This is a genomic window from Kitasatospora sp. NPDC001225 (assembly GCF_053597855.1).
This window is the reverse complement of record NZ_JBSFJC010000042.1, coordinates 1-55675: the sequence shown is the minus strand read 5'-3', so window position 1 is coordinate 55675 and position 55675 is coordinate 1. Positions and strand designations below refer to the sequence as shown.

The 55675-nt window shown below is 74.1% G+C and carries 52 protein-coding genes and 1 pseudogene (1 of these 53 cut by a window edge); 30 read left to right on the top strand and 23 right to left on the bottom strand.

Annotation, left to right across the window (positions count from 1 at the left end; genetic code table 11):
* From ACWDCZ_RS17185 to ACWDCZ_RS17175, 3 genes are all read left to right on the top strand, one after another.
* Positions 1-1290, top strand: the 3' portion of a protein-coding gene (locus tag ACWDCZ_RS17185; protein WP_449816296.1) for a serine hydrolase domain-containing protein. The gene continues 90 nt to the left of window position 1, outside the view; the window shows 1290 of its 1380 coding nt (coding positions 91-1380); its start codon lies beyond the left edge, outside the window; it ends in the stop codon at positions 1288-1290.
* Positions 1291-1695: 405 nt separating this feature from the next.
* Positions 1696-2532: a GNAT family N-acetyltransferase gene (locus ACWDCZ_RS17180; protein ID WP_449813782.1), complete on the top strand. Its 837-nt coding sequence runs from the start codon at positions 1696-1698 to the stop codon at positions 2530-2532.
* Positions 2529-3350 (top strand): lysophospholipid acyltransferase family protein, encoded by an 822-nt coding sequence (locus ACWDCZ_RS17175; protein ID WP_107418798.1) that lies wholly within the window; start codon positions 2529-2531, stop codon positions 3348-3350. Before ACWDCZ_RS17180 ends, ACWDCZ_RS17175 begins: the two co-directional genes overlap by 4 nt.
* 96 nt (positions 3351-3446) lie before the next feature.
* Here ACWDCZ_RS17175 and ACWDCZ_RS17170 read toward each other — a convergent pair whose 3' ends face one another.
* Positions 3447-5012, bottom strand: a complete 1566-nt coding sequence (locus ACWDCZ_RS17170; RefSeq protein ID WP_449813781.1) for an MFS transporter — start codon at positions 5010-5012, stop codon at positions 3447-3449.
* Positions 5013-5136: 124 nt separating this feature from the next.
* Between ACWDCZ_RS17170 and ACWDCZ_RS17165 the strand changes: the two genes are divergently transcribed.
* From ACWDCZ_RS17165 to ACWDCZ_RS17155, 3 genes are all read left to right on the top strand, one after another.
* A complete protein-coding gene (locus tag ACWDCZ_RS17165; RefSeq protein WP_074003603.1) occupies positions 5137-5835 on the top strand; it encodes a TetR/AcrR family transcriptional regulator in 699 nt (232 codons plus the stop codon).
* A gap of 129 nt (positions 5836-5964) precedes the next feature.
* Positions 5965-6927: a prolyl aminopeptidase gene (pip, locus tag ACWDCZ_RS17160; protein ID WP_375874976.1), complete on the top strand. Its 963-nt coding sequence runs from the start codon at positions 5965-5967 to the stop codon at positions 6925-6927.
* 72 nt (positions 6928-6999) lie between these two features.
* Positions 7000-7998, top strand: a complete 999-nt coding sequence (locus tag ACWDCZ_RS17155; protein WP_387971158.1) for a YdcF family protein — start codon at positions 7000-7002, stop codon at positions 7996-7998.
* A gap of 145 nt (positions 7999-8143) precedes the next feature.
* Here ACWDCZ_RS17155 and ACWDCZ_RS17150 read toward each other — a convergent pair whose 3' ends face one another.
* Entirely contained in the window at positions 8144-8692 is a 549-nt protein-coding gene (locus ACWDCZ_RS17150; protein ID WP_449816295.1) for a PaaI family thioesterase, read from the bottom strand.
* A gap of 200 nt (positions 8693-8892) precedes the next feature.
* Between ACWDCZ_RS17150 and ACWDCZ_RS17145 the strand changes: the two genes are divergently transcribed.
* Positions 8893-10380 carry an extracellular catalytic domain type 1 short-chain-length polyhydroxyalkanoate depolymerase gene (locus tag ACWDCZ_RS17145; RefSeq protein ID WP_449816294.1) on the top strand — a complete coding sequence of 496 codons (1488 nt, stop codon included), beginning with the start codon at positions 8893-8895 and terminating at the stop codon, positions 10378-10380.
* Between the two features lie 113 nt (positions 10381-10493).
* On the opposite strand, the gene mca is transcribed toward ACWDCZ_RS17145, so the two are convergent.
* Together mca and ACWDCZ_RS17135 are read right to left on the bottom strand one after the other, a co-directional pair.
* Complete coding sequence (gene mca, locus ACWDCZ_RS17140) at positions 10494-11423, bottom strand: mycothiol conjugate amidase Mca (RefSeq protein WP_449816293.1); 930 nt, start codon at positions 11421-11423, stop codon at positions 10494-10496.
* Positions 11424-11451: 28 nt separating this feature from the next.
* Positions 11452-12897, bottom strand: coding sequence for an MDR family MFS transporter (locus tag ACWDCZ_RS17135; protein ID WP_107086515.1), 1446 nt, complete (start codon positions 12895-12897; stop codon positions 11452-11454).
* A gap of 195 nt (positions 12898-13092) precedes the next feature.
* Here ACWDCZ_RS17135 and ACWDCZ_RS17130 point away from each other — a divergent pair, with 195 nt between their 5' ends.
* Both ACWDCZ_RS17130 and ACWDCZ_RS17125 read left to right on the top strand, forming a co-directional pair.
* On the top strand, positions 13093-13740 hold the full coding sequence (locus ACWDCZ_RS17130; protein ID WP_074003609.1) for a TetR/AcrR family transcriptional regulator: 648 nt from the start codon (positions 13093-13095) through the stop codon (positions 13738-13740).
* 118 nt (positions 13741-13858) lie between these two features.
* Positions 13859-14539 (top strand): DUF6445 family protein, encoded by a 681-nt coding sequence (locus ACWDCZ_RS17125; RefSeq protein WP_449816292.1) that lies wholly within the window; start codon positions 13859-13861, stop codon positions 14537-14539.
* 30 nt (positions 14540-14569) lie between these two features.
* On the opposite strand, the gene ACWDCZ_RS17120 is transcribed toward ACWDCZ_RS17125, so the two are convergent.
* The gene (locus ACWDCZ_RS17120; protein WP_449816291.1) at positions 14570-14782 is read right to left on the bottom strand and encodes a hypothetical protein; all 213 of its coding nucleotides are present in this window, start codon (positions 14780-14782) and stop codon (positions 14570-14572) included.
* A 112-nt stretch (positions 14783-14894) separates the two neighbouring features.
* Here ACWDCZ_RS17120 and murQ point away from each other — a divergent pair, with 112 nt between their 5' ends.
* Positions 14895-15800 (top strand): N-acetylmuramic acid 6-phosphate etherase, encoded by a 906-nt coding sequence (gene murQ, locus ACWDCZ_RS17115; protein ID WP_449816290.1) that lies wholly within the window; start codon positions 14895-14897, stop codon positions 15798-15800.
* 59 nt (positions 15801-15859) lie between these two features.
* Here murQ and ACWDCZ_RS17110 read toward each other — a convergent pair whose 3' ends face one another.
* A complete protein-coding gene (locus ACWDCZ_RS17110) occupies positions 15860-16372 on the bottom strand; it encodes an isochorismatase family protein (RefSeq protein WP_449816289.1) in 513 nt (170 codons plus the stop codon).
* A gap of 19 nt (positions 16373-16391) precedes the next feature.
* Positions 16392-17117 carry a TetR/AcrR family transcriptional regulator C-terminal domain-containing protein gene (locus ACWDCZ_RS17105; protein WP_449816288.1) on the bottom strand — a complete coding sequence of 242 codons (726 nt, stop codon included), beginning with the start codon at positions 17115-17117 and terminating at the stop codon, positions 16392-16394.
* A 127-nt stretch (positions 17118-17244) separates the two neighbouring features.
* On the opposite strand from ACWDCZ_RS17105, the gene ACWDCZ_RS17100 reads away from it, so the two are divergent.
* Positions 17245-18558 carry an MFS transporter gene (locus tag ACWDCZ_RS17100; RefSeq protein ID WP_449816287.1) on the top strand — a complete coding sequence of 438 codons (1314 nt, stop codon included), beginning with the start codon at positions 17245-17247 and terminating at the stop codon, positions 18556-18558.
* Between the two features lie 29 nt (positions 18559-18587).
* On the opposite strand, the gene ACWDCZ_RS17095 is transcribed toward ACWDCZ_RS17100, so the two are convergent.
* Positions 18588-19115, bottom strand: a complete 528-nt coding sequence (locus tag ACWDCZ_RS17095) for a YcxB family protein (RefSeq protein WP_449816286.1) — start codon at positions 19113-19115, stop codon at positions 18588-18590.
* A 249-nt stretch (positions 19116-19364) separates the two neighbouring features.
* Between ACWDCZ_RS17095 and ACWDCZ_RS17090 the strand changes: the two genes are divergently transcribed.
* Positions 19365-20906 carry a hypothetical protein gene (locus ACWDCZ_RS17090; protein ID WP_449816285.1) on the top strand — a complete coding sequence of 514 codons (1542 nt, stop codon included), beginning with the start codon at positions 19365-19367 and terminating at the stop codon, positions 20904-20906.
* Between the two features lie 51 nt (positions 20907-20957).
* On the opposite strand, the gene ACWDCZ_RS17085 is transcribed toward ACWDCZ_RS17090, so the two are convergent.
* On the bottom strand, positions 20958-22496 hold the full coding sequence (locus tag ACWDCZ_RS17085) for a glutamate synthase subunit beta (RefSeq protein WP_449816284.1): 1539 nt from the start codon (positions 22494-22496) through the stop codon (positions 20958-20960).
* A gap of 198 nt (positions 22497-22694) precedes the next feature.
* Here ACWDCZ_RS17085 and ACWDCZ_RS17080 point away from each other — a divergent pair, with 198 nt between their 5' ends.
* Together ACWDCZ_RS17080 and ACWDCZ_RS17075 are read left to right on the top strand one after the other, a co-directional pair.
* On the top strand, positions 22695-23375 hold the full coding sequence (locus ACWDCZ_RS17080) for a response regulator transcription factor (RefSeq protein WP_049654967.1): 681 nt from the start codon (positions 22695-22697) through the stop codon (positions 23373-23375).
* A complete protein-coding gene (locus ACWDCZ_RS17075; RefSeq protein WP_449816283.1) occupies positions 23372-24850 on the top strand; it encodes a sensor histidine kinase in 1479 nt (492 codons plus the stop codon). Before ACWDCZ_RS17080 ends, ACWDCZ_RS17075 begins: the two co-directional genes overlap by 4 nt.
* 54 nt (positions 24851-24904) lie before the next feature.
* Here ACWDCZ_RS17075 and efeB read toward each other — a convergent pair whose 3' ends face one another.
* The 3 genes from efeB to ACWDCZ_RS17060 form a co-directional block, all read right to left on the bottom strand.
* A complete protein-coding gene (gene efeB / locus ACWDCZ_RS17070) occupies positions 24905-26224 on the bottom strand; it encodes an iron uptake transporter deferrochelatase/peroxidase subunit (RefSeq protein WP_449816282.1) in 1320 nt (439 codons plus the stop codon).
* On the bottom strand, positions 26224-28314 hold the full coding sequence (efeU, locus tag ACWDCZ_RS17065) for an iron uptake transporter permease EfeU (RefSeq protein WP_449813768.1): 2091 nt from the start codon (positions 28312-28314) through the stop codon (positions 26224-26226). Before efeU ends, efeB begins: the two co-directional genes overlap by 1 nt.
* A gap of 242 nt (positions 28315-28556) precedes the next feature.
* On the bottom strand, positions 28557-28883 hold the full coding sequence (locus tag ACWDCZ_RS17060; RefSeq protein WP_049657126.1) for a hypothetical protein: 327 nt from the start codon (positions 28881-28883) through the stop codon (positions 28557-28559).
* A 408-nt stretch (positions 28884-29291) separates the two neighbouring features.
* On the opposite strand from ACWDCZ_RS17060, the gene qcrB reads away from it, so the two are divergent.
* On the top strand, positions 29292-30914 hold the full coding sequence (gene qcrB / locus ACWDCZ_RS17055; RefSeq protein ID WP_117491383.1) for a cytochrome bc1 complex cytochrome b subunit: 1623 nt from the start codon (positions 29292-29294) through the stop codon (positions 30912-30914).
* 93 nt (positions 30915-31007) lie between these two features.
* Here the strand turns inward: qcrB and ACWDCZ_RS17050 are convergent, their stop codons facing one another.
* Positions 31008-31409 carry a cytochrome C oxidase subunit I gene (locus ACWDCZ_RS17050; RefSeq protein WP_143204590.1) on the bottom strand — a complete coding sequence of 134 codons (402 nt, stop codon included), beginning with the start codon at positions 31407-31409 and terminating at the stop codon, positions 31008-31010.
* Positions 31410-31613: 204 nt separating this feature from the next.
* Between ACWDCZ_RS17050 and ACWDCZ_RS17045 the strand changes: the two genes are divergently transcribed.
* The 3 genes from ACWDCZ_RS17045 to ACWDCZ_RS17035 all read left to right on the top strand — a co-directional run bounded on the left by ACWDCZ_RS17045 (position 31614) and on the right by ACWDCZ_RS17035 (position 34368).
* Entirely contained in the window at positions 31614-32228 is a 615-nt protein-coding gene (locus ACWDCZ_RS17045) for an acyl-CoA-like ligand-binding transcription factor (RefSeq protein ID WP_449816281.1), read from the top strand.
* A 44-nt stretch (positions 32229-32272) separates the two neighbouring features.
* On the top strand, positions 32273-33817 hold the full coding sequence (locus ACWDCZ_RS17040) for an FAD-dependent monooxygenase (protein ID WP_449816280.1): 1545 nt from the start codon (positions 32273-32275) through the stop codon (positions 33815-33817).
* Positions 33818-33936: 119 nt separating this feature from the next.
* A complete protein-coding gene (locus ACWDCZ_RS17035) occupies positions 33937-34368 on the top strand; it encodes a YchJ family protein (protein ID WP_387971107.1) in 432 nt (143 codons plus the stop codon).
* Positions 34369-34417: 49 nt separating this feature from the next.
* On the opposite strand, the gene ACWDCZ_RS17030 is transcribed toward ACWDCZ_RS17035, so the two are convergent.
* Positions 34418-35377 carry a polysaccharide deacetylase family protein gene (locus tag ACWDCZ_RS17030; RefSeq protein ID WP_449816279.1) on the bottom strand — a complete coding sequence of 320 codons (960 nt, stop codon included), beginning with the start codon at positions 35375-35377 and terminating at the stop codon, positions 34418-34420.
* A 241-nt stretch (positions 35378-35618) separates the two neighbouring features.
* Here ACWDCZ_RS17030 and ACWDCZ_RS17025 point away from each other — a divergent pair, with 241 nt between their 5' ends.
* A complete protein-coding gene (locus ACWDCZ_RS17025; RefSeq protein WP_117486546.1) occupies positions 35619-36146 on the top strand; it encodes a GNAT family N-acetyltransferase in 528 nt (175 codons plus the stop codon).
* A gap of 63 nt (positions 36147-36209) precedes the next feature.
* On the opposite strand, the gene ACWDCZ_RS17020 is transcribed toward ACWDCZ_RS17025, so the two are convergent.
* On the bottom strand, positions 36210-37094 hold the full coding sequence (locus ACWDCZ_RS17020; RefSeq protein ID WP_449816278.1) for a carbohydrate kinase family protein: 885 nt from the start codon (positions 37092-37094) through the stop codon (positions 36210-36212).
* Between the two features lie 374 nt (positions 37095-37468).
* Here ACWDCZ_RS17020 and ACWDCZ_RS17015 point away from each other — a divergent pair, with 374 nt between their 5' ends.
* Together ACWDCZ_RS17015 and ACWDCZ_RS17010 are read left to right on the top strand one after the other, a co-directional pair.
* Positions 37469-39067, top strand: a complete 1599-nt coding sequence (locus tag ACWDCZ_RS17015; RefSeq protein ID WP_449816277.1) for a M1 family metallopeptidase — start codon at positions 37469-37471, stop codon at positions 39065-39067.
* A 243-nt stretch (positions 39068-39310) separates the two neighbouring features.
* Positions 39311-39547 (top strand): hypothetical protein, encoded by a 237-nt coding sequence (locus tag ACWDCZ_RS17010; RefSeq protein WP_049659354.1) that lies wholly within the window; start codon positions 39311-39313, stop codon positions 39545-39547.
* Positions 39548-39561: 14 nt separating this feature from the next.
* Here ACWDCZ_RS17010 and ACWDCZ_RS17005 read toward each other — a convergent pair whose 3' ends face one another.
* From ACWDCZ_RS17005 to ACWDCZ_RS16995, 3 genes are all read right to left on the bottom strand, one after another.
* On the bottom strand, positions 39562-41142 hold the full coding sequence (locus ACWDCZ_RS17005; protein ID WP_449816276.1) for a sigma-70 family RNA polymerase sigma factor: 1581 nt from the start codon (positions 41140-41142) through the stop codon (positions 39562-39564).
* Between the two features lie 243 nt (positions 41143-41385).
* Complete coding sequence (locus tag ACWDCZ_RS17000; RefSeq protein WP_241852977.1) at positions 41386-42423, bottom strand: CAP domain-containing protein; 1038 nt, start codon at positions 42421-42423, stop codon at positions 41386-41388.
* A gap of 115 nt (positions 42424-42538) precedes the next feature.
* Positions 42539-43018 carry a GNAT family N-acetyltransferase gene (locus ACWDCZ_RS16995; protein ID WP_388049514.1) on the bottom strand — a complete coding sequence of 160 codons (480 nt, stop codon included), beginning with the start codon at positions 43016-43018 and terminating at the stop codon, positions 42539-42541.
* 507 nt (positions 43019-43525) lie between these two features.
* On the opposite strand from ACWDCZ_RS16995, the gene ACWDCZ_RS16990 reads away from it, so the two are divergent.
* The 3 genes from ACWDCZ_RS16990 to ACWDCZ_RS16980 all read left to right on the top strand — a co-directional run bounded on the left by ACWDCZ_RS16990 (position 43526) and on the right by ACWDCZ_RS16980 (position 47524).
* Entirely contained in the window at positions 43526-44212 is a 687-nt protein-coding gene (locus tag ACWDCZ_RS16990) for a hypothetical protein (protein ID WP_117486549.1), read from the top strand.
* 368 nt (positions 44213-44580) lie between these two features.
* Positions 44581-46500: a molecular chaperone HtpG gene (htpG, locus tag ACWDCZ_RS16985; protein WP_117486550.1), complete on the top strand. Its 1920-nt coding sequence runs from the start codon at positions 44581-44583 to the stop codon at positions 46498-46500.
* 688 nt (positions 46501-47188) lie between these two features.
* Positions 47189-47524 (top strand): helix-turn-helix domain-containing protein, encoded by a 336-nt coding sequence (locus tag ACWDCZ_RS16980; RefSeq protein WP_259316842.1) that lies wholly within the window; start codon positions 47189-47191, stop codon positions 47522-47524.
* Between the two features lie 24 nt (positions 47525-47548).
* On the opposite strand, the pseudogene ACWDCZ_RS16975 reads toward ACWDCZ_RS16980, so the two are convergent.
* The 4 genes and pseudogenes from ACWDCZ_RS16975 to ACWDCZ_RS16960 form a co-directional block, all read right to left on the bottom strand.
* Positions 47549-47866: pseudogene (locus ACWDCZ_RS16975) on the bottom strand (transposase); the annotation flags it as partial.
* Between the two features lie 6 nt (positions 47867-47872).
* Positions 47873-48253 (bottom strand): CBS domain-containing protein, encoded by a 381-nt coding sequence (locus tag ACWDCZ_RS16970; RefSeq protein ID WP_117486551.1) that lies wholly within the window; start codon positions 48251-48253, stop codon positions 47873-47875.
* Between the two features lie 118 nt (positions 48254-48371).
* Complete coding sequence (locus ACWDCZ_RS16965; RefSeq protein WP_449816275.1) at positions 48372-49922, bottom strand: DEAD/DEAH box helicase; 1551 nt, start codon at positions 49920-49922, stop codon at positions 48372-48374.
* 369 nt (positions 49923-50291) lie between these two features.
* Complete coding sequence (locus ACWDCZ_RS16960) at positions 50292-50495, bottom strand: cold-shock protein (protein ID WP_099897249.1); 204 nt, start codon at positions 50493-50495, stop codon at positions 50292-50294.
* Positions 50496-51260: 765 nt separating this feature from the next.
* Here ACWDCZ_RS16960 and ACWDCZ_RS16955 point away from each other — a divergent pair.
* Complete coding sequence (locus ACWDCZ_RS16955) at positions 51261-51623, top strand: hypothetical protein (protein ID WP_375875000.1); 363 nt, start codon at positions 51261-51263, stop codon at positions 51621-51623.
* On the opposite strand, the gene ACWDCZ_RS16950 is transcribed toward ACWDCZ_RS16955, so the two are convergent.
* Positions 51608-51769 (bottom strand): hypothetical protein, encoded by a 162-nt coding sequence (locus tag ACWDCZ_RS16950; protein WP_449813758.1) that lies wholly within the window; start codon positions 51767-51769, stop codon positions 51608-51610. The genes ACWDCZ_RS16955 and ACWDCZ_RS16950 overlap by 16 nt on opposite strands.
* A gap of 34 nt (positions 51770-51803) precedes the next feature.
* Between ACWDCZ_RS16950 and ACWDCZ_RS16945 the strand changes: the two genes are divergently transcribed.
* From ACWDCZ_RS16945 to ACWDCZ_RS16925, 5 genes are all read left to right on the top strand, one after another.
* On the top strand, positions 51804-53021 hold the full coding sequence (locus tag ACWDCZ_RS16945) for an ATP-dependent DNA ligase (protein WP_449816274.1): 1218 nt from the start codon (positions 51804-51806) through the stop codon (positions 53019-53021).
* Positions 53022-53268: 247 nt separating this feature from the next.
* Positions 53269-53502, top strand: a complete 234-nt coding sequence (locus tag ACWDCZ_RS16940; protein WP_449816273.1) for a ferredoxin — start codon at positions 53269-53271, stop codon at positions 53500-53502.
* A 110-nt stretch (positions 53503-53612) separates the two neighbouring features.
* Positions 53613-54827 carry a cytochrome P450 gene (locus tag ACWDCZ_RS16935; protein WP_449816272.1) on the top strand — a complete coding sequence of 405 codons (1215 nt, stop codon included), beginning with the start codon at positions 53613-53615 and terminating at the stop codon, positions 54825-54827.
* A gap of 169 nt (positions 54828-54996) precedes the next feature.
* A complete protein-coding gene (locus ACWDCZ_RS16930; RefSeq protein WP_449813754.1) occupies positions 54997-55161 on the top strand; it encodes a hypothetical protein in 165 nt (54 codons plus the stop codon).
* A gap of 103 nt (positions 55162-55264) precedes the next feature.
* Positions 55265-55603 carry a hypothetical protein gene (locus ACWDCZ_RS16925; RefSeq protein WP_117486557.1) on the top strand — a complete coding sequence of 113 codons (339 nt, stop codon included), beginning with the start codon at positions 55265-55267 and terminating at the stop codon, positions 55601-55603.
* Positions 55604-55675: the final 72 nt, after the last annotated feature.

The following is a 55675-nucleotide window of genomic DNA, read 5'->3' as shown; positions in this document are numbered from 1 at the left end:
TCGATGGTCGCCGGGGTGCTGCGCGACGGGCGGCCGGTGTGGAGCGGCGCCCGCAGCATGGTCGACGGGCACGCGCCGACCCCGGACGTCCAGTACCGGATCGGCTCGCTCACCAAGACCTTCGTCGCCGTGCTGGTGATGCGGCTGCGCGACGAGGGCCTGCTCGACCTCGCCGACCCGCTCTCCCGCCACCTGCCCGGCACCCCCGCCGACGACGCGACCGTCGTCCAACTGCTCGCGCACTCCTCCGGCCTGACCGCCGAGACCCCCGGCCCGTGGTGGGAGCGGACCGAGGGCTCGCTGCGGCCCGGCCTCGACGACGTCCTGGAGGCCGACCGGCCGCTGAAGCACCCCGCCGGGCGGGTGCACCACTACTCCAACCCCGGCTACGCGCTGCTCGGCGCCCTGGTCGCGAAGCTGCGCGGCGAGCCCTGGGGCGAGGTGCTGCGCCGCGAGGTGCTGGCCCCGCTCGGCATGGACCGCACCACGCTGCTGCCCGAGCACCCGCACGCCGGGGGCTTCGCCGTCCACCCCTGGGCCGACGTCATGCTGCCCGAGCCGCTCACCGACACCGGGCTGATGGCGCCGGCCGGCCAACTCTGGTCCACCATCGCCGACCTGGCCCGCTGGGCGGCCTTCCTGACGGCCGGCGACGACAGGGTGCTGTCCGCCGACACCGTCGCCGAGATGCGCCGCCCGGCCGTCGCCCCGGACGACGCCGAGTGGACCAGCGGCTACGGCCTCGGCCTGCAACTGCGCCGCGACGAGGGCCGGCTGCTGTACGGGCACACCGGCTCGATGCCCGGCTTCACCGCGGGCCTGTGGATCAGCGAGGCCGACGGCCTGGCCGCGTACGCCCTCTCCAATGCCACCAGCGGCGCCAGCGCCGCGTCGCTGGCCGCCGAGTTGATCGCGCTCACCGCCGACCTGGAGCCCCGGCTGCCCGAACCGTGGCGCCCGCTCGCCGAGGTGGACGCGGAGCTGCTGGAGCTCACCGGCCCCTGGTACTGGGGCGCCGCGCCGGCCGCCCTGCGGCTGCGGCCCGGGCGGGTGCTGGAGCTCACCCCGCTCACCGGCCGCGGCCGGGGCTCGCGCTTCCGGCCCGAGGCGGACGGCACCTGGACCGGTGTGGAGAACTACTACGCGGGCGAGACCCTGCGGGTGGTCCGCCACCCCGACGGCACGGTCAGCCACCTCGACGTCGGCTCCTTCGTCTACACCCGCGAGCCGTACGGCCCGGCCGGCGCCGTCCCGGGCGGGGTCGACCCGGAGGGCTGGCGGGCGTTCTGAGCGGCGCGCCGCTCTCCTCACGACAGCGGCACGTCGGATCGTCACGACGACGACGTGACGCGAGCGGCGTGACGGCGCGATCGTGACGACAGCGGCGTGACAGCAGCCGCGTGACGACCGCGGGGTCGCGACAACGGGGGCGTGCGGTGCGGCCGTACGCCCCCGTGGTGCGTGTTGTCCACCCCCCGCGAACGAGCGCCCGGTGCCGGGCAGATGACCGCCGGGCCACGGGTGGTGCCATTCAACAGGTGCACATCTGCGGTCCTCCGGGCCGCAACATGAATGCCAACCGATTCGGAGAGAAACACGGGGACCGGTTCGCGTCCATGCCCAACCGCCTGCGGACCGGGACGGTGCCCTGGTGATCCACGGCACCGCCGATCGTGCTGCCCTGGAGGGTCCGCCATGACCACCGTCCCCACGTACGCTCCGTCCGCAGTCACCACCACCCACGACGCCCCGGCGGTCCCCGCGCCCCGCCCCCACCGGCCCGCCGCCCCGGCCTCGTACACCGTCTCCCTCGCCCGCGACGAGGACGACGTGCGCGCCGCCCAGCGGCTGCGCCACCAGGTCTTCGGCACCGAGCTGGGCGCCGAACTGCACAGCCCGGTCGCGGGCCTGGACGTCGACCCCTTCGACGAGTTCTGCGACCACCTGCTGGTCCGCGAGGGCGAGCAGGGCGCCGTCGTCGGCACCTACCGGCTGCTGCGCCCCGAGGCCGCGCGCCGGGCCGGACGGCTGTACTCCGACGGCGAGTTCGACCTCTCCGCGCTCGCGCCGGTCCGCCCCGGCCTGGTCGAGCTCGGGCGCTCCTGCATCCACCCGGACCACCGGGGCAACGGCGCCGTCATCAACCTGATGTGGGGCGGCATCGCGCGCTACCTGGCCGACACCGGCAACACCTGGGTCGGCGGCTGCTGCTCGATCGAGCTGGCGGACGGCGGCGCCACCGCGGCCCGGGTCTGGGACACCGTCAGCGCCAAGCACCTGGCGCCCGAAGAGTACCGGGTCACCCCGCACCGTCCCTGGGACGCCACCGGGGTGGCGCGCGCCGAGCGGGGCGCGCTGCCGGCCCTGCTCCGCGGCTACCTGCGGCTCGGCGCCTGGGTCTGCGGCGCGCCCGCGTACGACCCGGACTTCGACTGCGCCGACCTGTACGTGCTGCTGTCGCTGGAGCGCACCGACCCGCGCTACCTGCGGCACTTCCTGTCCGGCGGACCCGCCTCGGGCGCCTCGTCGTGAGCGTCTGGCTGCCCACCGCGACCTGCCGGCCCGAGACCTGCCTGGCCGACGTCCCGCCGAGGGTCTCCCACCCCCGGCGGGCGCTGCGGCTGACGGCCTGTCTGGCGGCGGTGCTGGCCGGGGTCGTGCTCCTCCCGCCGGTCCGGCTGCTCCCGGACCGCGCCCGGAACCGGCTGGCCCGGCTCTGGGCCCGGGTCGTGCTGCGCACCCTCGGGGTGACGGTCCACCTCGCCGGGCCCGACGGCTGGGGGCCCGGCGCGGACGGCGGGGTGCTGGTGGTGGCCAACCACGTGTCCTGGCTGGACATACCGCTGCTCGCCGCCGGGCGGCCGGGCCGGTCGCTGGCCAAGACCGAGGTCCGGAAGTGGCCGGTGCTCGGACCGCTGATCGCCTTGGGCGGCACCGTCTTCCTGGACCGCGACCGGCTGCGGACGCTGCCGGACACCGTCGCGACGGTGGCCGAGGTGCTGCGCTCCGGCCACCCGGTGATCGTCTTCCCGGAGGGGTCGACCTGGTGCGGGCGGGAGAGCGGCCGGTTCCGGCCCGCGCTGTTCCAGGCGGCGGTGGAGGCGGGTGCCGACGTCCAGCCGGTGACGATCCGCTACCGGCTGGCGGACGGACGGCCGACCAGCGTGCCCGCCTTCATCGGGGACGACGGGCTGCTCACCTCGCTCGCCCGGGTGGTCGCGGCCCGCGGGCTGGTCGCCGACGTGACCTTCCTGCCGCCGATACCACCGCCCGGGCCCCGGCCCGGGCGGGCGGGCGCCCGGCGCGAACTGGCCCGCACGGCGCAGGCGGCGGTGGAAGGGATCCGCTGACCTCGCGCGACCTCCTGTGACCTCGCGCGACCTCCTGTGACCTCGCGCAACCTCCCGCGACCTCCTGACAGCACCTCACCGGTCGGTCCCGGCGGCTCAGGCGACGCCCGCCCCGGCCAGGTCCTCCGGCTGCGGCTCTTCGGAGGCCGCTGGGGCGAGCGGGCGGGCCCGGCCGACCAGGACGGCGACCAGGACCGCGGTGACGGCGAGCGCGGCCGAGCCGCAGCGCAGCGCGAGGTGGATGCCGTCGACGAAGGCCCCGTCCACCGCCTGGCGCACCGGCTCGGGCAGTGCGCCGGCCGCGCCGCCACCGCCGTGGGCCGCGCTGGTCGGCGCGTCCGCGATCGGGCCGACGGCCTCCGGCGGGACGCCGAGCCGGTGCAGGGCCGAGGTCAGCCCGTCGGTCATCCGGTTGGTCAGGACGGCGCCGAGCACCGCGATCCCGAGCACGCCGCCGAGTTCGCGCAGGGTGTTGACGGTCGCCGAGGCCATCCCGGTCTGCGCCGGGGCGACCCGCTGGAGCACCGCGACCGAGACCGGGGTGAAGGTCAGCCCCATGCCGAAGCCCATCGTGAACAGCGTCCACAGGTACTCCGGGTAGCGGGCGTGGTCGCCGTACAGCGACAGCCCGCCGAGACCGAGCGCGCACAGCGCGAGGCCCAGCACCATCGGCGGCCGGGGGCCGTAGCGGGCGGCGAACCGGCCGGACAGCGGCCCGGCGACCACCAGCATCGCGGTCATCGCCAGCCCGGCGTACCCCGCGCCGGACGGGGACCAGCCGAGCACGCCCTGCATCATCAGCGGCAGGAAGAACAGCGCCCCGAACATCCCGAAGCTCACCATGAACCCGCTGAGCAGCGCACCGCTCAACGCGCCGTCCCGGAACAGCCGCAGCTCCAGCATCGGCTCGGCCAGGCGCAGTTCGAGCAGCAGGAAGGCGGCCAGCAGGACGGCGGCGGCAGCGCCGCAGCCGGTCACCCGGGGGTCGGTCCAGCCTCGCGTGGGGCCCTCGATCAAGGCGTAGACGAGCAGGCCGAGGCCCGCCGCCGAGAGCGCGAACCCGCCGAAGTCGATCCGCCGGGCGCGCGGCGGGATCTCCGGGAGGACCTTGGCGGCGAGCAGGACGCCGGCCACGCCGATCGGCACATTGATCCAGAACACGCTGGCCCAACCGAAGTGTTCGACCAGCGGGCCGCCGATCACCGGGCCGATCGAGAGGCCGATCGCGGACACCCCGGACCACACGCCGATCGCCTTGGCCCGCTCGCGCTCGTCGGTGAACACGTGCCCCAGCAGGGTCAGGCTGCCGGGGGTGAGCAGCGCGGCCCCGACCCCCTGGACCATCCGGCCCGCGACCAGCACGCCGATCGTTCCGGCGAGCGCGGCCACGGCGGAGCCGAGCGTGAACAGGCCGAGCCCCAGTACGAACATCCGGGTACGGCCGTGGCGGTCGCCCAGCGCGCCGCCGGTCAGGACGAGTGCGGCGTAGATCAGGCTGTAGCCCTCCGCGACCCACTGGAGACCGCTGATCCCGGCGTCCAGCTCCTGCCCGATGCGGGGCAGGGCGACATTGACGACGACGTTGTCCAGCATGGCCATGAACATGGCGATGCAGAGCGTGAGCAGCGCGAGCCGTTTGCGGCGGGCGCTCGACTTCTCCATGGGTTCCCTTCCGATCATGAGCCCCTAACAGTGTTAGGGGTCGGCGTGACAGCCACAGAGTGCACCTAACGGTGTTAGATTGCAAGCGGGAATCGACCGCACCACCGGAGGCGTCCGCACAGCCATGCCGCAGAACCACACCGACACACCCGGAACCGACGACGCGACACCCGCCCTGACCAGGGAGGCCCTCGCCCAGGCCGCACTGCGCGTCCTGGAACGGGACGGCCTGGCCGGGCTGTCCATGCGCAAGGTCGCCGCCGAGGTCGGCGTCAAGGCGGCCTCGCTGTACTGGCACGTCCGCAACAAACAGGAACTCCTCGACCTGCTCACCGACGCGGTGATGGGCTCCGCCGAGCCCCCGCCGCGCGAGGGCGACTGGCGCGAACAGTTCCACGCGTACTGCTGGCGCTACCGCCGCCTGCTGCTCGGCACCCGGGACGCGGCCAAGGTCGTCGCCGGCCGGCTCGCCCCCGGACCCAACCTGCTCGGACTCATGGAGGACCAGCTGGACCGGCTCCGCGCGGCCGGCTTCACCGACGCCGACGCCGCCATGGCCAGCTACCTGCTCGGCGCCTTCGTCCAGGGCTTCGTGCTCCAGGAGCAGTCGCCGATCTCGGCCTCCGAGGTCCTCGGCACCAGCCGCCGGGACATCGCCGACGCCGCCGGAGACCTGTTCCGCGCCCTGCCCGCCGAGACCTTCCCCAACCTGGTCGACCTCGCCGACGACCTCACCGAGCCGAACATGGACGCCCGCTTCGAGTTCGGCGTCCAGCGGATCCTCGACGGCCTCGCGGCCCTGCTGCCGCCGGAGCGGCGCTGAGCCCAGGGCCCGGGGCCGGTCCTCCCCGTCCCGGGCCTCCATCCACGCCGCCTCCTCGGGCCGGACCCCGGCCTCCGGCAACGGGTAGGCTCACCGGGCCCCGCCCGTACGACCACGGAGGAGTCACCGATGCCCGAGCCGTACCCCCTCTACGAACCCTACGCACAAGGCCTGTTGGACGTCGGCGACGGTCAGCTGATCCACTGGAACGCCTCCGGCGACCCGGCCGGCAGGCCGGCCGTGGTGGTGCACGGCGGGCCCGGCTCCGGCCACAGCCCGGGCGCCCGACGGTACTTCGACCCGGAGCGCTACCACCTCGTCCAGTTCGACCAGCGCGGCTGCGGGCTCAGCCGGCCGCACGCCGCCGACCCGTCGACCAGCCTGGAACACAACACCACGGCGCACCTGATCGCCGACATGGAGCGGCTGCGCGAGCACCTCGGCATCGACAAGTGGCTGCTGTACGGCGGCTCGTGGGGCTCCACGCTGATCCTCGCGTACGCGCAGGCGCACCCGGAACGGGTCTCCGCGATCGTGATCTGCGGGGTCACCATGACCCGCCCCGAGGAGACCGACTGGCTCTACCGGGGCGTGGGCCGCTTCCTGCCCGGGCCCTGGGAGGAGTTCCGGGACTTCCTTCCGCCCGCCGACCGGGACGGGGACACCGTCGAACTGCTCGCCGCCTACAGCCGGCTGCTCAACAGCGCCGACGAGTCCGTCCGCCGGGCCGCCGCCAACGCCTGGGCCACCTGGGAGGACGCGGTCATCTCCCACGAGTCGCTGGGCAAGCCGAACGCGTACACCGACCGCCCCTCCGAGGCGCTGATGGGCTTCACCCGGATCACCGCCCACTACTTCTCGCACCAGGCCTTCCTGCCGGACGGCCAACTGCTGCGCGACGCCGGACGGCTGGCCGGAATCCCCGGCGAGCTGATCCACGGCCGACTGGACCTCGGCGGACCGCTCGCCACCGCCTGGCAGCTGGCCAAGGCCTGGCCGGACGCGCGGCTCACGGTCATCGACGAGTCCGGGCACACGGGGAGTCCGCGGATGCGGGAGGCAGTCCTGGCCGCGATCGAACGCTTCGCCTGAGCGCTCCGCAGCCCTGGGGTCGGGCCGTTCCGGCCAACGGCCCGGCCCTACGGCGACCGTAGAATACGGCGCATGATCGCCTATGCCCCAGCCGCCCTGTTCTTCGTCCTGTTCGGACTCGGGGTACTACGCGACCGTCGCCAGTTCAGCAACGCCATCCTGCTCGGCATCGCCGTCTCACTGCTCTCCCTCGCCGTGCTCGCCGAACTGCGCAGAGCCCCCACCCTGGTGGTGGAGATCGCGATGGTGGCGATCTTCCTCCTGCCGACCGTCGGAACGGTGGCCCTGATCTGGTTCCTCATCGCCAACGGCCTGACCATGATCCGCAAGGAGGGCAGACGGCCGGCCAACCTGCTCTCGCTGCTCGCCGGTCTGGGCATCGTCGCCGTCATCCTGATGCTGTTCGTGGCCCTCGCCCTCCGCTCGGCCCGACTGGGCATCGTGGTCGGCACCCTGCTCCTGGTGATCGGCTACGTCTCCTTCCTCTTCACCTGCTTCATCGGCTACGCCTTCCTCTACGGCCGCCACCGGCCCCGCCAGGACGTGGACTTCGTGGTCGTGCTCGGCTCCGGACTGATCGGCGGCGAGCGCGTCCCGCCGCTGCTCGCCAGCCGGCTGAACCGGGGCCGCGAGGTGTACGAGGAGCAGGCCGCCCGCGGCAACCCGCCGGTCCTCATCACCTCCGGCGGCCAGGGGCCGGACGAGAAGCTGCCGGAGTCCCACGCGATGGCCGACTACCTGGTCGAACACGGCTTCCCCGCCGAGCACATCGAACGGGAGGACCGCTCGCGCACCACCGAGGAGAACCTGCGGTTCAGCAAGGCCATCATGGAGCAGGCCAAGCCTGACTACCGCTGTGTCGTGGTCACCAACAACTTCCACGCCTTCCGGGCCGCCCTGCTCGCCCGCGAGACCGGCGTCAACGGCCACGTCTTCGGCTCCCCCACCGCCCGCTACTACTGGCCGAGCGCGACCATCCGCGAGTTCGCCGCGATCTTCCTGTCCCACAAGCTGGTCAACTTCGGTATCTGCGGCCTCATCGCCCTCTGTGGCCTGCTCGGGGCACTCTGAGCGGCCCCTGCCGCTCTGACCTCTCCGGCTGCTCCGAGTGCCAGGTTCGGGCCCCGGTCGCCACAGCGGCCGGGGCCCGACCGTTTCCGGTGCGGGTACGGCGACCACCCGGCCGGGCCACCCGCTCGGTCAGGCCTCCGGGCGGTCAGGCCGCCGGACGGGGGACCAGGATCGCGCAGGTGGTGGTGGCGTGCGCGTAGAGCTTGCCGTTCTCCGCGCCCACCACCCTGGCCTCCGCCGTCGCCATCGTCCGGCCCAGGTGCAGCACCACGCCCTCACAGCGCAGCGTCCCGGAGTCGGCGAACAGCGGGCGCAGCATATGGACGTTGAGCTGGGTGGTGGTGTAGCCCACCCCGGCCGGCAGCCTGCTCAGCACGGCGCAGCCGAGGGCCGAGTCGAGCAGGGCCGCCAGGTAGCCGCCGTGCACGGTGTTCATCGGGTTGTGGAGGTGGTCTCCGGGTTCGCCCCGGAACACCGCCGTCCCCGGCTTCACCTCGGTCAGGTGGAAGCCCATGGTGCCGCAGATCGAGGGCTCCGGGATCCGCCCGGCGATCCACTCCAGCAGGATCTCCTCTCCGCTCAGGTGGGTGAACTCGGCGATCGGCGGGCCGGGCGTCCAGGTGTGGGTCCGGGTCCGCCGCTCCGGGCCGTTCGTGGGCTGCGGGCCTTCGGCGGCGATCTCATCGGTGGTCATGGGATCAACCTGCCTGGTCCGGCCGCCTGCCTCAAGTGCCTTACGGCGCGCGGTGGGTACGGGGCCGCGGCCGCCGGACCATGGCGGCCCGTGCCATGCCCGGGCGGCGGACCCCGGATGACCGCCACATGGCACCGGGGCTCCTGGCGCGCCACGCTGCACGGGACCGGCCCCCACTCCTCCCCCACCCAGGAGTCCCCATGCCCCTGCGCCCCACCGCCGCGGCGTTGTTCACCGCCGCCGTCCTCGCGCTCGGTACCGCCGTACCCGGCGCGGCCGCGGCCTCCGACACGGTTTCCACCCTGCCGTCCGCAGCCGCAGCCGTAGCCGCGGCCGCGAGCGGCAGCTTCCAGCAGGTCACCGGGTTCGGCACCAATCCGGGCAACCTCGCGATGTACACCTACACCCCCGCCGGGCTGCCCAGCGGCGCTCCTCTGGTGGTCGCGCTGCACGGCTGCGTCCAGAGCGCCACCGACTACTACCGCAGCTCGGGCTGGACCAAGTTCGCCGACCAGTACGGCTTCGCGGTGGTGTTTCCGCAGACCGGCAGCGCCAACAACAGCCTCTCCTGCTTCAGTTGGTTCGACGCGGGCAAGGCCGCCCGGGGCGTCGGCGAGGCCAGGTCGGTGGTCGAGATGGTCACCAAGGCCGAGTCCCTGTACGGCTCGGACGCCCGTCGGGTGTTCGTCACCGGGCTCTCGGCCGGCGGCGGGATGGCCGCCGACCTGCTGGCCGACTACCCCGACGTGTTCGCCGGCGGGGCGATCGACTCCGGGCTGCCCGCCCACTGCGCCGCCACCCAGGCCGCCGCCTCCGGCTGCCAGAACTCCGACCAGGGGCTCACCCCGGCCCAGTGGGGCGACAAGGTCCGGGCCGCGTACCCGGGTTACACCGGACCGTGGCCCAGGGTGGCGATCTGGCAGGGCACGGCCGACACCGTGGTCAGGCCGGTGAACGCGACCGAGCTGCGGGACCAGTGGACGAACGTCCAGGGCGTCGGCCGCCAACCGACCGGCACCCGGAGCCTCCCCGGCGGCACCACCCAGGAGCTCTACGCCGACGCGAGCGGAAAGCCCGCCGTAGCCGTGTTCACGATCAGCGGGATGGGCCACGGCCTGGCCGTCCACCCGGGCTCCGGGGCCGACCAGTGCGGAGCGACCGGCGCCTACTTCCTCGACACCATCTGCTCCGGCTACTACACCGCGCAGTTCTGGGGGCTGGACGGCGGTTCCGGCCCCACCGACCCCGGGCTGCCGGCCCCGACCGGCCTGACGGCGAGCGCGACCGCCGGTTCGATCGCCCTCGGCTGGCAGGCCGTCAGCGGCGCGGCCTCCTACCAGGTCTTCCGCAACGGCGGCCAGGTCGGCACCACGACCGGCACAGCCTTCACCGACACCGGACTCGCGGCCGGCACCACGTACGGCTACACCGTGGCGGCGGTCGACGGCTCGGGCACGGTCGGCGCCCGCTCGGCGGCGGTGACGGCGACCACCCCGGGCGGGGGTGCACCCCAGTGCTTCACCGCCAGCAACTACGACCAGGTCCTGGCCGGCCGTGCCACCCAGAGCGGCGGCCTGACCTTCGCGCTGGGCTCGGGCCAGAGCATGGGGCTCTGGAACACCTTCGTCACCCACACCCTGAAGCAGACCGGCCCGGGCTTCTACATGCTCGCCGACGGCCAGTGTTGAACGGACGGCAGCCCGCCCGCCACCGAGCAGCACCACGACCACCCGCCCCACAACGGCCCACAGCGCGACGGCCCGCACCACGACGGCCCGCGCCGCCACGCCGACCGTGAGGCTCATCCCGCCCCCACCTCCCCCTCCACCTCCGCCCGGAGCCCGGCGAACAGGTCGGTCTCGATCCCGCCCGCCGCGGCCGCCGCACCGGCCTCCGGCACCAGGCTCCAGGCGAGGTGGTAGTCCTCCGTCGGCCAGACCTCGCGCTCGATGTCCCGCGGGTGGGCCATGAAGGCCACGCCCGGCTGCACCTGGGTGGCGTGCGCCAGCATCGCCGCGTCCCGTACGGCGAACTGCTCGGCGCACGCGATCCGGGTCGTGGTGGCCAGGGCGGGCGGGGTGTCGGGCCAGCCGGCCAGCAGCTCGCCCATCTCCGAGGGGACTCCGCGTTCCGTCATGGCCGTGTGCAGGGCCTGGAACCAGGCCCTGGAGAGCGCCAGGTGGTAGTAGAGCTTGGACACCTGCCAGGGCTCGCCCTGCCCGGGGTGGCGCTGCGGGTCGGCGGCGGCTTCGACGGCCGCCACGGTGACCCGGTGGGTCATCACGTGGTCCGGGTGCGGGTACCCGCCGGTCTCGTCGTAGGTGACGACCACCTGGGGGCGGAACTCCCGGATCAGCGCGGCCAGCGGCGCCGCCGCGAGCTTCACCGGCCGGGCCGCGAAGCAGTCCTCCGGGAGCGGTTCGCCCGGCCCGGGCATCCCGGAGTCGACGAAGCCGAGGAACCTCTGGCGGACACCGAGGATCTCCCGGGCGGCCGCCATCTCCTCGCGGCGGACGCGGGCGATGTCGGCCCGGACCTCGGGCCGGTCCATGGCCGGGTTGAGCACCGAGCCGCGCTCGCCGCCGGTGCAGGTGGCGACCAGGACGTCCACGCCCTCGGCCGCGTACCGGGCGAGGGTGGCCGCGCCCTTGCTGGACTCGTCGTCGGGGTGCGCGTGCACGCTGAGCAGGCGGAGAGCGCCGGGGTGACGGGTGGACACGGGTACCTCCATGCTTGGGTGGTCGGGATCCGCTCGGCGGTCAGCGGGACGGGCGGGTGTTCGGGTAGAGCAGTGCCGGGGCGATGGCGAGTGCCGACAGGGCCAGCACCCACCAGAAGGTCTCGCCGAAGGCCGCACCCGGCTGGTCGGGGTGCCCGCCCTGCGCCTGCTGGAGTGCCAGCGTCAGCACCGCCGTGCCGAGCGCCCCGCCGAGCCGGTTGAGCACGTTGACCGCGCCCGCCGCCGCCGGCACCTGGGCCTTCTCGACGCTCCCGTACACCGCCGCCAGGCCGGGGATCGCGATCAGCCCCATGCCCGCGCCGCGCAGCGCCAGCGAGCCGGCGATCAGCCAGGCCGCCGGTTCGGAGCCGCTGCCCAGCCGGGTGAACGCGAGCGTGCCGACCAGGGAGCAGGCGATGCCGATCATGATCAGCGGACGCGGCGCGAAGCGGTCGGTGATCCGGGCGGCCAGCATGGCGGTGACCGCCGTACCGAGGGCCTGCGGCGCCAGCAGCAGACCGGCCTCCACCGCCCCGGCGTGCTTCACCTGCTGGTAGTACAGCGGCACCAGGAACATCGAGCTGTAGAGCGCGGCGCCCTGGAGGAAACTGTTCGCCGTCGCCACGGAGAACCCGCGCCGGGCGAACAGCCGCAGGTCGATCAGCGGCGCCCGGCCGGCCTTGCGGCCCACCCGCAGCGCGTGCCAGCCGTAGACCGCCACCAGCACCGTGCCCACCACCAGCGCGACCCAGCCGGCCGTCGCGCCGTCACCGATCGTCGAGAGCCCGTAGACCAGCCCGGTCAGACCGGGCGAGAGCAGCACCAGCCCCGTCACGTCCAGCCGGGGCTTCGGTATGTCCGACGCCTCGTCAGTCGGCAGCCAGCGGGCGGCGAGCAGCAGGATCACCAGCCCGACCGGCACGTTCAGCAGGAACATCCAACGCCAGTCGAAGTGCTCCAGCACCAGCCCGCCGAGGATCGGCCCCAGGACCGGGGCCAGGCTGATCGGGAGCATCAGCGTGCCCATCACCCGCCCGACCCTGGACGGCCCGGCCGCTTGTATGATGATCGCCTGGCCGAGCGGTTGAATCATCCCGCCGCCGATCCCCTGCAGCACCCGGAAGGCGATCAGACTGCCCGTCGACCAGGCCAGGCCGCACAGCGCCGATCCGAGCACGAACAGGACGACCGAGGCGAGCCACGCCCGCCGCCCGCCGAAGCGGCCGGCGGCCCAACCCGAGAGCGGCATGGTCAGCGAGATCGCCAGCAGGTACCCCGTGGCCACCCACTGCATCTCCGCGATCGAGCCGTGCAGATCGCGGCCGACGGAGTCGATGCCGACGTTGACGATCGTGCTGTCCAACAGCGCGAGCACCGGCCCCAGCGCGAGCACCGAGGCCATCTTCCACAGGCCCGCCGGAATCGGCTCCGGCGCCCCCTCCCGGACTCCTCCCGGCTGGTCCTTCGCGGCGACGGATGTCGTCATGCGCCCCTCCCCTAGTCGCAGTCGGGCCAGCGCCCCCCGAACCCGCGTGCGGCACCCCGACGCTCGCTCGGCACACTCTCGGACGCTCACCCGGGCAGCCGCTCCGGCCGCCCGAGAAGAACTTAGGCCGGACCCACTGATTGGGTCAAGCCTAATTCCTGTACCCGACCCAGCAACCTGCGCTACGCTCCCGGCATGACCGAGAACGCGACCACGCCGAGCCTGCGCGAGCTCAACAAGCGCCGCACCCGCGAGGCGATCTCGCACGCCGCGACCAGGCTCTTCATCGAACAGGGCTTCGACCGCACGACCATCGCCGAGGTCGCGGCCGCCGCGGGCGTCGCCAAGATGACCGTCACCAACCACTTCCCGCGCAAGGAGGACCTCTTCTTCGACCTGCACGAGGAGCTCGTCGTCCGGCTCGCCGCGACCGTCGCGGGGCGCGCGCCGGGCGAGTCCGCGCTCGCCGCGCTGCGCCGCGACTGCCTCGCCGGGCTCGACCGGCACGACGCCCGGCTCGGCTTCTCCGGCCCGGAGTTCGCCCGCACCGTCTTCGACAGCCCCGCCCTGGGCGCCCGGCTGCGCGAGCTGCACGAGCAGGGCGAGACGGCGCTCGCCGAGGCGCTGGCCGAGGCGGTGCACGAGAGACCCGTCGGCTTCGAGTGCCGCGTCGCCGCCGCGCTGCTCGCCGCCGTCGACCGCGCGGTGTTCGCCGAGGTGTTCCGCCGCACCCTGGCGGGCGAGGAGCAGGCGGCGATCGCCACCGCCGTCCGCCCCTCGGCGGTCCGGGCCTACGACCGTCTGGAGGGCGCCCTCGGGAGCTTCGCCGTACGGGAGGCCTAGGCCGCGGGCCCGGCCTCCGACCAGGGGCTGAACCACGTGTCCGGGCCGGAGCACCCTTGACGAAAGGTTGACCTGCTCACGGCAGAAGGTTGGCGATGGCCGCCTCTATCGTCGGCCCATGCCCTCACAGCCCATCAGGCCCACCACCCTGCCGGTCCTGCCCTACCGCAAGCCCACCCGGGGCCGTGACTACTGGGTCCTGGACAACGTGCTGCCCGACCCGGACGCCGTCCGGGAGCGCTGTCTGGCCCGCGGGGACTGGACCGAGGGCTACCCGCACCGCCCCGAGACCTGGCCAGGGCTGCGCACCATGCCGGGCCTGGAACCCGGGGAACTCGCCCGGGTCGAGTCGCTGGTCCGCAAGGCCACCGGCGCCTCCCGGCTCTGGGTGCAGAGCACCCCGGGCGGCGGCACGCTCAACCACAACTGCGTCCAGGTCGTCGGTGCCGGGGAGTCCGAGTCCCGCCCCCACACCGACTCCCGCGCGCTCTGCCGCTACGCCGCCGTCCTCTACCTCAGCCCCGGCGCCCCGAAGGACGCCGGCACCAGCTTCTACCGCCAGCAGTTCCCCGGCGGCCGCCTCGGCGGCAACCTGGTCAACGCCCCGCACACCAACCTGGTCGAGGCACTCGGCACCCGCCACGTTCCCGGCGACCACTTCACCGAGGACGTCCGCGTCCCCAACCGCTACAACCAGCTGCTCCTCTACCACGCCAACCTGATCCACAGCGCCACCGGCTACTACGGCACCGACCTGGCCGAGCGGCGGATGACGGCGGTCTTCTTCTGGATGGCCTGACCCCCACCCACTCTCCGGACGACCCGCCCCTCAGCCAGCGCCCGCGTGCGCCAGACTCGCCCTGGTCAGCGCCGCCGCCAACCGGGCCTGGTCCGCCGGCCCGACCAGCGCCCCCAGTGCGGCCGGTTCACCCGGCAGCCCGAGCGTCCGGGCCTCCGCCGGCACCCGCTCGTCGAAGTACGGCCGCAGCGAGGGCCAGACCGCCTGCGCCTCCCTCCGGCCTCCCTCATGCCCTCCATCCACGCTTGCCCTGATTCGGGCACCCCGCACCCGGGGAGGCTGGCCGCATGAACGAGCGAATCATCGGACGACATGCCCAGGCGAATGCCACGGCCGCACGAAGCGAGGCGGGCGCATGAGTCGTGACACCGTTCCCGCGACCGAGACCATCCGCCCCGAGTGGGCCGCGATCGACGAGTTGCCCACGGTCGAGCTGCTCCGGCTGATGAACGCCGAGGACCGCACGGTGCCCGAGGCCGTCGCCGGGGAGTTGGAGCGGATCGCCGCCGTGGTCGACGCCGTGGCCGTCCGGATGGCGCGTGGTGGCCGGCTGGTCTACGCGGGCGCCGGGACGGCCGGGCGGCTCGGCGTGCTGGACGCCGTCGAGTGCCCGCCGACCTTCGGCACCGATCCGGCGCTGGTCGTCGGCCTGATCGCGGGCGGGCGCCCGGCCGTCACAGCGGCGGCCGAGGGTGCCGAGGACCGCACCGACCTCGCCGAGGCCGATGTGGCCGCTCTCGCCCTCACCCCCGCCGACACCCTGGTGGGCGTCTCCGCCTCCGGCCGTACGCCCTACCCGCTGGCCGCCGTCCGCGCCGCACGCGCGGCGGGGGCGCTGACCGTCGGGCTGGCGTGCAACCGCGGCTCGGCGCTCGCGGCCGCGGCCGAGCTGGGCATCGAGGTGGAGGTCGGCCCCGAGGTGCTGGCCGGATCGACCCGGCTCAAGGCGGGCACGGCGCAGAAGCTGGTGCTCAACCTGCTGTCCACGGCCGTGATGGTCCGGCTCGGCCGGACGTACGGAAATCTGATGGTCGACCTCCGCGCCACCAACGACAAGCTGCGCGACCGCGCCCGACGGATCGTCGCCGAGGCGACCGGCGCCGACGGGACCGCGGTCGACCGCGCCCTGAGCGCGACCGGCGGCCGGGTCAAGGACGCCATCCTCTCCCTGCTCGCGGACGTGGACACCCCCACCGCCGCGCGCCTGCTCACGGCCTCGGAGGGACGGCTGCGCGAAGCCCTCCGCCTCGCCCGGCCGTAGCAGTCCTCCACCGCGCCCGGCCAAAACCCCGCCCGGCCGTAGCCCCGTCCCCCGCCGACTCACCCCAACCGCACGTCCGCCGCCACGACGACCTCGCCGAGGCGCGGGAAGTCCAGGTCCACCGACGCCCGGTGCTCCTCCGCCGTGAGCGCGGCCATCGCGTCCTCGACGAACAGCAGCCGGTACCCGTGGTCGCCGGCGGCCCGGGCGCTGGACTCCACGCCGAGGTTGGTGGCGATCCCGGTGAACACCAGGGTCTCCACGCCCCGCGCCCGCAGCAGCCCGTCCAGGCCGGTGCCCTGGAAGGCGCCGATGGTGCGCTTCACCACGACCTCGTCGGCCACCGCCGCGACCTCCGCGACCAGCCCGCTCCCGGGCGGCTGCTCGGCGACGTTCGGCCGCTCGACCCGCACCGCGACCACGGGCGCGCCCGCCGCCCGGAACTCCCGGGCCAGCTCCAGCGAGGCCTCCACCACCTCCGAACCGGTGCGCGGCGCGAGCGGGTTGGCGACGATCCGGTCCATCAGGTCGATCAGGACCAGGGCCGTACTGCGGGGATCAAGGGTGGTCATGGACGTCACGCTAGTCCAGTCACGCCGGCCCGTCCGACGACCGGCCCTCCTGCGCCCGGCCCTCCGAGGCCCGGGCCTCGGACGCCGGAGCGCCCTCCCCTGACGCCGGAACACCCTCCGCCGCCTCCCGCGCGATCTCCGCCCGGAACCCCTCGATCAGCACCCGCAGCCCGTACTCGAAGTCCGCGTCGTGGTCGGTCATCCGCAGCACGTCCACCGCCTCGCGCAGCAGCGGCAGTTCGCGCAGCTCCTCGTCCGGGAACGGCGGCCGGTCGCGGTCCGCGGTGTCCTGCCGCCAGGCCTGCTCCTCGGTGACCCAGCCCATGATGTACCGGTCGACGGTCAGCAGCAGCCGCAGCGCCGTACGCGGGCGCAGCCCGGCCCCGCACAGGGCGGCCAACTGGGCCTCGACCGCCGGGAGTTCGTCCTCGCTGGGCAGGGTGCCGGCGTGCACCCGGGCGCCGTCGCGGTAGGCGAGCAGGGCGCCGCGCTTGGCGCGGGCGTCGGCGGCGATCCACTCGGGCCAGTGCGCCGGGCCCGGCTCGCGGTCGGGCGGGAGGGCCTCGGCGAGCATCGCCTCGGCCATCAGGTCGAGCAGTTCCCGCTTGTTCTTGAAGTGCCAGTACAACGCCGGTGACTGGACGCCGAGTTCACGGGCGAGCCGGCGGGTGGTCAGCCCGTCGATGCCCTCCTCGTCGAGCAGGCGCAGCGCCGTGCGCACCACCTCGTCGCGTTGCAGCGCCATCCGATCGCCCTCCTGGGTTATCCGCTTGCCAGACCCACCTTATCGCCGATAAGTTCCCGAGCTGGAATTTATCAGCGATAAGGACGGCCGTCGCGACGCCGACGACCGCGAAGGGATCCCACCCCTCGTGACCTCCAACCCGAACCCCACCTCCGGACCCGACCCCACCTCCAGCCCCGACCGCCCCTGGTCCCGCCTGCTGCCGAACACCGCCCCCTGGCGCTCCTCCCGGGACTTCCGGCTGACCTGGACCTCCGGCACCGTCACCCTGCTCGGCTCGATCTTCACCATGACCGCGATCCCGCTCCAGATCGCCGACCTCACCGGCTCGCCGCTGGCCGTGGGCGCGGTCGGCGCGGTCGAGCTCGTGCCCGTCATCCTGTTCGGCCTCTACGGCGGCGTCCTCGCCGACCGCGCCGACCGCCGCACCGTCGCCCTGGCCACCGAGGTCGCCCTGGCCGCGCTCAGCGCCTTACTGCTGGCCAACGCGCTGCTCGGCACCCCCGCCGTCTGGCCGCTCTACGTCGCCGCCGGGGTGGCGGCGGCGATCCAGGGCATCCAGCAGCCCTCGGTCGAGGCGATGGTCCCCCGCCTGGTGCCCCAGGACCAGCTGGTGGCGGCGGGTGCCCTGCTGTCCCTGCGCTGGAGCATCGGCGGCGTGGCCGCCCCGGCGGCGGCCGGCCTGCTGATCGCGACCGCCGGCGTCCCGGCGGCCTACCTGGTCGACCTCGGCACCTTCCTGCTCTCGATCGCCCTGCTCGCCCGGGTCCGGCCGATCCCCTCGGAACGGGACGCCGAGGCGCCGCAGCTCACCGAGTTCCTCGACGGCGCCCGGTACGCGGCCCGGCGGCCCGATCTGGTCGGCACCTACCTGGCCGACCTCGCGGCCACCGTCTTCGCCCTGCCCACCGCGCTCTTCCCGTTCCTGGCCGCGGAGTTGGACGCCACCTGGGCGCTCGGCCTGCTCTACTCGGCCGGTGCGGCCGGCAGCCTGATCGCCGCCGCGACCGGCGGGTGGGCGGAGCGGGTGCACCGGCACGGCCGGCTGGTCCTGCTCTCCGCCGCCCTGGTCGGCGCGGCGACGGCGGCGGCCGCCTTCGCCCCGGGCCTGTGGGCCGTCCTGCTCTGCCTGACCGTCGCGGGCGGCGCGCACTGGGTCGGCGACACCTTCCGCAGCGCCATCTGGAACCAGTCCATTCCGGACGAACTCCGGGGCCGAGCGGCCGGGTTGGAGATGCTGATCGGCTCCGCCGGGCCGGCCCTGGGCGACCTGCGGGCGGGCGGGCTCGCGGCCCGCCAGGGCATCCGGGCGGCACTGCGCACGGGGGGCCTGCTCTGCCTCGGCAGCTCGGCCGCCGTGTCCGCCGCGCTCCCCGCACTCTGGCGCTACGACCAGCGGGCGCACCGCACCGGGCCGGTCGCGCCGGAGCCCACCCCGTGACGCGCCCGCCGCACCCACCCCACGACTGCTCAGTCCCGGACGAGCGCCGTCGCGTGCCGGTCGATCAGCTCCGCCAGCCCCCGGAGGTCGTCGACCCCGCGCTTGGGCAGCATGGTCAGCACACCGGTCTCCTCGCTGCCCTTCAACAGCAGGAACAGCCGGGGCGTCTCCAGGTAGTACCGCTGCTCCGACCAGGCGAACTCGGTGACCGAGGCCTCGGTGCTCACGACCACCCCCTGGTCGTCCAGCAGGACCCTGAACTCGCCCTTCTCCCTCGCCGTCCTCGTCACCCGCCGCACCCGCGTCGCGGGCCCCGCGAGAACCACGAGCAGCACGACCGCCACCAGCAGGGCGAGCAACCGCAGCACCGTCCCGCCGAGGACGGCGAGCAGCCCGACGACCGCCGTCCCGCCGACGGCCACCGTGTACACGGCCCGCCGCGACCGGCGTCCGGCCGCCGTGCACCGCTCCCACGCGGCGAAGGCCTCCCGGAAGTCCTCGGCCGTCGGGGTGTAGCGGACCTCGACCGACGTCACCGCCCGCTCGTCGGAACCCACGTCCCACACCCTCCGACCCATGTACGCACAACTCCTGACACCAGCTTCGCCGGATCGTAGCAAAGACCGTACGTACCCGATGCGACCGCGTCCACGGCCTCCCGGCCCTCCGGCGTGAATGCGCCGCTCCCGGCACCCACCCGTTGACCGACCACCCCGCCCGGCGGTTGGCTCACCCCGAGCCGGCCGCCGGGGAGTTCGGCGTCCACCGCCGACGCGGCACGGCCCGATCCCAGGGGAGGGAACCCGATGACCCGCATCCGCCGCCCACTGCGCGCGGCCCGCACCCTCGCGGCCGCCGCACTGGCCGCCGCCGTCTCCATCACCGTCGCCGCCCCCGCCCAGGCGGCCCCGTCCACCACACAACCGTCCACCACACGACCGTCCGCCTGGCCGGGCGGCACGGGCACCGAACGCGTCTCCGTCGGCCCCGGCCAGGCGCAGGCCACCGGCGCCTCGCAGGCCCACGGCCTGAGCGCCGACGGGCGCTACGCCGTCTTCACCTCGGAGGCGGCCGACCTGGTGCCCGGCGACACCAACGGCGCCGTCGACGTCTTCGTCCGCGACCTGTGGACCGGCCGCACCGAACGGGTCGACACCGGTCCGGGCGGCGTCCAGGCCGACGGCGCCGCCCACCACGCCGCGATCAGCGGCGACGGCCGCTACGTGGCGTTCGGTTCCAGCGCCACGAACCTCGCCCCCGGCGCCAACCGCGGCTACCAGGACGTCTACGTCCACGACCGCCGGACCGGCGAGACCCGGCTGGTCAGCGTCGGCAAGGCGCCGGGAGCCCCGCAGACCGACCGGGTGTCCGACGTCCCCTCGATCAGCTGGGACGGCCGCTACGTCGCCTACCAGTCCAACCGCAGCGACCTCGCCCCCGGCACGGTCACCTGGTTCGGCGGCAACATCTACGTCACCGACCTCTGGACCGGCGACACCCGCCTGGTCAGCGTCGGCGCGGACGGCAAGGAGGCCGACGCCTCCTCCGCATCGCCGGAGATCAGCGGCGACGGCAGCACGGTCGTCTTCATCTCCAAGGCGACCAACCTCATCGGCCCGGGCCGGCCCGACACCCTCTCCCCGGCCGCCGTCGCCGAGCTCAGGGCCGGCTCCGACGAGGAGTTCGCCGCCGACTCCCTCCGCCCGGAAGCCCGCTCAGACACCCGCCCGAACGCCCGCCCGGACACCCGCTCAGACGCCCGCCCGGACACCCGCGCAGAGCTCCTCAAGCCGCGCCTCTACCCGCTGTACGCCCGCGACCTGCGCGCCGGGCGGACCAGCCTGGCCTCCTCGGCCCCCGACGGCGGCTACAAGGGCGCGGCCGACCCGTCGATCAGCCCGGACGGCCGCTATGCCGTCTACTCCTCCTGGGTCGTCCACGGCGAGACCTCCTGGGACCGCCACTTCGAGCTCTACGTCCGCGACCTCCGGCAGGGCACCGAGACACTGGTCAGCGTCGGCCTGCCCGGGACGAAGAGCACCCTCGACTCCTTCGGCGGCCGGCTGACGGCGGACGGCCGGTGGGTCTACTTCAGCTCGGCGGCGGAGAACCTCGTCCCCGGCGACACCAACAACGCCGAGGACGTGTTCCGGCGCGACCTGTGGACCGGCCGCACCGAGCGGGTCAGCGTGGCGGGCGACGGTTCCCAGACCACCGGCTCCTCGTACGCCCCGTTCCCCGACGCCTTCGGCACCGCGGTGGTGTTCACCTCGTCCGACAGCACCCTCGTCCCGGGGGACACCAACAACGCCGAGGACGTGTTCCTCCGCCGCCTCCCGCTGTTCTGACACCCGCCCCGACCACCCTCGCCACCCCGACCGGCGCGGGTGCTCCCGGTCTCACACCGTGAGCGCCCGCGCCGAGGCCCGGATCGGCGCCGGCAGTTCCGTCCACCCCCGCAGGTACCGGTCCACCGCCGCGGCCACCGCCCGCCCCTCGGCGATCGCCCAGACGATCAGCGACTGCCCGCGTCCGGCGTCCCCCGCGACGAACACGCCCTCCGCCCCCGTGGCGAAGCCGTCGTCCCGGGCCAGGGTGCCCTCCGGCCCGGTGGCGAGGCCGAGTTGGGCGAACAGCGGCCGGTCCGGGTCCGGCCCGGTGAAGCCCAGCGCGAGCAGCACCAGCTGCGCCGGCAGCCTCCGCTCGGTGCCCGCCCGCGGGCTGCGGTCGGCGGGCTCGGCCTCGGCGAAGCGGACGGCGGCCAGCCGGCCGTCCGGGCCGGGCTCGAAGCCGACGGTGGTGGCCGCGAACACCCGGGGCCCGGCCTCCGCTGCACCGGACTCCTCGTGCGAGGTGGTCTCCCGGTACACCTTCGGGTACACCGGCCAGGGCTGCCCGTCGGCCCGGTCCCGCGGCGGCCGCGGGTTGATGTCCAGCTGGGTGACGGAGGCGGCGCGCTGGCGCAGCGCCGTCCCGAGGCAGTCTGCCGCCGTGTCGCCGCCGCCGACGATCACCACGTGCCGCCCCTCGGCGGACAGCGGCGAGACCGGGCAGTCGCCCTCGTCCACCCGGTTCGCCCAGGTCAGGTACTCGATCGCCTGGTGCACCCCGGTCAGCTCCCGCCCCGGCACCGGCAGCTCCCGGCAGGCGGTCGCGCCCACCGCGACCACCACCGCGTCGTACCCGGCCCGCAGTTCCTCGCCCGGGACGTCCCGGCCGACCCACACCCCGGTGCGGAAGTCGGTGCCCTCGGCCCGCAGCTGGTCCAGCCGGCGCTCCAGCCGGTGCTTCTCCAGCCGGAACGGCGGGATGCCGTACCGCAGCAGCCCGCCCGCGCGGTCGGCCCGCTCGTACACCGTGGTGGCGTGCCCGGCCCTGGTCAGCTGCTGGGCGGCGGCCAGCCCGGCCGGGCCCGAGCCGATCACCGCGACCCGCCGCCCACCGGAGCGCTCGGCGCGGTCGGGCGGCCGGGGCCCGTCCCAGCCCGCGTCCAGGGCCCGGTCGGCGATCGCCAGTTCCACGTTCTTGATCGTCACCGCCGCGCCGTCGATGGCCAGCACGCAGGCGCTCTCGCAGGGCGCCGGGCAGAGCCGCCCGGTGAACTCCGGGAAGTTGTTGGTCGCCAGCAGCCGTGCCGCGGCCGCCCGCCAATCCGCGCCGGCCGCCGCGCCGGCCTCCGCGCCCGCTCCGGCCCCCTCCCCGGAACCCGTCCCCGACTCCGCCACCAGCCGGTTCCACTCCGGCACCAGGTTCCCGAGCGGACAGGCACTGTGGCAGAACGGCAGCCCGCAGTCCATGCACCGCCCCGCCTGCCCGCCCACCACCGGCAGCAGCGGGCCGGGCCGGTACACCTCCCGCCAGTCCCCCAGCCGCTCCCGCGCATCACGCCGCACCCGCTCTTCGCGCGGGGTGGTGAAGAAGGCCATCCGGTCTGCCATCGCGGCCTCCGGCAGGGCGTGCCGACTCGGATCAGGCGGCCCACCCGGCGGCGCGCCACCGTACGGCCACCGTACGCCCGCGAAGCACCGCGCGACAGCCCCGGCCGTCACGGACCGCCCCGGAGCGGCCGCGGAGCGGGCCCGGACACCCCGCCCCCGCCCGAAACCGCCGTGAGCACGCCAGGGAGAATCTCCGCCATGACCCACACCGTGCTGATCGCCGAGGACGACCGGGCCATCCGCGACTCGCTCGCCCGCGCGCTGATGCTGCAGGGCTACCGGGTGCGGGTCGCCGCCGACGGTACCCAGACCCTGGCCGTCCTCGCGGAGCAGCGCCCGGACGTCCTGGTGCTCGACGTGATGATGCCCGAGCCGGACGGCCTGGAGGTCTGCCGCCGGCTGCGCGCGGCCGGCGACCGCACCCCGGTGCTGATGCTCACCGCCCGGGTCGAGGTGCCGGACCGGATCGCCGGCCTCGACGCGGGCGCGGACGACTACCTGGTCAAGCCCTTCGACGTGGACGAGCTGTTCGCCCGCCTGCGCGCCATGCTGCGCCGCCGTCCGCCGGAGTCCGCCACCGAGGTGTTGACCGTCGCCGACCTGCGGATCGAGCCGCCCGCCCGCCGGGCCTGGCGCGCCGCCCAGGAGCTCGAACTGTCCCGCACCGAGTTCGACCTGCTGGAACTGCTCGCCCGGCACGCCGGCGCCGTCCTCGACCAGGCCACCCTGTACGAGCGGATCTGGGGCTACGACTTCGGCCCCGGCTCGAAGAACCTCGCGGTGTTCATCGGCTACCTGCGCCGCAAGCTCGACCGCCCCGGCCTGGCCCCGCTGATCCACACCGTCCGCGGCGTCGGCTACACGCTGCGCGAGCCGTGACCGGCCCGGCCCGCCGCCTCCCCCGGTTCCCGCGCCCGGCCCGCCGCCTCCCCCGGCCGCCGCGCCCGACCGGCCGGCTCCCCCGTCTCCCCCGGCTGCCGCGCCCCGGCCTGCCCACCACCTTCGCGCTGGCCTTCGCCGCGATCGCCGCGCTGGTCGCGGTGCTGATCGGCGCACTCGGCTACGACGCCGCCGCGCGGCTGATCCGGGACGACGAGACCGCCGACTTCGGCGCCGCCGTCGACTCCGTCGGCCGCCAGGTCCAGCGGGAGGTGCTCTTCCCGGGCGACTTCGCCGGCCCGAGCGGCCTGAGCGCCGACCTGGTCCGCCCGATCCGGGTCACCACGCAGTCGCTCGACCCCGACGGCGCGGTGCTGCCCGGCACCGCCCGGCTCGACCTGCCGCCGAGCCCGTCCGACCACGAGCTCGCCCACGCCGACCAGCCGGGCCGCACCTCGATCGGGCTGCGCCACGAGCACCGCGAGGCCTACCGGGTCGGCGTGGTCTCGCTCGGCGGCCGGCGCGGGGCGGTCCAGATCATCCAGCAGGTCGGGCCCACCGAGAAGCTGCTGACCACCCTGCGGACCCGTACGGTCGCCCTGGTGGCGATCGTCGCGGTGCTCGCCGGCGGGGCCGGCCGGCTGCTCGCCCGACGGATCACCCGGCGGCTGGTCCGGCTCACCCACGCGGCCGAACTGGTCGCCGCCAGTGGGCGGTTGGACGTCCCGGTGCCCGCCGCCGGTACGGACGAGGTGGGCCGGCTCGGCCGGGCCTTCGACCGGATGCTGGGCCGGCTCGCCACCGCCAAGGAGAACCAGCGCCGACTGGTCCAGGACGCCGGGCACGAGCTGCGCACCCCGCTGACCAGCCTGCGCACCAACCTCTCGGTGCTCCCCAGCCTGGACCGGCTGCCGCCCGCCGAACGCACCGCGCTGATGGCCGATCTGGTCGAGGAGACCCGGGAGTTGACCCAGCTGGTGGAGGAGCTGGTGGCGCTCGCGGCCGACCGCAGGGCGGACGAGCAGCCGACCGAGGTACTGCTCGCCGACGTGGTCCGGCAGGCCGCCGCCCAGGCCCGGCGGCGCGGCGACCGGGAGGTCGTGGTGGACGCGGACGCGACCGTGGTCACCGCCCGGCCGGACGCGCTGGCCCGCGCGGTGGGCAACCTGCTGGACAACGCCGCCAAGTTCGACCCCGCCGGGACGGGCCCGATCGAGGTGGTGGTGCGCGGCCCGCGGGTGGTGGTGCGCGACCGCGGCCCGGGCATCGACGCGGCCGACCTCGACCGGGTCTTCGACCGCTTCTACCGGGCCACCGCCGCCCGCGGCCTGCCCGGTTCCGGCCTGGGCCTGGCCATCGTGCACGAGGTGGCCCGCTCGCACGGCGGTACGGCCTTCGCCGCCAACCGCGAGGGCGGCGGCGCGGTGATCGGCTTCACCCTCGGCGCCGACGGAGCGGACGGGCCCGACGGCTGAGCACGCGGACGGGCCCGGCGCACAGCAGCGCCGGGCCCGCGGTGGAACCGACCGTCAGACGGCGGCCAGCAGCCCCCGCCCGAGCCAGTCGGCCTCGTCCTTCACCCCCGGCAGGACGAAGAAGTAGCCGCCGCCGGTCGGCGAGATGTAGTCCACCAGCGGCTCGCCGATCAGCCGGGTCTGGGTGGCCTCGAACTGCCGCACCACGTCCTGCTGGTAGCAGCAGAACACCAGGCCCATGTCCAGGTTCCCGGCCCGGTCGACGCCCCGGTCGTAGTTGAAGCCCCGGCGCAGGATGCGCGAGTTGTCGGTGTCGGCGGTGCGCGGGTTGGCCAGCCGGATGTGGGCGTCGAGCGGGATCGCCTTGCCGTCCGGGTCCTTGGCGTAGTCCGGCGCGTCGGTCTCCCGGGCGCCGTCCAGCGGTGCGCCGGTGTCCCGGCGGCGGCCGAACATCTTCTCCTGCTCGGTGAGGGTGACGCGGTCCCAGAACTCGATCAGCATCCGGATGATCCGGATCACCTGGTAGCTGCCGCCGGTCGCCCAGGCCGGCTCGCCCGTCCCGTCGGTGACCCAGACCAGCCGGTCCATCTCGCGCGCGGAGCCGGTGTCCGGGTTGACGATGCCGTCCTTGAAGCCGAGCAGGTTGCGCTGGGCGCCGTCCGGGCGGGACTGGTTCTGGAAGCCGTCGATCCGCCAGAGGATCTGCAGCGCGCCCCGGGTGTGCCGGGTGATGTCGCGCAGCGCGTGCAGCACGGTGTCCTGGCGGTCGGCGCAGATCTGCAGCGACAGGTCGCCGTGCAGTTCGGCGGCCTGGAGGTTGTCGTTCGGGAAGGTCTTCATCGGCGCGAGCCTGACGGGCTTGGCCTTGGCCAGCCCGTAGCGGTCGTCGAAGAGCGAGGCGCCGACGCCGACCGTGACGGTCAGGTGGTCGGCGGGGACGGTCGGGCCGAGGATGCCGCTGTCCGAGGGCGGCGCGCCGACGCCGAGGTCCGGCGGGGTGCCGCCGGCGGTGAGGAAGCGGATCCGCTCGGTCAGGGTCCGGAACAGCGCTTCGAGGCCCTTGCGGTCCTGGGCGATCACCTGGCAGGAGACGAAGGCCGCGAAGCCGGGGGCCGCCGTGGTGACGCCGGCCTGGTGGGCCCCGTGGAACGGCACCGCCCCGGCCTTCTCCTGCGTGCCGTCCCCGGCGGCGGCCGGTCCGGCGGCGAGGGCGAGGCCGCCGCCGGCCAGCACGGCCGCTCCGGCGCCCGCGCCGAGCGCGGCCCGGACGAAGCTGCGCCGGGCCGGTCCGGCCGGGCAGCCGCCCGCCCCGACGGCCTCGGCAGCGGCGTGCGGGAACCGGCAGGAGCCGGTGGCTGCGGTGTGGTCGGTCATCAGGCGGCCTTCCGGATCTCGAGCAGGGCGGGGACGGGGGCGAGGTCTTCGAGCAGTTCACCGGTGGCGCCGTTGAGCTGTCGGCGGGCGTCGGCGGGCAGCCGGTCGACCGGGGTCCAGCCCTCGGGCCGGTGGGCGGCGGCGACCAGGTCGCCGACCCGCTTCATCCCGGCGTTCACCTTGACGAGCACCTGCGGGTCCCGCTCGTCGAGCAGCGGCTGGAGCAGGGTCAGCAGCTCCTGGGTGCCGGTCAGGTTGGCCTGGGCGGTGGCCAGGTTGGTGCCGCTGCCCATGTCGGTGTCGCCGGTCAGCTCGAACTGGAGGGTGTTCTCCAGGATCTCGTGGGCGCGCAGCGGCAGGTCGCCGGGGGCGAAGTCCTGTCCGGGGAAGTCGTGCGCCAGCTTCTCCACGTTCTGCGCCAGGTCGTCGGCGACGGGCGTCAGCTCGGCTGCGGACTGGTCGTGCCAGAGGCCGTACTCCAGCCGCAGGAAACCGGTGAAGCCCGGGTCCCGCTCCTTCTCGGCGAGTCCGTCCGGGCGGCCGTCGATCTTGCCGTCGAGGTCGGCGAAGGTGCCGTACGCGGCGCCGAGCGAGGCGTACCGGAGGTGGGCGGTGAGCCAGTCGGCCTTCGCCGTGGCGAGGTCCCCGGAGCGCACGTCGGCCTGGAGCTTCCGGCTCTCCGTCACGAGCGTCGCGAGGCCCTGGTCGACGTACTCCTTGTAGCTGTCCAGCGGAGCCTTGAGGTCCTCCTCGGCGACCGGCTTGACGGCCTTGACCACGGCGGCGCCGCTGACGTGCACGGCGGCCGAGGTGACGGACTTGCCGCCGGTGGGCACGCAGCGCCAGGCGTAGTCGCCGGAGCCGATGGTGGCGGTCAGGGCGCGGGTGGTGCCGGGGGCCAGGCCCTCGATCTCCCCGTAGACCGCGCCGCTGCCCGGGTCGACCAGGTAGACCTCGGCGACCTTGTCGCCGGTGTTGCGCATCTGGAACACCTGCTGGCCGGGCCGCGGATCGGCGAAGCCCTTGCCGCACTCCTGCTCGGAGACCGCGACGGTGGCGGAGCCGCCCTGCTTGCCCTCGCTGACCGCGATCACCACGCCGGCCACCACCACCGGCACGGCGATCGCCGCGGTCGGCAGCACCCAGCGCGGCCGGCCCGCCCGCACCGGTCCGGCCGTACCCCCGCCCTCGCCCTCGGCCCCGCCCGCGGCGGGCTTCGCCTCGGCGGGAGCGGCGGGAGCGGCGGCCGGGGCTGCCTGGGCCGCCTGGGCGCGCCCACCACTGCGGACCCCCTCGACGAACAGCGTCATCACGACGCCCAGGTACGCGACGTAGCCGACGACCTGGAGCACCGTCATGGTGACGGTCAGGTTGAGGGTGCCCTGGACCAGCGTCGCGTACCAGGACGAGGCGTCCAGGTGCCCGCTCAGGTCGAAGGCGTACGAGGTGCCGCCGCCGACCAGGCCGGACTCCTGGAGGTCCCGCAGGCCGTAGCCGAGGACGCCCGCCGCGACGACGATCAGTCCGACGCCGGTGATGGTGAAGAACCGGGTGAGGTTCATCTTCAGGGCCCGCCGGTACAGGCCCCAGCAGAGCCCGGCCGAGAGCACCAGGCCGACGGCCGCGCCGATCAGCGGCCCGGTGGACTCGCCGGCGGTGCGCACGTTGGTCCACAGGAAGAGCGAGGTCTCCAGGCCCTCGCGGGCGACCGCGAGGAAGCTGGTGAGCACCAGCGCGCCGGCGCCCATCGCCAGCGAGGCCTGGACCTTCTCCTTGATCTCGGCGGAGAGGGTGCGGGCCGAGCGCCGCATCCAGAACACCATCGCGGTGACGAAGCAGACCGCGATCAGGCTGAGCACCCCGCCGAACGCCTCCTGGGCGTGGCCGGAGAGGTTGGCGGCGGTGAAGGTGAGCACCGCGCCGAAGCTCAGGCTGAGCGCGACGGCCGCCGCGACGCCCGACCACACCTGGGGCAGCCGGGCCTTCTGGTCCGCCCGCACCAGCGTGGCGACCAGGATCGACACGATCAGTCCGGCTTCCAGGCCCTCGCGCAGACCGATCAGGAAGCTGGGAAACGCCTCATCCCACATGCGGCGGGCTCCTCCCCCGGGCCGGCCCGGGTCGTTCACCTGTCCTCGACCCCGCCGCGGTGGCGGCGGGGCGGCACAGCCGAACGCCCCGGACACTGCGGTCCAGGGCGCCACGGCTTAGCTTAGGCAAACCTTAGAGCCGCGCAGGTCAACCGCACCCCCGGTTCGGGTAAGGGTTCGGTATGAGCTCGCCCTCGTGTTGACCAAACCCGCAGGCCGGAGGGATCGTCAGGAGCCCGGGGTCACCCCCACCACTGCTCCGGCACCGCCTCCGGTTCGGGCGACTCCGGCACCGTCACCGGTTCGGCGCAACGCACCAGGAGATCACCCTCCTCCGTTCCGGCGACGAGGTAGCCGCACTCGCGCAGCACGACCGCGGCCGCGCCGCTCAGCGCCGCGAGCGCCTCCCGGGAGGGCGGCCCGCCCGGCTCCGCGCCCGGCGTCCAGCCGACCACCACGCCCTCGGGGTGGCGGTCGATCCACAGCGGTGAGGGGCCCGGTCCGGTGTCGAACCCGGCGCGGGCCAGGGCCTCGGTGACGTCCTCGAAGAGTTCACGGTGATCCACCATTGGCGCAGCGTAGGCCCCGGACCTCGCGACCCCCGGACGCGGCGCGCGCCGAAACGCTTCAGCGGCACCCGACCGCAGCATCGGCACCCGTTGGGCCGAGCGGCGGCCAGCCGATCGGGCGTCAGGAACCCCCGTCCGGCCCGACACGCACGGCCGGACGGGCCGATGGACGTGCACAGTCGGCCCCCTGCCGACAGCATGACAGAGTAAGCGCTCCATCACCCTGAGCAACGGGCCCAGCGGAACAGCTGGTCCGCGCGCCGGTCCCGCCGGCGGGCCCGTATCGAGAGGTCCCATGATCACAACACTTCGCCGGCCGCCGTTCCCGCCGGCGGGCCTCCGGCACGGTACGCCGCGGACGCCGGGGAGCCCGTCGTGAGAGCCGACCAGCAGTCGCAGCCGGGACCGGTGACCACCACGCGCGCCGACCCCGCCAACAAGGCCGAGGCGCTCGCCGACTGGGCGGACGGCCGGCTCGGCATCTACTCCCTGGCCAAGGCCAACCTGCGCAAGATCTTTCCCGACCACTGGTCCTTCATGCTGGGCGAGATCGCGCTCTACACCTTCGTCATCATCATCCTCACCGGCGTCTGGCTCACCCTGTTCTTCGTGCCGAGCATGGGCGAGGTCGTCTACGACGGGTCGTACGTCCCGCTCAGGGGCATCCCGATGTCCGAGGCCTTCTCCTCGACCGTCAAGATCAGCTTCGACGTGCGCGGCGGCCTGCTGATGCGCCAGATCCACCACTGGGCCGCGATCGTGTTCGTCGCCTCGATGCTGACCCACATGATGCGCGTCTTCTTCACCGGCGCGTTCCGCAAGCCGCGCGAGATCAACTGGGTCTTCGGGGCGCTCCTGCTGATCCTCGGCATGTTCGACGGCTTCATGGGCTACTCGCTGCCCGACGACCTGCTCTCCGGCACCGGCATCCGCTTCATGGAGGGCGCGGTCCTCGCCGTCCCGATCGTCGGGACGTACCTGCAGTTCTTCCTCTACGGCGGCGAGTTCCCGGGGCACGACATCATCCCCCGGCTGTTCACCGTCCACGTCCTGCTGATCCCCGGGATCATGGTGGGCCTGCTGGCGGCGCACCTGATCCTGGTCTTCTACCACAAGCACACCCAGTTCGCCGGGCCCGGCCGGACCAACACCAACGTGGTCGGCATGCCGCTGCTGCCGGTCTACACCGCCAAGGCGGGCGGCTTCTTCTTCCTGGTCTTCGGCGTGGTCTCGGTGATGGCGGCGATCGCCACCGTCAACCCGATCTGGATGTACGGCCCGTACCGACCGGACCAGGTGACCACCAACGCCCAGCCCGACTGGTACATGGGCTTCTCCGAGGGCCTGATCCGCGTGATGCCCGGCTGGGAGATCAGCGTCTGGGGCGGCCACACCCTCAACCTCGGGGTGTTCGTCCCGCTGATGGTCTTCCCGACCGTCCTGCTGGCCATCTGGTGCTACCCGTTCCTGGAGGCCTGGATCACCGGGGACCGGGGCGAGCACCACATCGCCGACCGGCCGCGCAACGCCCCGGTCCGCACCGCCTTCGGCGCGGCCTGGATCAGCCTCTACCTGATCCTGCTGGCCGGCGGCGGCAACGACCTGCTGGCCACCCACTTCCACCTCTCGATCAACGCGATCACCTACGCGGTGCGGATCGGCTTCTTCACTGTGCCGGTCGTCGTGTTCGTGATCACCAAGCGCTGGTGCCTGGGCCTCCAGCGGCGGGACAAGGAGAAGGTGCTGCACGGCCGGGAGACCGGCGTCATCAACCGCCTCCAGCACGGCGAGTTCGTCGAGGTGCACGCCCCGCTGCCGAAGGGCCGGCTCTACACCCTCACCTCGCACGACCAGCCGCAGCCCTCCGAGCTGCCGCCCGAGGTGGACGAGAACGGCGTGGCCCGCAAGGCCGGGCTGTGGACCCGCGCGCGGGTCAAGCTCTCCCGCGGCTTCTACGGCGAGTACAGCCAGATCGCCAAGCCCACCGTCGAGGAGCACGAGGAGATCGGCAGCGGCCACGGCCACCACTGACCCCCTCCCACACCTGGAAAGGGCCCGCCGCACCGGGAACGGTGCGGCGGGCCCTCGTCGTGCCGGGGCCCGTCGACGGCGGGCCCGGGCCGCTCAGCCGCGCAGGACGGCCGGGACCACGGCGAACAGCGCCGCCGTCACGGTGACGGAGAGGCAGAGCGCGGCCCAGCGGGCGCAGATCCGGCGGCACTCGACGCGGTACCGGGCGGCCAGCCGGCGGCAGCGCTCGACCGCGCGGTCGACGACCTCCTCGGCGTAGCGCAACCGGTCGGCGGCGTAGGCCTGTTCGAGGCTCTCCCGCTCCGCCGCCGGCAGCCACGGGAACTGCGCGGCGAACGCGCGGGCGTCCCGTTCGGCCGCCGCGACCTCCGCCTCCCAGGCCAGGAACCCCTCGATGCGGGCGAACTCCGCCCGGGAGTTCACCCGGGCACCGACGCCGGCGGGCCTGCCCTGACGGGGCGTCCGCGCTCTCGGCGGACGCTGTCTGCCACCCATGACCGCTCCTCCAGTCCTGTCGAGTCGTCCCGCCGGAAAGCCTGCGGGGTCGGGCTCCCGACGGGGATCGCTCCGCGACCAGGCAACTACTACCAGCGACAAACCACAGGTGGCGGGCGGCTCGCCACAGCCCGCGCGGCCGGGAAAAACTTGCGCGCCACGCACTATTGCGCGTCGCGCACCTTTCGCGGGACAGTGGTGGCCATGACGAAGGACCAGCCCGGCCTGCGGGAACGGAAGAAGGCCGCGACGCGGGAGGCACTGGGCTGGGCCGCACTGCGGCTCGCGGTGGAGCGGGGGCTGGAGAACGTCCGGGTGGAGGACATCGCGGCCGCGGCCGGGGTCTCCCCGCGCACCTACAACAACTACTTCTCCAGCAAGGCCGAGGCGATCGTCTCCCGGCACCGCGACCGGGTCCTGCAAGCCGCCGGGGAGCTGCGGGCCCGCCCGGCGGAGGAACCGCTGTGGGAGGCGCTGACCCGCTCCCTCGTCGCACCGTACGTCGGCGCGCCCGAGGAACCCGACCCGCGCTGGACCGCCGCCGTACGGCTGCTGCTGCGCGAACCTGCGCTCCAGGCCGAACTGCTCCGCGACAGCGCCGGCGTCCGGAGGGAGCTGGCGGCGGCGGTGGCCGCCCGGACCGGGACCGACGCCGACCGGGACCTCTACCCGAACCTGGTCGCCTCGGCCGCGCTCTCCGCGCTGCAGGCCGCCAACGAGCACTACCTGGCCGCCGACCCGGTGGTGCCGTTCCAGCCGCTGCTCACCGAGGCGCTGCGCCAGCTGGCGGCCGGGCTGCCCGATCCTTCGTCACGGTGACCCCACCGCATCCGAGGGGCATTCGACATGAACGGGGACTTGAGATGAACAGCGATGTCGTCATCGTCGGCGCCGGCCCGGTCGGGCTGTTCCTGGCCGGCGAACTGGCGCTGGCCGGAATCCGGCCGGTGGTCCTGGACCGGCTGCCCGCGCGCTCGGGCGAGCAGAAGGCCAACGGGCTGGTCGGCCAGGTGCTCCGGCTGCTCGACCACCGCGGCCTGTACCAGCCGCTCAGCGGCGTCCCGGGCGCGCCGCGGCCCGTACCGCGCTTCGTGTTCGGCGCCTTCCCGCTGGAACTGCACCGGCTCGACCGGAACCCGCTGCACGCCGTGCCCGTACCCCAGCACCGGATCGAGGAGGTACTGGAGGAACGCCTCCTCGACCTGGGCGTCACCGTGCGCCGCGACCGCGAGGTCACCGGCCTGCGCCAGGACCCGACCGGGGTGACCGTCGACGTCCAAGGACCCGACGGCGCCGGACAGTTGCGCGCCCGCTATCTGGTCGGCGCGGACGGCGGCCGCAGCACCGTCCGCAAACTCGCCGGGATCGGCTTCCCCGGCGTCACCTCGCCCGACCCCGTCTCCCGCATCGCGCACGTGCTGCCGCCCGAGGGGGTGCGCACCACCGACAACGGCGACGTCCTGCTGCCCGGCTGCCCGACCCCGTTCCGCGTCTTCACCCACACCCGCACCGACCACGGCGTGTTCGTCATCTCCCCGTTCGGCCCGGACGCCGTCATGCTCGCCACCATGGAGTGGGGCGGCCCGCCGGTGGACCAGCGGACCCCGCTGACCCTGGACGAGCTGCGCGCCAGCGTCCGCCGGGTGACCGGCGCCGACCTGCCGCTCGCCCCGGCCCGTACCGCCGGACCGTTCACCCCGCGCCGCACCGTCGGCCACAACACCCGGCTCGCCGAGCGCTACCGCGACGGCCGGGTCCTGCTCGTCGGCGACGCCGCCCACGTGCACGCCGCGACCGGCGGCCCGGGCCTCAACCTCGGCCTCCAGGACGCCGCCAACCTCGGCTGGAAGCTCGCCGCCGACCTGCACGGCTGGGCCCCGCCCGGCCTGCTGGACAGCTACCAGAACGAGCGCCGCCCGGTCGGCGAGCGGGTGTTCATGCACTCCCAGGCCCAGACCGCCCTGATGGCCCCCGGCCCCGGGACCACCGCGGTGCGCGCCCTGTTCGACGAGCTGCTGGCGCACCCGGACAACCTCGGCCGGATCGCCGCGCTGATGGCCGGCAGCGACGTCCGCCACGACGTCGGCTGCCCGCACCCGCTGGCCGGTCGGTTCGTGCCGGAGCTCGCGGCGACCACCCCGAACGGCCCCGCCCGGATCGCCGAACTTGCCCGCACCGGACGCCCGTTGATCGTCGATCTCACCGGCGGCCGGCTCGGCCTCGCGGACCCGGCGGCGGGCTGGAAGGACCGGGTGGACCTCGTCACGGCCGACTGCCCGCAGCCGCCGGCCGGCGCCCTGCTGCTGCGCCCGGACGGCTACGTCGCCTGGGCGACCGGGCCTGACCGGGCGGACCGGGAGGGGCTGGCCCGGGCGCTGCGCACCTGGTTCGGCGCCGCCTCCTCCTGAGGACGGGCACCCGCGGACGGGTTCCGCGGCGACGGGTTCCACGACGACGCGGACGGGCCCCTACCCGCCGTCCGCGGGGCCGCCGGGGAGGCGCCGGACGGGTGGGGGAGAATGGCGGCATGTCCCGACGTCGTTCCGCGCCCCGCGCCGCCGCGCCCCGGCTGCTGCCCTCGTCCCCCTGCCCGTGCGGCCTGCCCGCCGCCTACGGCGACTGCTGCGGCCGGCTGCACCGGGGCCAGTCGGCGGCCACCACCGCCGAGTCGCTGATGCGCTCCCGGTTCAGCGCCTTCGCCGCGCAGGACGAGGCGTACCTGCTGCGCACCTGGCACCCGGACACCCGGCCGGCCGAGGTCGACTTCGACCCGGGGCTGCGCTGGACCGGGCTGGAGGTGGTCGACACCACCGAGGGCGGCGCCTTCCACGCGCAGGGCACCGTCGCCTTCCGGGCGCACTGGACCGAGGGCGGCGAGGAGGGCGTGCTCAGCGAGAACAGCCGCTTCGTACGGCACGAGGGCGCCTGGGTGTACCTGGACGCCCTCTCGCTCGGCTGAGCCACCCGCCCCGCGGCGGCCGCGGTCGGGTGGCTGCTCCGGGCCGCCGCTACAGGTAGTCGTCCAGCCGGGCCAGCGCGAAGCCCTGCGCGGTGACGTCGTTGACGACCTTGCGCAGCAGGTCCGGCATCGAGGCCTTCCAGATGTCGGTGCCCCGGAAGTGGGTCAGGATGATGTCGCCCGGGTGCAGCTTCCGGTCGTCGTAGCGCCACTCCATGTGGTCCGGGAAGGCCTCCTCGTTCCACATCGGCACCGCCTGCACCCCGCAGGAGGCCGCCGCGCGCAGGGTGTCGTCGTTGTACTCGCCGTACGGCGGCCGGAACAGCCGGGGGCGGACGCCGATCTGCTTCTCCAGCTGGTCCTGCTGGGTGCAGATCTCCTCGCGCTGGGTGTCGTAGTCCAGCACCTTCAGGTTGCGGTGGTTGATCGTGTGGTTGTTGATCTCCACGCCCTGGGCGTGCAGGTCGCGGAAGTAGCCGTAGTTCTCGCGGGCGAGGTAGTCGGAGACGTAGGTGCTGAGCGGGATGCCCAGGTCCGCGGCCATCCGGGAGAACTCGGGGTCCTTCTCGTCACCGTCGTCGACGGTCAGGAAGACCACCTTGTCGTCGGTCGGCACCCGGAAGACGACGGGCGGGCGGCCGTCGGCGAGCTTGACGCCCTGCACCGGGGTGAGCTCGGGCTTGGTCGCCGGACGCGGCGGGGCCTTCAGCGGCGGGCGCTCCAGGCCCCAGTGCTGGGCGGCCGCCTCCTGACGGGCCACGGCCTCGGCGCTGTTCGCCTCCTCCGCCAGGGGCGGGGCGCCGGCGTGGTCGGCGTCCGGGGCGGCGGGCGCCGCGTTCGCCTCGGGCGCCGCGTTCGCCTCGGGCGCCGCGTTCGCCTCGGGCGCCGGGGCGGCCTTCGGCCCGGCGGGAGCGGCCGGAGCGGCGCAGCCGGCGAGGACGGCGGAGAGGCAGACGGCGGCCAGCAGGCCGGTCCGTACACCGCCCCGGTGGTGCTGGCTTCCCTTCAAACCCCCATTATTACGACAAACTGATGGTCTGTTCATGGGTGCACTGCTCCCCTGCCGTGCACCACCGCCAATCCCCGCGTCACCCGTGCGGGGCAACGACGCACCGGGTCCTTGCCGTTCCTTTGCCCGGGTGGCGGGGCGACCGGGTGACCGCCGGTCCGACGGCCGGGGCGGAGCGGGCCGGGTGGGGCCGCCGGGAAAACCGATTGCGGCGACGGCCCCCGAATTGGATCATGCGCGCATGACGAACACCGCGCCCCGCCGCTCCGACCTCTGGACCGTCACCACGGCCGACGTGACCGCCCCCGAGGCCCTGGATCTGCTGCGCGAGTACTACTACGACGTGGCCAACCGCTACTACCGCCTGCACTTCGACCGGGAGGGCACACCCGAGGAGCTGGAGTCCGGCCTGGCCGACTCCCCCAGCGACGACCTCGCCGCCCCGGACGGCCACTTCCTGATCGGCCGCCACGACGGCGCCGCCCACTCCTGCGCCGGGCTGCGGCGACTCGACGCCGCCACCGTCGAACTCACCCGGGTCTTCGTCCGGCCCGGCCTGCGCGGCACCGGCGGCGGCGCCGTGCTGCTGGCCGCCGTCGACCGGGCCGCCCGCTCCCTGGGCGCCGAGCGGATCGTCCTCGACACCCGCCTCGACCTGGTCGAGGCCCGCGCGCTCTACCTGCGCAACGGGTACCGGGAGATCCCCGCCTACAGCAGCGGGCCGTACGCCCAGGTCTGGTACGGCAAGGACCTCGCCCCCGTCGAGTAGCGGCGGCGGCCCGGAGGGAACGGACCGGGTTCACACCGCGCCGACGCGCCGGCAGGGCTCCGGTCAGTCCGTCAGGGCGGCCGCGAGTTCGGCCGCCGAGGGCGGGTTGGCGCCCGGGCGCGCGACGGTCAGCGCCGCCGCCGTCACCGACTGGGTGAGGCAGGCCGCGAGATCGGCGCCCGCCGCGTGGGCGTGCAGGAAGGCGGCCATGAAGGCGTCGCCGGCGCCGACCGTGTCCGCGACCGGCACCGGGAGGGCCGCGGCCTCGGCGCGTCCGCCCCCGGCGGTGCGGGCGAACGCGCCCTCGGCGCCGAGGGTGACCGCGACCACGGCCGGGCCGAGGGCCAGCCAGCGCTCGGCGACCGCCTCGGGCCGCTCACCCGGGTAGAGCCAGTCCAGGTCCTCGTCGCTGACCTTGACCAGGTCGCTCAGCGCCACCCAGCGCTCGACCCGGCGGACGGCCCCGGCCCGGTCGCCCATCAGCGCCGGGCGCACGTTCGGGTCGTAGCTGATCCGCGCGTGCCCGCGCCAGCGCTCCACCAGTGCCAGCACCGAACCCGCGCCGGGCTCGGTCACCGCCGCGATCGAACCGAGGTGGATCGCGGCGGGCGGCTCGGCGAGTTCGGTGGGCGGGAGCGTCCAGTGGATGTCGAAGGTGTAGCGGGCCCGCCCCTGCCCGTCCAGCTCCACCACCGCCGAGGGCGTCCGGGCGACCTCGGCGGCCCGGACCCGCACCCCCGCCGACTCCAGGTGCCGCCGGATCAGCAGGCCGTTGGCGTCCGGCCCCAGTTCGGTGAGCAGGGTGGCCGGTCGGCCCAGCCGGGCGAGGCCGTACGCGACGTTCGCGGGGCTGCCGCCGGGGTGCACCCGGTCCGGGACGTCACTCGTTCGGACGATGTCGGCGACGCACTCGCCGATCACCAGAACGGGCGAGGCTGGGCTGGTCACGGCGGCTCCTGGCATCCGGTACGCGGGCGTCGTCTCGACCGCCAAGCCTACGGGGTGCGTCCGGGCGCACGGCGCCCGGGCAGGAAAGTACGGCCGCCGGACCTGGCCAGGTTTTCCGACGGCCGTGGCTCGTCCGTCAGGGGACGATGCACTCCTGACGTTAGACCGCGTACGGGCACCGCGCCATCACCGTGGGCCGTCCGGGGGACACGGTGTGTCGCCGGACCGAGCTCCGCCGTCGCACCACGCCGTGCCGGCGGACCGCACCGATCGCGCCCGCGCCGGCCCGACGGTCCACTAGCATCCGTGGGCCAGGCTCTCCCCGCCCCGGGGGCTCCGCCTCCGCTCCCGCTCGTGAAGTGCGGTGATCACCCTTGTCCAGGCCCCTCGGCCTCCTCAGGCCCTTCAGGCTTCTCAGGCCCCGCGCCCGGCTCGTCCCGTCACTCGCGCTCAGCGCGGTGCTGCTGTCCGCGAGCGTGCCGACGGCCGGCGCCGCCGACGGGCTGGGCGATCCGGTCTTCCCCTCGCTCGGGAACACCGGGTACCGGGTGCTCGGGTACGACCTGGCCTTCGACTACCGGGACGGGCCCCGGACGGTGGACGGCACAGCCGTGCTCACCGTCCGGCCCGACCGCACGCTCGCCCGGCTGGACCTGGACGCGCTCGGCCTGGCCGTGCGCGCCGTCCGGGTCGACGGGCGGCCGGCGGGCTTCGCCGCCCACGACGAGAAGCTGACGGTCACTCCGGCCAGGCCGTTCCGCCCGGGCGCCGTCGCCCGGCTGACCGTCGAGTACACCGCCGACCCGCGCGCCGCGCTGCCGCACACCGGCTGGGTCCCCACCCCGGACGGCTTCGCGGTGGCCGGCCAGCCGAACAGCGCGCACACCGTCTTCCCGTGCAACGACCACCCCAGCGACAAGGCCCGGTTCACCATCTCGGTGACCGCCCCGTCAGCTCTCCGCGGCGTCGCCAACGGCGAGCTGACGGCCACCGAACGGCGCGGCGACGGCCGCACCACCCGCCGGTACGTGTCCCGCGAGCCGATGGCCACGGAGCTGGTCCAGGTCTCGGTCGGCGACTACACCGTGCGCGAGCGCACCGGCCCGCACGGCCTGCCGCTGCGCGACGTCGTGCCGACCGCGCGCGCCGCCGAACTGGAACCCGCGCTCGCCCTCACCCCCGGCCAGCTCGCCTGGGCCGAAGCGCACCTGGGGCCCTTCCCGTTCGAGACGTACGGGCTCCTGCCGGCCAACACGGACGATCCGGCCGCGTTCGCCTTCACCGGCCTGGAGACCCAGACGCTCACCCTCTACAAGCCGAACTTCCTGCGGCAGGCGGAGCCGGCGATCGGCTCGCACATGATGCACGAGCTGGTCCATTCCTGGTTCGGCAACAGCGTCTCCCCCGCCAGGTGGTCCGACCTCTGGCTCAACGAGGGCCACGCCGACTTCTACGGACTGGTGTACCGCTACGAGCGCGGATGGCCGGACGCCTGGGGCCACACCACGCTGACCGACCGGATGCGCTACCTCTACGGGCTGGGCGACCAGTGGCGGCACGACTCCGGGCCGGTCGCCTCCCCCACCGCCGCCGACCTCTTCGACAGCCAGCGGTACACGGGCGGCGCGCTGGTGCTGTTCGCGCTCCGGGAGAAGGTCGGGGCGGCCGCCTTCGACCGGATCGAGCGGGCGTTCCTGCGCACCTACCGGTCCGGGAACGCGACCACCGAGGACTACGTGCGGACGGCCTCGGCGGTGTCCGGCCAGGACCTGCGGGGCTTCCTCGACGACTGGCTGTACGGGCTGCGGACGCCGCCGATGCCCGGTCACCCGGACTGGGTGGTGGGCCCGGTGGGCCTGGCGGGGGCGGCTCCGGGGGCTCCCGGGGCACCGGTTCCCGGGGCGTCGCTCTGGGAGGGTGGGGCCGCGGAGGCGGGCGGGCCCGCGGTGGCGCGGGGCTCCGGAACGCTCTGACGGCGCGGCTGGGACTGCTGGTGCACGCCCGGCGCGCCGCCGTGCGTCCGGTCGCGGCTCGCACGCCCCTGACCGGCAGGGGCGGGTGGGGCCATGGTGGTTCCCACGGCCCGCCCGCCGCCCGGCAGAGTCCCGGTCGGCTCGCGGGCCGTCCAAAACGTTTCCGTGGGCTTCCGTGCGCCCCGGTCCGTGCGCCGACGCGGTGGGCCGTAACCCTTCCGGCGCAGCGTCGTTGGACCGGCCATGAAGAAGCGCAGCATGCTTGCCGTCGCCTCGATCGCCGTCGGTGTCGTGGCCTCCCTCACCGCGCCGAGCGCGCACGCCAGTGCCGTGGGCGGGCAGGAGGGACTGCCCGGGCCGCTGAGCAGCGCTCCGGACCTGGTGCCCGGGCAGGTCGGTGACGCGGGCGGCGTCCTCGGGGATGCCACGGGCTACGTGACCGGGTCGGCGAACGGCCTGGTGGCGGCCACTCCGGCGTAGTCCCCGTCCATGGTTCAGGACATCGGGGCTCCGAGGTCCTGGGTCCAGTAGGGGGTGCCGGCCGCGTTGGTGGCGAAGCCGACGCCGATGTCCTTGAACCCGCAGTCGAGCATGTTGGACTGGTGGATTCCGCCGTCCATCCAGCGGGCGAAGACGGCGGCCGGGGTGGTCGGGCCCCGGTCGAGGTTCTCGCCCCACTGGGACCAGCGGTAGCCGGCGGCGGTGATCCGGGCCTCGGTCCGGACACCGTCCGGGTTGACGTGGTCGAAGAAGCCGCGGGTGGCCATGTCGTCCGCGTGCTTCTGGGCCGAGCCGTGCAGCCGGGGGTCGATCCGCAGCGGGGCGCAGCCGGCCCTGGCGCGTTCGGCGTTGACCAGGTCCACCAGCTGGCGCTCCGGATTGGGCTGCGGTGTCGCGGTGGCGGTGCGGGTCGCGGTCGGTGTGGCCGTCGCCGTGGGCGTCGGGCTCTCCGCGGGCAGCGGGGTCGGCACCGGTGTCGGGGCGGTGGCGGCGGGTGCGGCGGCGGCCGTCGGGACGTCCTGGGCCGCGGCCGGGGCGGTGGGCTCGGGTGCCGTCGGCTGCGGCGGCTCGCCGGCCTGCGGCCAGACCAGGGCGAGGGTGGTCACGGCGACCGCCGCGGCCGCGCCGCTCACCAGGACGGCCTTGCGGGCCGCGGTGCCGGCCCAGCCGCCGTGCCCTCCCGCCGCCGCGTGCGCGCCGGTACCGGTAGAGGCCCCGGCTCCCGCGCCCGAGCCCGCTCCGGTGGCGGCCGAGGAGGCGACGGCGGCCGCCGTGTGCTGGAAGTGGAGCAGCACGGGCGAGCCGAGCGGGATCGGCACCAGGGCGAGGCCGGCCAGCAGTCCTTCGGCCGGGAACAGGTCCCGGCCGAGGCCGCCGCAGTCCGCGCAGTCCCGGATGTGACGGGCGATGCGCTTGCGCCAGACCGAGTTCGGGGTGCCGTCGAAGCCCGCGGTGAGCTCCGTCAGTCCGGGGCAGCGGGGGTAGGCGCAGAGCGCGCGGACGACGATGCGGCCCGCTTCGAGCTGCTTCTTCATCCGCTGCACGCGCACGGCGGTGTGCTGCGGGCTCAGGTCGAGGGCCTCGGCGAGTTCGGCGCGGGTCAGATCGCCGGCGGCCTCCAGCCACCAAAGGGCGAGCAGCTCGCGGTCGTCGGGGTCCAGCCAGCGGGTGGCCTCGGCCACCTCGCGGCGCTGGCCGGACAGGCCGAGGCGCAGGATGGTGAGGTCGGTGAAGTCGGCCCGGGGGTCGGCGACCTCCCAGGTCTCGTCCAGGCCGCCGACGGTCGGCTGCTGCTGACCGGCGGCGTGCCGACGGCGCACCTGGTTCATGGTGATGGCGACCAGCCAGGACCGGAAGGACTCCGGGTCGCGGAGCCCGTCCAGGCCGTCCAGGGCCCGGATCATGGTCTCCTGCGCGACGTCGTCCACGTCGGCGTGGCCGCCGAGGGCGCGGCCGGCCACGTTGTAGACGAGCGGCAGCCAGGCGGCGACCAGCGCCTCCCGGGCCTGCCGGTCACCTGCCTGCGCCGCGAGCACCAGGGTGGTCCCGGTCCTGTTCTGCACCTCAGCGTTCATGGTCCGCACTCCGTGTTGCCGTGTATCCGTCCGCCGCTGCCTCCTCGGAGACCCGTGGGGAGTGATCAGATAACAACAATGTGCACGGAATCGGAAAATCGGCCCGGATCGGCGGGCCCGGTCCGAGGGTCAGACCGGGCCTGGGCAGGAGCGGAAGCCGGGACGATCAGGCGTGGACCACGGTCGGAGCGGGGCCGAACGGGGGCCGGACCAGGGTCGGTTCAGGGTCGGTTCAGGGCCGGTTCACGCCGGGGAGGCGAACACCTGGGTCCACCACGGGCCGTTGTTGCCGGTCCGCACGCCCACGCCGAGCTGCTTGAACGCGCAGTTCAGGATGTTGGCCCGGTGGCCGGGGCTGTTCATCCAGGAGTCCATCACCGCGGCCGGGTCCTTCTGACCGCGGGCGATGTTCTCGCCCCAGGTGCTCCAGCTGTAGCCGGCCGCCTCGATCCGGTAGTCGGCGTGCTTGCCCTCGGGGCTGGCGTGGTCGAAGTAGTTGCGGTCGGCCATGTCGTCGCTGTGCGACTGGGCCGCACTCGTCAGCCGGGGCTCGGCGCTGACCGGCCCGCAGCCGGCCTTGCCGCGCTCGACGTTGACCAGGTCGACGACCTGCTGGGCGTACGACGGGGCCGCGCCTCCGCCGGCCGGCACGCCCCCTCCCCCCGGCATGCCCCCGCTCCCCGGGAAGCTGCCGCCCCCCGGCATCCCCGGGATGCCCCGCTTGGCGGTGCCCTGGCCGGCGGTGGAGGCACCGGCGGCGGTCGGGGTCGCCTTGACGGCGGAGGCCGTGGGAGTGGGGACGGCCGTCGGGGAGGCGGCGGCCGAAGCCGTCGGGGAGGCCGGAGCGGTCGGCGTGGCGGAGGCTCCCTGGGTGGCCGCCGGGTCGGCGGCGGTGGGGGTGGCCGGCAGCGGAACGTCCGGGTTCGTCCCCCCGGCGCCGGGCACCTGGATGCCGTCGTGCGTGCCCAGCTCCGCCGAGATCAGCATGTCGGCGGCCAGCGACTGGCCCGCCATGTCGCGGTCGGTCTGCTTGCCGCCGTACGCCGCGTAGCCCGCGCCGGCCAGCGCGGCGAACAGCCCCGTCCCGGCCACGGCGACGACGACCGCGGTCACCGGCACGATCCCGCCGCCCCGCCGCGCCCGGCGGCCCCGGCCGGCGTGCCGCTCGGCAGCCCGCCGCGCCGCCCGGCCACCGGAGCGGCCGCGGGCCCCGTGCCCGCTGTCGCTGCCGGCGCCGCCCCCGCTCGCCGGGAGGATGGTCGTCCTGTCGTCGCTGTTCACGTGGCCACGCTTTCTGTTCCGGGTCGACTGGTCGGGTGTCGACACATGGGAGACCTCCCGGCGGGGCGCCGATAACAGAAATTCCGAACGAATGTCCGGGGGCCAGGCCGCGGTCTCAGCCGGCCGGTGCCTCCGGAGCCATGTCGTAGGTGATGAACCTGGTCTGATTGGCGACCTTGTCATATTTTCCACGGGCCCGGTAATTGTCTTCAGAGGTGATCCAGCGGACGGTGTTCCACCCGCGTTCCGCCGCGATTTCCCGCAGCCGGCCCAACAACGCGTCCACCGCCCCGCCGCCGCGAACCTCCGGCGCCACGAACAGATCGTCCAGGAAGCACCCGACCGCCCCGTGCAACGGCCGCGAGAACGGCCGGTAGTGCGCCAGCCCGACCGGCCGTCCGTCCGCGTCCCGCACCAGCAGCCCCGCCACCTCGTGCCCCGGATCCATCACCCAGGACCACACCAGCTCGGCCTTCTCCTCCGGAATCGGCACCCGGTAGAACTCGCAGTACCCACGGAAGAGTTCACGCCAGGCCGGGTAGTCACCGGCCTCGGGCACGCCGACGCTCCAACGGGCCGTGGAGGTGTCGTTCATCTCGGTCTCCATCACTCAGGGGGCGGTAAGAGCCACCAGCATGACGCCCCGTCGCCCCACCGCGGATCACCTCCCCGGCCAAGACCACGTACCCGCTACGCCACTCCGGTGCCTTGCCTCACCGCCCAGGACCCCCGGACGCAGCACCGCCCCGATCAGCCCGACCCGCGCCCGGGGCGGGGCTGGAGGCCGCGCGAACGCAGCCTGCTCGCCCTGCCGGACGAAGACGGGTACCAGGACACCGGGCGAGGAGCGTGGACCTCTCGTCCCCGGCTTCGCCGGTCCGCGCGGTCATGTCGCGCGCCTCACGGCCGACCGGGGTGCCGCGCGGCGGGCCCCGGGAGAAAGCCCGTGGTTCCGCACGGAAGCCGGCTCTTTCCTGGGGCTCCAGACCCGAGGGCCAGGATCGGACCGGGAGATCCGTTCGCACCTGTGCGACGTGACACGAACCGCTGTAGCATGTCATCCAGGCGACGACAAATACCCAGTCAGCGAAAGAGTGACGACATGGATACACAGGACACCGGCACGGCCGGGGTCGGCCCGGCCTCGTTCCTGGCCGCTGCCGCCGCGCTGGGCATGATGGACGACGCCGCCCGCACCGCCCGCCACGCACCCCCGGACGACGCGGGACAGATAGACCCGGCCCGGCCCCTGTCCGCGCTCATGCTGCTGCGCCACCTTCGCGAGGAACTCGCCGGCTGGGAGACCGGCCTGATCGAGACCGCCCGCGGCGCCGGCGCCACCTGGGCCGACCTCGCCGAACCGATGGGCGTCCAGAGCCGCCAGGCCGCCGAACGCCGCTACCTGCGCATGCGCCCGAACGCCGACGCCGGCACCGAGGCGGGCAGCACCGGCGAGCAGCGCGTCCAGGCCGTACGCGACCGGCGCGCCGCCGACCGCGCGGTGACCGCCTGGGCCCGCGACAACGCCGCGGACCTACGCCGCCTCGCCGGACAGATCGGCGCCCTCGACGGCCTCACCGCCTCGGCGGCCCCCGCCGTGAAACGCCTGCTGGACGCGCTCGGCAACAACGACCCCGCCCGCCTGCTCGCTCCGCTCGCCGAAACCCGGCCCTTCCTGGAAGCAGCCCACCCGACGATCGCCGACCATCTCGACGAGCTCGCCACCCGGACCGGCCGGCTGCGCGCCGACAGCGGACGGCAGCGCCGCACGCCTCCCACCGGCCCGTGACCGCCCCAGCCGGGCCCCAGCCCGCGCACCTCGGCCCCGGTCGCAGCCGCAGGCCCCCGGCAGGCGGAGCGCGGGTCGACGCCGACGCCGCCGGCGAGGAGACGCAGGTACCGGACCTGACAGGCCGGCCTGTCGCGGTGGCCTCGGTCGAGCAGGCCCTGGTCGCCGCCGCGGTGCCACGCCGGAATGCCGTGACGGCTGGAAGCCCTTCCTGCCGTGCTACGGAACCGCCCGGCCCAGGGCCGACCGCCCCGGGCACCCGTACCGGCCCCTCAGCCGTATCCGAACACCCGCGGCCGGCCGCGCGGCACGCCCGTCCGGCCCCGGCAGCCCGAACCGAACCCTTTCCACCGAAGGAGACCCCTCCCGTGGCCAGCCCGACCGAGACGCTGGAGTTCCAGGCGGAGACCCGCCAACTGCTGCAGCTGGTGATCCACTCGATCTACTCGAACAAGGACATCTTCCTGCGCGAGCTGATCTCCAACGCCTCCGACGCCCTCGACAAGCTCCGCCTGGAATCCCTCACCGACACCGACCTCGCGGCCGACACCTCCGACCTGCACATCACCCTGGAAGTCGACCAGGCGGCCCGCACCCTGACGGTGCGGGACAACGGCATCGGCATGACCCGCGACGACGTCGTCGACCTGATCGGCACCATCGCCAAGTCCGGCACCGCGAGCCTGCTGGCCAAGATCAAGGAGGCCAAGGACGCGGACGCGGCGCAGAGCCTGATCGGCCAGTTCGGGGTCGGCTTCTACTCTGCGTTCATGGTCGCCGACAAGGTCACCCTGCACACCCGCCGCGCCGGCACCGAGCAGGGCACCGTGTGGGAGTCCGACGGCGAGGGCAGCTACACCATCGCGGAGGCCGAAGGCCTGCCGGTGGGCACCTCGGTCACGCTGCACCTCAAGCCGGCGGACGGCGAGGACGGGCTCGGCGACTACCTGGCCACGTGGAAGATCCGCCAGATCGTCAAGCAGTACTCGGACTTCATCCGCTGGCCCATCCGCATGGCCGCCGAGGACCAGGACGAGAGCGAGCGCCGGGGCGAGCCGGAGACGCTGAACTCGATGAAGGCCCTGTGGGCCCGCCCCCGCAGTGAGGTGACCGAGGCCGAGTACAACGAGTTCTACCAGCAGATCAGCCATGACTGGCAGCCTCCGGCCGAGACCGTCCACATGCGCGCCGAGGGCACCTTCGAGTACGAGGCTCTGCTGTTCGTCCCCGCCCACGCCCCGTTCGACCTGTTCTCCCGGGACGCCAAGCGGGGCGTGCAGCTGTACGTCAAGCGCGTGTTCATCATGGACGACTGCGACGCGCTCATGCCGAACTACCTGCGCTTCGTCAAGGGCGTCGTCGACGCCCACGACCTGTCGCTGAACGTCTCCCGCGAGATCCTGCAGCACGACCGCCAGATCACCGCCGTGCGGCGGCGCCTCGTCAAGAAGGTCCTCGCCGCCCTCAAGGACATGCGGACCAAGGACAGCGAGACCTACGCGAAGGTGTGGGAGCAGTTCGGCCGGGTCCTCAAGGAAGGCCTGATCGAGGACCGCGACAACACCGACACCCTGTTGGAACTGGTCTCCACGGCGTCCACTCACGACCCGGAGAAGGCGACGACGCTGCGCGAGTACGTCGCGCGGATGAAGGACGGCCAGGACACCGTCTACTACCTGACCGGCGAGAACCGGGCGATGGTGGAGAACTCCCCGCACATGGAGGCCTTCACCGCCAAGGGCTACGAGGTCCTGATCCTCACCGACCCCGTCGACGAGATCTGGACCGACGAGGTCCCCTCCTTCGACGGCCACCGTTTCCAGTCGATCGCCAAGGGACAGGTCGACCTCGACGACGACTCCGACGGCGACGGCGGTGACGAGGCGAAGACCGAGAAGGCCCAGCGCGAACAGGACTTCGCCGCGCTCCTCGGCTGGCTCCAGTCCACCCTGGCCGAGCACGTCAAGCAGGTCCGCCTCTCCACCCGCCTGACCACCTCCGCGGCGTGCCTGGTCGGCGACGCCCAGGACCTGACCCCCACCCTGGAGAAGATGTACCGGGCCATGGGCCAGGACCTCCCCCAGGTCAAGCGGATCCTCGAACTCAATCCCACCCACCCCCTCGTCACCGCCCTGCGTCGGGCCCACGAGGCGAACGCCGACGACCTGGCGCTCACCGACATCGCCGAACTGGTCCACGGCAGCGCCCTGCTCGCGGAAGGCGGTGACCTGCCCGACCCGGCCCGCTTCACCCGCCTCCTGACCGATCGCCTCACCCACACCCTGTGACTCGGGCGCGCGGCGGTGGCTCGGGGGGGGTGCCGCCGCCGCGCAGCGGGAGGCTACCTCACTCACGGGCGCCGCAAAATCTATGCGCGCCGGAGTAGACATTGCCCTTGGGTGGGTCTAACGTTTCTCTCGTAGACAGCAGTCGGCGATACCGGCCAGACACGAACTGGCCGGGGTTGTTGGACAGAAGTTCGCAGTTCGGTCCGGCAGTGGAGTTCCGAAGCCCGGCAGGTGCAGGACGGCGACGGGACTGACTGCCGGACCGGGCGGCCCGCAGGCATCAGGGGCCGCCGCCAGTGGTATCGAGCAGTACGCAGTTCAGTGAGCGCGGTACCGGCAGTACGAAAGTGACAGTTCAGTACAGAGGAGGAACGGAGGGCGCAAGCGCCATCAGGATCGCCCGGCCCGTGAACACTCACCCGGGCGGACACCGCAGACCCCAACGCAAGGACGGTGGTTTCCGGTCACGCATACGCGATCCCCGCACACCCCTTCCCCGGGGCAGTGCGGAAGTGGAAGGGCCGGCCCAGGCCGGTAGATGGTGTTGTTCCCTTCGGGGCCCCGGAGCCGACACGGCCCCGGGGCCCCTCGACGCGTTCTCCCCGAGAACCAGAGAGGTGCAGTGACTACAACGGCCAGCCCCGACACACCCGACAAGCTCGACGACGACGACTACCCCGCCTACACCATGGGCCGCGCCGCCGAGATGACCGGCACCACCCCCGGCTTCCTGCGGGCCCTCGGCGACCACCGCCTCATCACCCCCCTGCGCTCCGACGGCGGCCACCGCCGCTACTCCCGCTACCAACTACGCATCGCCATGCGCGCCCGCGACCTCGTCGACCAGGGCACCCCCATCGAAGCCGCCTGCCGCATCGTCATCCTCGAAGACCAACTCGAGGAAGCCCTGCGCCTCAACGAACAACTCCGCCGCTCCCAACACCGCCAGGAACCCACCGCCGGCACCCGACCGCCCGCCGGGCCGACGGGACCGGCGGGCGGTGGTCGCCAGGTCGTCGAGTGAGCAGAGCACGCCGCGTCCGAGGCAGCGCCGTTCCAGCTCCGCGTACCACCGCTCGACCTGGTTGATCCAGGACGAGTACGTCGGTGTGAAGTGCAACTGGACACGGGGATACGCGACCAGCCCGCGGTGCACCACGGGTGACTCGTGGGCGGACAGGTTGTCGTAGATCACGTCGACCGCCAGGCCCGGCCCGGCCTGGCGGTCGATCTCGTCCAGGAAGTCCCGGAAGTCGACCGCGCAGTGGGTGGAGCCCTCCGGTGTCTCCTCCGGCGCGCGAGCCGCGCGCGGAGGATTCCAGGGTCCTGTGCCGCCCTGTCGTCCCGGTGCGCCCCCGGCCGACAGGCCGGTCTAGAAGCCGAGCAGGCCGATGGCGTGGCCGTCGGGGTCGACCACCGGCCACACGGCCAGGCCTCGGGCGCACATGGCGGAGGCCGCGGTGGCGGCGAGCATGTCGGCGGTGGCGAACGGGGCGCGGTCGAAGGCGATGTCGCGGACCGGGGTGCGCTCAGTGGACCGGGTGCGGGTCTCGAACGGGGCGAGGTGCGGGCGGGTCAGCAGCCCGGCGCAGCGGCCGTCGTCGTCGCGGACCAGGAGGTGATCGGCGCCGGAGCCGTGCAGGATGTGGATCGCCACGTCGAGCATGACGTCGTCGCTGATCTGTAGCTCGGGGCGGGTCATGAGGTCGCGGACCGTGGTGGTGGTCGCCGGGCGTTCGAGGGTGAGGGCCATGGGGCTCCGTGGTGTCGTTTCCGCCGGGGCCGGCGGTGGTCGGGGTAGCGGCGGTGGGACAGCCGCCGGGGTCCGCCGGGGCCCGGAACGCGGGGGCGGTCCGGGCCGGACCTGCCTTCTAGGCCGCGAGGGCGATACGCCTGGGTGCCCGGCGGCGGCCGGAGGAGCCCTTGGTGTCGCGGCTCGCCACGGTGACGCGGGCGTCGCCGCCGGTGGAAGCCGGGCGGCTGCGGCGGCCGCGCCTCGTGGCCGCGCTGTCGCGGGGGCGTTCGACGACGGGGTCGGCGATGACGACGGGCACGCCGTTGGGGACTCGGGCGCCGGTGATGCGGGCCAGGTCCTCGTCGCCGGCGCTGACCCTGGTGGTGACAGGGGTGATACCGGCGGTGCTCAGCATGCGGGCCGTCGCGCGGCGCTGGTTGGGCAGGACCAGGGTGACGACGGTCCCGGACTCGCCGGCCCGGGCCGTGCGCCCGCCGCGGTGCAGGTAGTCCTTGTGGTCGCTCGGCGGGTCCAGGTTGACGACGAGGTCGAGGCCGTCGACGTGGATGCCCCGGGCCGCGACGTTGGTCGCGATCAGCGCCGTGACCTGGCCGGTGCGGAACTGCTCCAGGGTGCGGGTGCGCTGGGGCTGGGACTTGCCGCCGTGCAGGGCCGCGGCCTTGACCCCGTTGGCGAGCAGGTCCTCCACCAGCGCGTCGGCACGCTCCCGGGTCTCGGTGAACATGATCACCCCGCCGTCACGGGAGGCGATGTGGGCGATCGTGGCGTCCTTGTCGACGTTCTGCACGTGCAGCACGTGGTGCTCCATGGTGCTGACCGCTGCCGCGGACGGGTCCACCGAGTGGGTGACCGGGTCCTTCAGGAAGTTCCGGACGAGGCGGTCGACGTTGCGGTCCAGGGTGGCGGAGAACAGCATGGTCTGGCCGCCTTCGGCGACCTGTTCCAGGAGTTCGGTGACCTGCGGCAGGAAGCCCATGTCGGCCATCTGGTCGGCCTCGTCGAGGACGGTGACGCCGACCCCGTCGAGTTGGCAGTCGCCGCGCTGGATCAGGTCCTTGAGTCGGCCGGGGGTGGCCACGACGACCTCCGCCCCACGGTTCAGCACCTGTGCCTGGCGGCCGATCGACATCCCGCCCACCACGGCCGCCATCCGCAGCCGCACCGCGTGCGCGAACGGGGTGAGTGCGTCGGTGACCTGCTGGGCGAGCTCGCGGGTGGGGACCAGCACCAGGGCCAGCGGCCGGCGCGGCTCCGCGCGCCGGCCGGCGATGCGGGCCAGCAGCGCGAGACCGAACGCGATGGTCTTGCCGGAGCCCGTCCGTCCCCGTCCGAGGACGTCACGTCCGGCCAGCGAGTTCGGCAGTGTCGCGCCCTGGATCGGGAACGGCGTGGTGACGCCCTGGCGGGTCAGCACCGACAGCAGCGCCTTGGGCATGTCCAGCTCGTCGAACGATTCGACGGCGGGCAGCGCCGGGGTGGTGCTCACCGGCATCGCGAACTCACCCTGTGAGGAACGACTTTGACGGGCGCCACGGCCGCCGGCGGGCCGGTCGCCGTAGAAGGAGCCGCCGCCCGGGCGGGAGCCGTAGGCGGCGCCGGCGGATCGGGAGGAGACCGAGGAACGGGAGTTGGCGTTCTGGTACGGGGAGCGGCGGGAGCGGTTCATGTGAAACCTTCCTGGGGCGGCACGTCACGAGGCGGCTCGGCGGCGCGGGACGCCGGCAGGAGGTCGCGAGGGAACGGGCCGAAAGTGTGGAGCGCGGGGCGTGGACGGTGAAACCGTGCGGCACGTCACCTCAGGTCTGCGCTCACCGCCGGGGCGGGAACGGAGATCCACGAACCGTGGGATGTCACGGCAGGGGCGGCGATCCGGACGCGGCGCTGCGCGTCTCGCGTGGGGATGGCCGCCGGTGGCGGAGCCAGGGGGCCGGAATCGGCCGGGATGTGCGGGGTGGAGCAATACCGAAGGGGCCCGCACCGGGCATCATGTACGCGGTGCGGGCCCCTCGCTACCAGGCGGGTGCCGTGGCGGAAACTACAGCGGACGAATGTTCTCGGCCTGCGGGCCCTTCTGGCCCTGCGTGACGTCGAACTCGACCTTCTGGCCCTCGAGCAGCTCACGGAAGCCGTTGGCGTTGATGTTCGAGTAGTGGGCGAAGACGTCGGCGCCGCCACCGTCCTGCTCGATGAAGCCGAAGCCCTTTTCCGCGTTGAACCACTTCACAGTGCCATTAGCCATAAAAAATCTCCTTCAAGGGACTGTCCGAAGCGTGCACAGCGCGCGCTTCGAGTCACCGCGATAAGCACCCACCCGGGGAAGAGCCGGGAAACAGAAATGCGCCTGCGAAACATCAGCAGGCGCACACAAAGTTCATGGGAACCACTACTGCAACTAAAACGACTCTAGCAGGCCCAGACCCGCCGCGGGTGGATATTCCGTCCCCGGTTCTGCGGCGCCCCTTGCCGAGGGGTACCGGCCGCGATGCCACGGTGACTGCCAAAGTGACTGCACAGCAGCCGAGTTGAGCATGTCGGCCACCCCTTGCACTCCGACCGGCCGCTCCTCCCGGGAGGGCGAGAAGCGCAGGCGCCGAGCCTCTGCCCTCGGCGCGGCGGACTCGCGAAATTCAGTGCCACGCCCACCGGCACCATCCCGAGGCGCTCCGAAATCGAGTACGCGAAGAGGGCGCGCTCCCGCGACTTTCGACGCGTACCGCAAGGAAGGACGAAATCTGCGGCAGCCCGCCGCATTCCCGCCGTCGTCGCCGGGCGCACGGATTCCGCGGCATCCGCGGCGCGCTGACGCCGGCCCTGTCGGAGGTGGGCGGCTCCGCGGACTTCACCACCGTCCTCGCGGCCGACCCTGCCCGTCACCGGCGGCCCGCGCGATCCCGGCGACGGCCCGGCCCTCACCGCCGCCGTACAGCAGGCGCAAGGCTCGCGACTGCCATGGTTGCCGCCCAGGCCCTTCGGCTCGCGGAGACCGTGTCCTATCCTGGCAGGCATGCCGAACCCTGACGGGCTGCTCGTCGACATCGCGGCGATGGTCGAGTCCGAGCACAGCAATCAGATGTCGCTGACCGTGGTGGTCCCGGGCGCGGTGATCACCGGCAGACTCGCGCCGGTGAGCCTGTGGTTGGAGCGGGTGGCGGAGGTCCTCCAGGCCTCGGAGCACTTGAAGCCGTTCGCCGCCCTCTTCGCCCCGCCCGCCGACGCCCCGCCCGCACCGCCCACCCATCTGCATCTGCACCGGGCGAGGATCCTGCAGGGCGACTTCGGGCTGCCCCACACCGGCGGCATGTACCGCATCGCCATCGAGGACGTCAGCAGCTGGACGGTCGGGGACCTCAGCTACTCCGATTCCTGATCGCCGCAGCAGGCCGAGTGGCCGACCGGCGGCGCCTCGTCACCGGTGAGTTCGCCGGCGCGCTCCTTCGCCTCGCCGGCCAGTTCCCGCGCCTTGTTCGACAGGTCGCTCGTCGGTTCCTCCAGTCGTCCACCGGGGCGGCGCACCGGCGCCTCTCGTGCGTCACCTTGTGACCGATATGTGCCCCCTCATGCGCGCGGTACGGATCTCCGGCCGTCCTGGCCGGTGCGGGTCAGGCGGCGGCGGGTGGCCGGGCGTCGGCTGCCCGGATGTCTGCGGGGGCTGGGGCCGGTGGAGGGGGCGGCGGCGGTGGCGTTGCTGTCCGGGGAGTCGCAGCGGTTGCGGACCGGGATCGGGCCGGCGGCGTTGCGGGGTCTGCCCGGGCCCGCAGCGGAGGCCTCGCTCGGGGTGCGGGAGGTGGAGCGGGAGCTGGAGCGGATCGCGGGGGTGCACGGGGCCGGGGCGCAGGCGGAGCGGCGACGGCTGCTGCACGGGCTGTTCGCGCGGGCGACGGCGGAGGAGCAGGGGTTCCTGCGGGCGGTGCTGGTCGGGGACCTGCGGCAGGGGGCGCTGGACGCGGTGGTCGGGGACGCGGTGGCGCTGCCGCTGCGTTCGGCGGTGCTGGACGGCGAGGCGATCACGCTCGGTCCGGACGGCCGGCCGCGCCCGTTCCAGGAGACCGCCGCGCGCACCGCCTCCCGGCGGGACCCGGACCGGCTGCGCGCCGAGGTCCCGCTCGACGCCTACTTCTTCGACCTGCTGCACCGGGACGGCGAGGACCTGGTGGACCGTCCCGGCCGGGAGCGCTGGGCGGCGCTGGCCGGGGCGGTGCCGGACGGCCTGCGGGTGGCCCGCACCGAGACCGGGGACCGCGACCGGGCGCTGGCCTTCTTCCGCGACACACTGGCGCTCGGCCACGAGGGCGTGCTGGTGAAGGACCCGTCGGCCCCGTACGCGGCCGGGCGGCGCGGCGCGGGCTGGATCAAGGTGAAGCCCCGGCACACCCTGGACCTGGTGGTGCTGGCCGCCGAGTGGGGCAGCGGGCGGCGGCGCGGCTTCCTCAGCAACCTGCACCTGGGCGCCCGGGCGGCGGGCGAGCCGGGGCTGGGCCCGTGGGTGATGCTCGGCAAGACCTTCAAGGGCCTGACCGACGACACGCTCGCCCGGCAGACCGTCGAACTGCTGGCCCGGGAGACCGGACGGGACGCCTGGACGGTGCGGGTCCGGCCGGAACTGGTCGTCGAGATCGCCTTCGACGGGGTGCAGCGCAGCTCCCGCTATCCGGCCGGACTCGCCCTGCGCTTCGCCCGGGTGGTGCGCTACCGGCCGGACAAGGACGCAGCCGAGGCGGACACCGTCGCGACCGTACGGGAGATCGCCGCCGCCGAGGGGCTCTGAGCCGGGAGCGGGCGGCTACGGGCAGCGCCCGGAGGCCGTGAACCACCGTACGGTACAGGCTTGTTGGGGTGATGCCGGTTCAAACCTCCCGCGCCGCTCCGGCGGCTCCGACGGGAGCCGAATCGGCCATTCTCGGCGATCCCGCCACCGCGCCCTCCGTGGACGGAGTAGCGGCGGTTAGGTTGGCAATGACAACGAGAGGCGGCCGCCGGGCAGCCGGCGGCGCACTGGCGAGAGGTGCCCGACCATGCGGGTGAGTGTCGACCGGGACCGCTGCTGCAGCTCCGGGATGTGCGTCACGAACGTTCCCGAGGTCTTCGACCAGGACGACGACGACAGTCTGGTGAGGCTCCGTCAGACCGACTTCAGGCCCGACCAGTTCGAGGATCTCAGACTGGCCGCCCAGCTCTGCCCGGGCGGCGCCATCACCGTGGTCGAGGACGGGCCGGCGGAGGCCGGGGCCGCCTCGGTCGACGGCTGACCGTACGCCGGTCCGGGCCGGCCGCGGACCGGAACCGCACCCGGGACCGGCGGACGTCCGGCAACCCCACCCCCCACCGGAGAACCATCGCGACGCAAGGAGACCCCGCCTTGACGAGCACACCCACCGTGCCCGCCGTCCCACTGCCGGCCCGGCACTCCGCCGGCTGCCCGTTCGGCCCGCCGCCCGCCTACACCGAGGCCGCCGCCACCGCGAACCTGAGCCGCGCCGAGCTGCCCGGGGGCGAGTCCTGCTGGCTGGCCACCGGCTACACCGAGGTCCGCGCCATCCTGTCCGACCGCCGGTTCAGCGCGGACCTGCGCCACCCGACCTTCCCGCTGCTGATCGCCGGCAGCCGGGAGCGGATCGGCGAGAACCCGAACTTCCTGAACCTCGACGACCCCGAGCACGCCCGGCTGCGCCGGATGGTCACCGGGGACTTCCTGGTCAAACGGGTCGAGGCGATGCGCCCGGACATCCAGCGGATCGTGGACGAGGCGCTGGACGGGATGACCGCGGGCCGCGCCGAGGCCGACCTGGTCGCCGACTTCGCGCTGCCCGTCCCCTCGCTGGTGATCTGCCTGCTGCTCGGAGTCCCGTACGAGGACCACGAGTTCTTCCAGGGCATCAGCCGGACGCTGCTCAGCAACACCAGGCCCTTCGAGGAGCTCCTGGCGGCCCGGGACGAGATGCTGGAGTACCTGGAGGCGCTGACCGCCCGCAAGCGGGAGGAGCCGCGGGACGACATCCTCAGCCGGCTCGCCGTCCGGGACGACCTCACCCCGCGCGAGGTCGCCAGCACCGGCTTCCTGCTGCTGGTCGCCGGGCACGAGACGACCGCGAACATGATCTCGCTCTCCACCGCCCTGCTGCTGGACCGGCCCGAGCAGATCGCCAGGCTGGCCGACCCGGCCGCGGTGCCCGGCGCGGTGGAGGAGCTGCTGCGCCTCCTCACCATCATCCACACCGGGGTGCTCCGGGTGGCGTTGGAGGACGTGGAGCTGGGCGGTACGACCGTCCGGGCCGGGGAGGGCGTGGTCGCGATGCTCTCCACCGCCAACCGGGACGAGGCGGTGTTCGGCGGCGCCGACCGGCTGCCGGCCGACGAACTGGACCTGGACCGGGACGCCCGGCGGCACATGGCCTTCGGCTTCGGCGTGCACCAGTGCCTCGGCCAGCCGCTGGCCCGTGCCGAGCTCCAGATCGCGCTGGCCACGCTGTTCCGGCGGCTGCCCGGGCTGCGGCTGACCGTCCCGCGCGACGAGCTGGCGTTCCGCACCGACGCGTTCATCTACGGCATGCGGTCGCTGCCCGTCGCCTGGTGACGCCCGGGGGTCTCCTGACGCCCGGGTGGGGTCCGCGGGGCGCTTCCCGGGTCACCCGGCTGGCCCTCGCGCCGGGGCGGAGGCAGGCTGGAGGGGCGAAGAGCCACCACCGGTCCCGCCGCGCCTCCGGCCCGGCGCGCCAGGACCGGCCGAGGAGACGGAGCCCGCGATGACCGACATGAGTGACCGGTCCAAGGTGAGTACCGAGGACGACGAGGACATCCGCGCCGCGGACCCCGAGGAGGGCGTCCCCTCGATGCAGAACCTGCACGCACAGGACACCTCCCGGGCGGAGGGCGCCCCCATGCTGGACGAGCCCGGCCAGCCCGGCTGACCGTCCGCCGTACCGACTCGACCGCCCGGTGCCGCCGGGCGGTCGCCGCGACCGCAGGTGTCGCTGCTCCGGCGGCGGGCCACCCGCGGGGGAGGATAGGCGCATGACCGAACACGACCAAGGAAACCGCCAGGCCCAGCCGCCCGCGGACCCGCGCACGTCGTGGGCGACCTGGACCACCCAATCGATCATCAGCGGCCCCGGCGGGGTGACCACCACCGAGATCGGCCCGATCTCCGGCGACCTCACCGTGCACACCACCTGGGTGGACGGCGAGGCGAGGCTGACCGTCCAGTACACCGGCGCGCTGGACTGGTACACGGTCACCGGCAGCCCGGTGCCGGCGCAGGACGAGACCACCGCTCGGGCGATCCACCAGGCGATGGTGAACGGCGTCAAGGCCGGCCGGGGCGCGGGTGCCCCGGCTCCGCCGAAACCCTAGGAACCAACCCCAGGCCCCTCGACGCCCGGGGTTCCCGAGCCTCCGGCGACAGGCGCGCCCGGGACCGTCACC

What these genes read in the sequence shown, in the direction of transcription:
- ACWDCZ_RS17045 (WP_449816281.1), top strand. Translation starts at nt 31,614, where the DNA reads ATGACGAAGGACCAGCCCGGCCTGCGGGAACGGAAGAAGGCCGCGACG.
- ACWDCZ_RS17085 (WP_449816284.1), bottom strand. Translation starts at nt 22,496, where the DNA reads ATGGCAGACCGGATGGCCTTCTTCACCACCCCGCGCGAAGAGCGGGTG.
- efeB (WP_449816282.1), bottom strand. Translation starts at nt 26,224, where the DNA reads ATGACCGACCACACCGCAGCCACCGGCTCCTGCCGGTTCCCGCACGCC.
- ACWDCZ_RS17105 (WP_449816288.1), bottom strand. Translation starts at nt 17,117, where the DNA reads ATGGCGCTGCAACGCGACGAGGTGGTGCGCACGGCGCTGCGCCTGCTC.
- ACWDCZ_RS17130 (WP_074003609.1), top strand. Translation starts at nt 13,093, where the DNA reads ATGACCGAGAACGCGACCACGCCGAGCCTGCGCGAGCTCAACAAGCGC.
- ACWDCZ_RS17135 (WP_107086515.1), bottom strand. Translation starts at nt 12,897, where the DNA reads ATGACGACATCCGTCGCCGCGAAGGACCAGCCGGGAGGAGTCCGGGAG.
- ACWDCZ_RS17150 (WP_449816295.1), bottom strand. Translation starts at nt 8,692, where the DNA reads ATGACCACCGATGAGATCGCCGCCGAAGGCCCGCAGCCCACGAACGGC.
- ACWDCZ_RS17050 (WP_143204590.1), bottom strand. Translation starts at nt 31,409, where the DNA reads ATGGGTGGCAGACAGCGTCCGCCGAGAGCGCGGACGCCCCGTCAGGGC.
- murQ (WP_449816290.1), top strand. Translation starts at nt 14,895, where the DNA reads ATGAGTCGTGACACCGTTCCCGCGACCGAGACCATCCGCCCCGAGTGG.
- ACWDCZ_RS16940 (WP_449816273.1), top strand. Translation starts at nt 53,269, where the DNA reads ATGCGGGTGAGTGTCGACCGGGACCGCTGCTGCAGCTCCGGGATGTGC.
- efeU (WP_449813768.1), bottom strand. Translation starts at nt 28,314, where the DNA reads ATGTGGGATGAGGCGTTTCCCAGCTTCCTGATCGGTCTGCGCGAGGGC.
- ACWDCZ_RS16965 (WP_449816275.1), bottom strand. Translation starts at nt 49,922, where the DNA reads ATGAACCGCTCCCGCCGCTCCCCGTACCAGAACGCCAACTCCCGTTCC.
- ACWDCZ_RS17035 (WP_387971107.1), top strand. Translation starts at nt 33,937, where the DNA reads ATGTCCCGACGTCGTTCCGCGCCCCGCGCCGCCGCGCCCCGGCTGCTG.
- ACWDCZ_RS17110 (WP_449816289.1), bottom strand. Translation starts at nt 16,372, where the DNA reads ATGACCACCCTTGATCCCCGCAGTACGGCCCTGGTCCTGATCGACCTG.
- pip (WP_375874976.1), top strand. Translation starts at nt 5,965, where the DNA reads ATGCCCGAGCCGTACCCCCTCTACGAACCCTACGCACAAGGCCTGTTG.
- mca (WP_449816293.1), bottom strand. Translation starts at nt 11,423, where the DNA reads ATGGAGGTACCCGTGTCCACCCGTCACCCCGGCGCTCTCCGCCTGCTC.
- ACWDCZ_RS16995 (WP_388049514.1), bottom strand. Translation starts at nt 43,018, where the DNA reads ATGAACGACACCTCCACGGCCCGTTGGAGCGTCGGCGTGCCCGAGGCC.
- ACWDCZ_RS17165 (WP_074003603.1), top strand. Translation starts at nt 5,137, where the DNA reads ATGCCGCAGAACCACACCGACACACCCGGAACCGACGACGCGACACCC.
- ACWDCZ_RS16980 (WP_259316842.1), top strand. Translation starts at nt 47,189, where the DNA reads ATGGGCCGCGCCGCCGAGATGACCGGCACCACCCCCGGCTTCCTGCGG.
- ACWDCZ_RS17040 (WP_449816280.1), top strand. Translation starts at nt 32,273, where the DNA reads ATGAACAGCGATGTCGTCATCGTCGGCGCCGGCCCGGTCGGGCTGTTC.
- ACWDCZ_RS16930 (WP_449813754.1), top strand. Translation starts at nt 54,997, where the DNA reads ATGACCGACATGAGTGACCGGTCCAAGGTGAGTACCGAGGACGACGAG.
- ACWDCZ_RS17025 (WP_117486546.1), top strand. Translation starts at nt 35,619, where the DNA reads ATGACGAACACCGCGCCCCGCCGCTCCGACCTCTGGACCGTCACCACG.
- ACWDCZ_RS16960 (WP_099897249.1), bottom strand. Translation starts at nt 50,495, where the DNA reads ATGGCTAATGGCACTGTGAAGTGGTTCAACGCGGAAAAGGGCTTCGGC.
- ACWDCZ_RS16925 (WP_117486557.1), top strand. Translation starts at nt 55,265, where the DNA reads ATGACCGAACACGACCAAGGAAACCGCCAGGCCCAGCCGCCCGCGGAC.
- ACWDCZ_RS17145 (WP_449816294.1), top strand. Translation starts at nt 8,893, where the DNA reads ATGCCCCTGCGCCCCACCGCCGCGGCGTTGTTCACCGCCGCCGTCCTC.
- ACWDCZ_RS17125 (WP_449816292.1), top strand. Translation starts at nt 13,859, where the DNA reads ATGCCCTCACAGCCCATCAGGCCCACCACCCTGCCGGTCCTGCCCTAC.
- ACWDCZ_RS16970 (WP_117486551.1), bottom strand. Translation starts at nt 48,253, where the DNA reads ATGGCCCTCACCCTCGAACGCCCGGCGACCACCACCACGGTCCGCGAC.
- ACWDCZ_RS17155 (WP_387971158.1), top strand. Translation starts at nt 7,000, where the DNA reads ATGATCGCCTATGCCCCAGCCGCCCTGTTCTTCGTCCTGTTCGGACTC.
- ACWDCZ_RS17080 (WP_049654967.1), top strand. Translation starts at nt 22,695, where the DNA reads ATGACCCACACCGTGCTGATCGCCGAGGACGACCGGGCCATCCGCGAC.
- ACWDCZ_RS17005 (WP_449816276.1), bottom strand. Translation starts at nt 41,142, where the DNA reads ATGAACGCTGAGGTGCAGAACAGGACCGGGACCACCCTGGTGCTCGCG.
- ACWDCZ_RS16990 (WP_117486549.1), top strand. Translation starts at nt 43,526, where the DNA reads ATGGATACACAGGACACCGGCACGGCCGGGGTCGGCCCGGCCTCGTTC.
- ACWDCZ_RS17170 (WP_449813781.1), bottom strand. Translation starts at nt 5,012, where the DNA reads ATGGAGAAGTCGAGCGCCCGCCGCAAACGGCTCGCGCTGCTCACGCTC.
- ACWDCZ_RS17090 (WP_449816285.1), top strand. Translation starts at nt 19,365, where the DNA reads ATGACCCGCATCCGCCGCCCACTGCGCGCGGCCCGCACCCTCGCGGCC.
- ACWDCZ_RS17180 (WP_449813782.1), top strand. Translation starts at nt 1,696, where the DNA reads ATGACCACCGTCCCCACGTACGCTCCGTCCGCAGTCACCACCACCCAC.
- ACWDCZ_RS16955 (WP_375875000.1), top strand. Translation starts at nt 51,261, where the DNA reads ATGCCGAACCCTGACGGGCTGCTCGTCGACATCGCGGCGATGGTCGAG.
- ACWDCZ_RS17060 (WP_049657126.1), bottom strand. Translation starts at nt 28,883, where the DNA reads ATGGTGGATCACCGTGAACTCTTCGAGGACGTCACCGAGGCCCTGGCC.
- ACWDCZ_RS17010 (WP_049659354.1), top strand. Translation starts at nt 39,311, where the DNA reads ATGAAGAAGCGCAGCATGCTTGCCGTCGCCTCGATCGCCGTCGGTGTC.